This is a genomic window from Microbacterium tumbae, from assembly GCF_054780175.1.
In genome coordinates, this window is the sequence record NZ_BAAGWV010000004.1 from 1 (window position 1) to 54,525 (window position 54,525).

The 54,525-nt window shown below is 70.1% G+C and carries 57 protein-coding genes and 1 tRNA gene (1 of these 58 only partly in view); 30 read left to right on the forward strand and 28 right to left on the reverse strand.

What is annotated here, in order from left to right:
* Positions 1-197: 197 nt before the first annotated feature.
* A tRNA-Arg gene (locus ACYVGQ_RS14985) sits at positions 198-270 on the reverse strand.
* A gap of 129 nt (positions 271-399) precedes the next feature.
* Here ACYVGQ_RS14985 and ACYVGQ_RS14990 point away from each other — a divergent pair.
* From ACYVGQ_RS14990 to ACYVGQ_RS15025, 8 genes are all read left to right on the forward strand, one after another.
* A complete protein-coding gene (locus ACYVGQ_RS14990; RefSeq protein ID WP_460785471.1) occupies positions 400-1,011 on the forward strand; it encodes a Pr6Pr family membrane protein in 612 nt (203 codons plus the stop codon).
* A 60-nt stretch (positions 1,012-1,071) separates the two neighbouring features.
* Positions 1,072-1,515: a MarR family winged helix-turn-helix transcriptional regulator gene (locus tag ACYVGQ_RS14995; RefSeq protein WP_460785472.1), complete on the forward strand. Its 444-nt coding sequence runs from the start codon at positions 1,072-1,074 to the stop codon at positions 1,513-1,515.
* A 24-nt stretch (positions 1,516-1,539) separates the two neighbouring features.
* The gene (locus tag ACYVGQ_RS15000; RefSeq protein ID WP_460785473.1) at positions 1,540-1,962 is read left to right on the forward strand and encodes an organic hydroperoxide resistance protein; all 423 of its coding nucleotides are present in this window, start codon (positions 1,540-1,542) and stop codon (positions 1,960-1,962) included.
* Positions 1,962-2,939: a zinc-binding dehydrogenase gene (locus ACYVGQ_RS15005; protein WP_460785474.1), complete on the forward strand. Its 978-nt coding sequence runs from the start codon at positions 1,962-1,964 to the stop codon at positions 2,937-2,939. Before ACYVGQ_RS15000 ends, ACYVGQ_RS15005 begins: the two co-directional genes overlap by 1 nt.
* A gap of 525 nt (positions 2,940-3,464) precedes the next feature.
* A complete protein-coding gene (gene corA / locus ACYVGQ_RS15010; RefSeq protein ID WP_460785475.1) occupies positions 3,465-4,484 on the forward strand; it encodes a magnesium/cobalt transporter CorA in 1,020 nt (339 codons plus the stop codon).
* A 71-nt stretch (positions 4,485-4,555) separates the two neighbouring features.
* A complete protein-coding gene (locus ACYVGQ_RS15015; RefSeq protein ID WP_460785476.1) occupies positions 4,556-5,152 on the forward strand; it encodes an HAD family hydrolase in 597 nt (198 codons plus the stop codon).
* 6 nt (positions 5,153-5,158) lie between these two features.
* Entirely contained in the window at positions 5,159-5,845 is a 687-nt protein-coding gene (locus tag ACYVGQ_RS15020) for a hypothetical protein (protein ID WP_460785477.1), read from the forward strand.
* A 192-nt stretch (positions 5,846-6,037) separates the two neighbouring features.
* Positions 6,038-6,514: a GyrI-like domain-containing protein gene (locus ACYVGQ_RS15025; RefSeq protein ID WP_460785478.1), complete on the forward strand. Its 477-nt coding sequence runs from the start codon at positions 6,038-6,040 to the stop codon at positions 6,512-6,514.
* Here the strand turns inward: ACYVGQ_RS15025 and ACYVGQ_RS15030 are convergent.
* From ACYVGQ_RS15030 to trmB, 3 genes are read right to left on the reverse strand one after another with little or no spacing between them, the layout of a single operon-like run.
* Entirely contained in the window at positions 6,507-6,899 is a 393-nt protein-coding gene (locus ACYVGQ_RS15030; RefSeq protein ID WP_460785479.1) for a DUF1304 domain-containing protein, read from the reverse strand. The two genes, ACYVGQ_RS15025 and ACYVGQ_RS15030, sit on opposite strands and share 8 nt — an antisense overlap.
* A 26-nt stretch (positions 6,900-6,925) precedes the next feature.
* Positions 6,926-7,804: a CPBP family intramembrane glutamic endopeptidase gene (locus ACYVGQ_RS15035; RefSeq protein ID WP_460785480.1), complete on the reverse strand. Its 879-nt coding sequence runs from the start codon at positions 7,802-7,804 to the stop codon at positions 6,926-6,928.
* Entirely contained in the window at positions 7,801-8,526 is a 726-nt protein-coding gene (trmB, locus tag ACYVGQ_RS15040; RefSeq protein ID WP_460785481.1) for a tRNA (guanosine(46)-N7)-methyltransferase TrmB, read from the reverse strand. Before trmB ends, ACYVGQ_RS15035 begins: the two co-directional genes overlap by 4 nt.
* A 130-nt stretch (positions 8,527-8,656) precedes the next feature.
* Between trmB and ACYVGQ_RS15045 the strand changes: the two genes are divergently transcribed.
* Positions 8,657-9,895, forward strand: coding sequence for an HNH endonuclease signature motif containing protein (locus tag ACYVGQ_RS15045; protein WP_460785482.1), 1,239 nt, complete (start codon positions 8,657-8,659; stop codon positions 9,893-9,895).
* A 24-nt stretch (positions 9,896-9,919) separates the two neighbouring features.
* On the opposite strand, the gene ACYVGQ_RS15050 is transcribed toward ACYVGQ_RS15045, so the two are convergent.
* Positions 9,920-10,756 (reverse strand): DUF3097 domain-containing protein, encoded by an 837-nt coding sequence (locus ACYVGQ_RS15050; RefSeq protein WP_460785483.1) that lies wholly within the window; start codon positions 10,754-10,756, stop codon positions 9,920-9,922.
* 102 nt (positions 10,757-10,858) lie between these two features.
* Here ACYVGQ_RS15050 and ACYVGQ_RS15055 point away from each other — a divergent pair, with 102 nt between their 5' ends.
* From ACYVGQ_RS15055 to ACYVGQ_RS15070, 4 genes are all read left to right on the forward strand, one after another.
* Positions 10,859-12,937: a TPM domain-containing protein gene (locus tag ACYVGQ_RS15055; protein WP_460785484.1), complete on the forward strand. Its 2,079-nt coding sequence runs from the start codon at positions 10,859-10,861 to the stop codon at positions 12,935-12,937.
* A gap of 55 nt (positions 12,938-12,992) precedes the next feature.
* The gene (locus ACYVGQ_RS15060) at positions 12,993-13,730 is read left to right on the forward strand and encodes a PspA/IM30 family protein (RefSeq protein ID WP_460785485.1); all 738 of its coding nucleotides are present in this window, start codon (positions 12,993-12,995) and stop codon (positions 13,728-13,730) included.
* A gap of 66 nt (positions 13,731-13,796) precedes the next feature.
* Positions 13,797-14,600: an arginase family protein gene (locus ACYVGQ_RS15065; RefSeq protein WP_460785486.1), complete on the forward strand. Its 804-nt coding sequence runs from the start codon at positions 13,797-13,799 to the stop codon at positions 14,598-14,600.
* The gene (locus ACYVGQ_RS15070) at positions 14,597-15,055 is read left to right on the forward strand and encodes a Fe-S oxidoreductase (RefSeq protein WP_460785487.1); all 459 of its coding nucleotides are present in this window, start codon (positions 14,597-14,599) and stop codon (positions 15,053-15,055) included. The genes ACYVGQ_RS15065 and ACYVGQ_RS15070 overlap by 4 nt, the downstream gene beginning before the upstream one ends.
* A 3-nt stretch (positions 15,056-15,058) precedes the next feature.
* Here ACYVGQ_RS15070 and ACYVGQ_RS15075 read toward each other — a convergent pair whose 3' ends face one another.
* From ACYVGQ_RS15075 to ACYVGQ_RS15085, 3 genes are read right to left on the reverse strand one after another with little or no spacing between them, the layout of a single operon-like run.
* Complete coding sequence (locus ACYVGQ_RS15075; RefSeq protein ID WP_460785488.1) at positions 15,059-15,529, reverse strand: SIP domain-containing protein; 471 nt, start codon at positions 15,527-15,529, stop codon at positions 15,059-15,061.
* A gap of 48 nt (positions 15,530-15,577) precedes the next feature.
* Complete coding sequence (locus ACYVGQ_RS15080; RefSeq protein ID WP_460785489.1) at positions 15,578-16,288, reverse strand: tyrosine-protein phosphatase; 711 nt, start codon at positions 16,286-16,288, stop codon at positions 15,578-15,580.
* Positions 16,285-16,761, reverse strand: coding sequence for a carboxymuconolactone decarboxylase family protein (locus ACYVGQ_RS15085; RefSeq protein WP_460785490.1), 477 nt, complete (start codon positions 16,759-16,761; stop codon positions 16,285-16,287). Before ACYVGQ_RS15085 ends, ACYVGQ_RS15080 begins: the two co-directional genes overlap by 4 nt.
* Before the next feature lie 160 nt (positions 16,762-16,921).
* On the opposite strand from ACYVGQ_RS15085, the gene ACYVGQ_RS15090 reads away from it, so the two are divergent.
* From ACYVGQ_RS15090 to ACYVGQ_RS15115, 6 genes are all read left to right on the forward strand, one after another.
* Entirely contained in the window at positions 16,922-17,839 is a 918-nt protein-coding gene (locus tag ACYVGQ_RS15090) for an alpha/beta fold hydrolase (RefSeq protein WP_460785491.1), read from the forward strand.
* Positions 17,840-17,942: 103 nt separating this feature from the next.
* A complete protein-coding gene (locus ACYVGQ_RS15095; RefSeq protein WP_460785492.1) occupies positions 17,943-19,460 on the forward strand; it encodes an ABC transporter substrate-binding protein in 1,518 nt (505 codons plus the stop codon).
* A gap of 6 nt (positions 19,461-19,466) precedes the next feature.
* Positions 19,467-20,417: an ABC transporter permease gene (locus tag ACYVGQ_RS15100; RefSeq protein ID WP_460785493.1), complete on the forward strand. Its 951-nt coding sequence runs from the start codon at positions 19,467-19,469 to the stop codon at positions 20,415-20,417.
* A complete protein-coding gene (locus ACYVGQ_RS15105) occupies positions 20,417-21,283 on the forward strand; it encodes an ABC transporter permease (RefSeq protein ID WP_460785494.1) in 867 nt (288 codons plus the stop codon). Before ACYVGQ_RS15100 ends, ACYVGQ_RS15105 begins: the two co-directional genes overlap by 1 nt.
* Positions 21,280-22,071 (forward strand): ABC transporter ATP-binding protein, encoded by a 792-nt coding sequence (locus ACYVGQ_RS15110; protein WP_460785495.1) that lies wholly within the window; start codon positions 21,280-21,282, stop codon positions 22,069-22,071. The genes ACYVGQ_RS15105 and ACYVGQ_RS15110 overlap by 4 nt, the downstream gene beginning before the upstream one ends.
* Positions 22,068-22,856: an ABC transporter ATP-binding protein gene (locus ACYVGQ_RS15115; RefSeq protein WP_460785496.1), complete on the forward strand. Its 789-nt coding sequence runs from the start codon at positions 22,068-22,070 to the stop codon at positions 22,854-22,856. The genes ACYVGQ_RS15110 and ACYVGQ_RS15115 overlap by 4 nt, the downstream gene beginning before the upstream one ends.
* Before the next feature lie 3 nt (positions 22,857-22,859).
* On the opposite strand, the gene ACYVGQ_RS15120 is transcribed toward ACYVGQ_RS15115, so the two are convergent.
* From ACYVGQ_RS15120 to ACYVGQ_RS15130, 3 genes are read right to left on the reverse strand one after another with little or no spacing between them, the layout of a single operon-like run.
* Complete coding sequence (locus ACYVGQ_RS15120) at positions 22,860-23,465, reverse strand: GNAT family N-acetyltransferase (RefSeq protein ID WP_460785497.1); 606 nt, start codon at positions 23,463-23,465, stop codon at positions 22,860-22,862.
* 17 nt (positions 23,466-23,482) lie between these two features.
* Positions 23,483-24,184, reverse strand: a complete 702-nt coding sequence (locus ACYVGQ_RS15125) for a uracil-DNA glycosylase (RefSeq protein ID WP_460785498.1) — start codon at positions 24,182-24,184, stop codon at positions 23,483-23,485.
* Between the two features lie 5 nt (positions 24,185-24,189).
* A complete protein-coding gene (locus ACYVGQ_RS15130; RefSeq protein ID WP_460785499.1) occupies positions 24,190-24,972 on the reverse strand; it encodes an SDR family oxidoreductase in 783 nt (260 codons plus the stop codon).
* A gap of 161 nt (positions 24,973-25,133) precedes the next feature.
* Between ACYVGQ_RS15130 and ACYVGQ_RS15135 the strand changes: the two genes are divergently transcribed.
* The gene (locus tag ACYVGQ_RS15135; protein WP_460785500.1) at positions 25,134-26,456 is read left to right on the forward strand and encodes a bifunctional o-acetylhomoserine/o-acetylserine sulfhydrylase; all 1,323 of its coding nucleotides are present in this window, start codon (positions 25,134-25,136) and stop codon (positions 26,454-26,456) included.
* An 87-nt stretch (positions 26,457-26,543) separates the two neighbouring features.
* On the forward strand, positions 26,544-27,752 hold the full coding sequence (gene metX / locus ACYVGQ_RS15140; protein WP_460785501.1) for a homoserine O-acetyltransferase MetX: 1,209 nt from the start codon (positions 26,544-26,546) through the stop codon (positions 27,750-27,752).
* Positions 27,753-27,781: 29 nt separating this feature from the next.
* On the opposite strand, the gene ACYVGQ_RS15145 is transcribed toward metX, so the two are convergent.
* Genes ACYVGQ_RS15145 through ACYVGQ_RS15160 form a run of 4 tightly spaced genes read right to left on the reverse strand, consistent with a single transcriptional unit; the run spans position 27,782 to position 31,362 of the window.
* The gene (locus tag ACYVGQ_RS15145; RefSeq protein WP_460785984.1) at positions 27,782-28,963 is read right to left on the reverse strand and encodes an MFS transporter; all 1,182 of its coding nucleotides are present in this window, start codon (positions 28,961-28,963) and stop codon (positions 27,782-27,784) included.
* 48 nt (positions 28,964-29,011) lie between these two features.
* A complete protein-coding gene (locus ACYVGQ_RS15150; RefSeq protein ID WP_460785502.1) occupies positions 29,012-29,326 on the reverse strand; it encodes a thiamine-binding protein in 315 nt (104 codons plus the stop codon).
* 3 nt (positions 29,327-29,329) lie between these two features.
* The gene (locus ACYVGQ_RS15155; protein ID WP_460785503.1) at positions 29,330-30,535 is read right to left on the reverse strand and encodes a hypothetical protein; all 1,206 of its coding nucleotides are present in this window, start codon (positions 30,533-30,535) and stop codon (positions 29,330-29,332) included.
* The gene (locus ACYVGQ_RS15160; RefSeq protein ID WP_460785504.1) at positions 30,532-31,362 is read right to left on the reverse strand and encodes an ADP-dependent NAD(P)H-hydrate dehydratase; all 831 of its coding nucleotides are present in this window, start codon (positions 31,360-31,362) and stop codon (positions 30,532-30,534) included. The genes ACYVGQ_RS15155 and ACYVGQ_RS15160 overlap by 4 nt, the downstream gene beginning before the upstream one ends.
* Positions 31,363-31,418: 56 nt before the next feature.
* Between ACYVGQ_RS15160 and ACYVGQ_RS15165 the strand changes: the two genes are divergently transcribed.
* Entirely contained in the window at positions 31,419-32,486 is a 1,068-nt protein-coding gene (locus ACYVGQ_RS15165) for an NADH:flavin oxidoreductase/NADH oxidase (protein ID WP_460785505.1), read from the forward strand.
* A 75-nt stretch (positions 32,487-32,561) separates the two neighbouring features.
* On the opposite strand, the gene ACYVGQ_RS15170 is transcribed toward ACYVGQ_RS15165, so the two are convergent.
* The 4 genes from ACYVGQ_RS15170 to guaB1 all read right to left on the reverse strand — a co-directional run bounded on the left by ACYVGQ_RS15170 (position 32,562) and on the right by guaB1 (position 37,948).
* Positions 32,562-33,626, reverse strand: a complete 1,065-nt coding sequence (locus tag ACYVGQ_RS15170) for a hemolysin family protein (protein WP_460785506.1) — start codon at positions 33,624-33,626, stop codon at positions 32,562-32,564.
* Entirely contained in the window at positions 33,623-34,942 is a 1,320-nt protein-coding gene (locus ACYVGQ_RS15175; protein ID WP_460785507.1) for a hemolysin family protein, read from the reverse strand. The genes ACYVGQ_RS15170 and ACYVGQ_RS15175 overlap by 4 nt, the downstream gene beginning before the upstream one ends.
* A gap of 378 nt (positions 34,943-35,320) precedes the next feature.
* Entirely contained in the window at positions 35,321-36,289 is a 969-nt protein-coding gene (locus ACYVGQ_RS15180; protein WP_460785508.1) for a hypothetical protein, read from the reverse strand.
* A gap of 204 nt (positions 36,290-36,493) precedes the next feature.
* Entirely contained in the window at positions 36,494-37,948 is a 1,455-nt protein-coding gene (gene guaB1, locus ACYVGQ_RS15185) for a GMP reductase (RefSeq protein WP_460785509.1), read from the reverse strand.
* A gap of 156 nt (positions 37,949-38,104) precedes the next feature.
* On the opposite strand from guaB1, the gene ACYVGQ_RS15190 reads away from it, so the two are divergent.
* Positions 38,105-41,782, forward strand: coding sequence for a multifunctional oxoglutarate decarboxylase/oxoglutarate dehydrogenase thiamine pyrophosphate-binding subunit/dihydrolipoyllysine-residue succinyltransferase subunit (locus ACYVGQ_RS15190; RefSeq protein ID WP_460785510.1), 3,678 nt, complete (start codon positions 38,105-38,107; stop codon positions 41,780-41,782).
* A 3-nt stretch (positions 41,783-41,785) separates the two neighbouring features.
* On the opposite strand, the gene ACYVGQ_RS15195 is transcribed toward ACYVGQ_RS15190, so the two are convergent.
* Genes ACYVGQ_RS15195 through ACYVGQ_RS15205 form a run of 3 tightly spaced genes read right to left on the reverse strand, consistent with a single transcriptional unit; the run spans position 41,786 to position 44,018 of the window.
* Positions 41,786-43,081, reverse strand: a complete 1,296-nt coding sequence (locus ACYVGQ_RS15195) for a GNAT family N-acetyltransferase (RefSeq protein ID WP_460785511.1) — start codon at positions 43,079-43,081, stop codon at positions 41,786-41,788.
* Between the two features lie 32 nt (positions 43,082-43,113).
* Positions 43,114-43,359 carry a zf-HC2 domain-containing protein gene (locus tag ACYVGQ_RS15200; RefSeq protein ID WP_460785512.1) on the reverse strand — a complete coding sequence of 82 codons (246 nt, stop codon included), beginning with the start codon at positions 43,357-43,359 and terminating at the stop codon, positions 43,114-43,116.
* A complete protein-coding gene (locus tag ACYVGQ_RS15205) occupies positions 43,356-44,018 on the reverse strand; it encodes a sigma-70 family RNA polymerase sigma factor (protein ID WP_460785513.1) in 663 nt (220 codons plus the stop codon). Before ACYVGQ_RS15205 ends, ACYVGQ_RS15200 begins: the two co-directional genes overlap by 4 nt.
* Before the next feature lie 48 nt (positions 44,019-44,066).
* On the opposite strand from ACYVGQ_RS15205, the gene aroA reads away from it, so the two are divergent.
* From aroA to bcp, 3 genes are read left to right on the forward strand one after another with little or no spacing between them, the layout of a single operon-like run.
* A complete protein-coding gene (gene aroA / locus ACYVGQ_RS15210) occupies positions 44,067-45,386 on the forward strand; it encodes a 3-phosphoshikimate 1-carboxyvinyltransferase (RefSeq protein ID WP_460785514.1) in 1,320 nt (439 codons plus the stop codon).
* Between the two features lie 13 nt (positions 45,387-45,399).
* On the forward strand, positions 45,400-46,470 hold the full coding sequence (gene rsgA, locus ACYVGQ_RS15215; RefSeq protein ID WP_460785515.1) for a ribosome small subunit-dependent GTPase A: 1,071 nt from the start codon (positions 45,400-45,402) through the stop codon (positions 46,468-46,470).
* A gap of 9 nt (positions 46,471-46,479) precedes the next feature.
* On the forward strand, positions 46,480-46,956 hold the full coding sequence (bcp, locus tag ACYVGQ_RS15220) for a thioredoxin-dependent thiol peroxidase (protein ID WP_460785516.1): 477 nt from the start codon (positions 46,480-46,482) through the stop codon (positions 46,954-46,956).
* A gap of 13 nt (positions 46,957-46,969) precedes the next feature.
* On the opposite strand, the gene ACYVGQ_RS15225 is transcribed toward bcp, so the two are convergent.
* Complete coding sequence (locus ACYVGQ_RS15225) at positions 46,970-47,353, reverse strand: hypothetical protein (protein WP_460785517.1); 384 nt, start codon at positions 47,351-47,353, stop codon at positions 46,970-46,972.
* Between the two features lie 209 nt (positions 47,354-47,562).
* On the opposite strand from ACYVGQ_RS15225, the gene ACYVGQ_RS15230 reads away from it, so the two are divergent.
* Positions 47,563-47,811: a WhiB family transcriptional regulator gene (locus ACYVGQ_RS15230; RefSeq protein ID WP_017203224.1), complete on the forward strand. Its 249-nt coding sequence runs from the start codon at positions 47,563-47,565 to the stop codon at positions 47,809-47,811.
* A gap of 57 nt (positions 47,812-47,868) precedes the next feature.
* Here the strand turns inward: ACYVGQ_RS15230 and ACYVGQ_RS15235 are convergent, their stop codons facing one another.
* The gene (locus tag ACYVGQ_RS15235) at positions 47,869-49,350 is read right to left on the reverse strand and encodes a sensor histidine kinase (RefSeq protein ID WP_460785518.1); all 1,482 of its coding nucleotides are present in this window, start codon (positions 49,348-49,350) and stop codon (positions 47,869-47,871) included.
* Positions 49,351-49,378: 28 nt separating this feature from the next.
* Positions 49,379-49,765 (reverse strand): Rv3235 family protein, encoded by a 387-nt coding sequence (locus tag ACYVGQ_RS15240; protein ID WP_460785519.1) that lies wholly within the window; start codon positions 49,763-49,765, stop codon positions 49,379-49,381.
* Between the two features lie 139 nt (positions 49,766-49,904).
* Here ACYVGQ_RS15240 and ACYVGQ_RS15245 point away from each other — a divergent pair, with 139 nt between their 5' ends.
* Complete coding sequence (locus tag ACYVGQ_RS15245) at positions 49,905-50,477, forward strand: hypothetical protein (RefSeq protein WP_460785520.1); 573 nt, start codon at positions 49,905-49,907, stop codon at positions 50,475-50,477.
* A 9-nt stretch (positions 50,478-50,486) separates the two neighbouring features.
* Here the strand turns inward: ACYVGQ_RS15245 and ACYVGQ_RS15250 are convergent, their stop codons facing one another.
* A complete protein-coding gene (locus ACYVGQ_RS15250) occupies positions 50,487-50,762 on the reverse strand; it encodes a helix-turn-helix domain-containing protein (protein ID WP_460785521.1) in 276 nt (91 codons plus the stop codon).
* Between the two features lie 99 nt (positions 50,763-50,861).
* Here ACYVGQ_RS15250 and ACYVGQ_RS15255 point away from each other — a divergent pair, with 99 nt between their 5' ends.
* Both ACYVGQ_RS15255 and ACYVGQ_RS15260 read left to right on the forward strand, forming a co-directional pair.
* Entirely contained in the window at positions 50,862-51,476 is a 615-nt protein-coding gene (locus ACYVGQ_RS15255) for an SAF domain-containing protein (protein WP_460785522.1), read from the forward strand.
* Entirely contained in the window at positions 51,473-52,735 is a 1,263-nt protein-coding gene (locus ACYVGQ_RS15260; RefSeq protein ID WP_460785523.1) for an AAA family ATPase, read from the forward strand. Before ACYVGQ_RS15255 ends, ACYVGQ_RS15260 begins: the two co-directional genes overlap by 4 nt.
* Here ACYVGQ_RS15260 and ACYVGQ_RS15265 read toward each other — a convergent pair.
* Positions 52,626-53,852, reverse strand: a complete 1,227-nt coding sequence (locus ACYVGQ_RS15265) for a pyridoxal phosphate-dependent aminotransferase (protein ID WP_460785524.1) — start codon at positions 53,850-53,852, stop codon at positions 52,626-52,628. The genes ACYVGQ_RS15260 and ACYVGQ_RS15265 overlap by 110 nt on opposite strands.
* 44 nt (positions 53,853-53,896) lie before the next feature.
* Positions 53,897-54,525, reverse strand: partial view of a preprotein translocase subunit SecA gene (secA, locus tag ACYVGQ_RS15270; protein ID WP_460785525.1) — the 3' end only. The gene runs 2,179 nt beyond the window's last position; only the last 629 of its 2,808 coding nucleotides appear in the window; the start codon falls outside the window, past its right edge; it ends in the stop codon at positions 53,897-53,899.

Genomic DNA, 54,525 nt, shown 5'->3' on the forward strand with positions numbered 1-54,525 from the left:
AGGAGCGCCCCCGTCCGGCTCTCTACGACACCGGACTCGACCCGACCGAAGGCCTCTGGACCCGCTCAGGATGGGCAGGACGCGCATGACACACCCGAACCCATCCACACGTTCTTGCCGATAAGCCTCCCCCTGGAGACGGATCGCCCTCGAAGACATGGAGAGCCGCTCGAAACGAGCGGCTCTCCATGCGATCGTGCCCCCGACAGGAGTCGAACCTGCGACCTACGGTACCGGAAACCGGCGCTCTATCCACTGAGCTACGGAGGCGTACCGAACGACGATATCACCTGGAGGGACGGCTCCGAGAACACCGCCGAGCTGCCCGGGCGCGTCGGACGCCGTCGGGATGCGATGGTCGGATGCCTCGCCCCGGAAGCGGCACCGTACTCTGATCGGGTGCGCACGCAACCAGCCCCTGGCATCGACCGCGTCGCACTGCTGCGACTGTCGATCGGCGTGATCGCGCTGGGAGTGCTCTGCTATGCCTATGCACTTCGGATCGCCGCGGGCGACGGAAGTCTTTTCGACTACTTCGGATACTTCACGAATCTCACGGCGCTTCTCAGCGCGGTTGTCCTGCTCGCCTCGGGAACACTCGGCGGTCGTACACCGCTCTGGATCATCTACGCCCGCGGTGTCGCTACGGCCTGCATGATCGTGGTCGGCGTGATCTACAACCTGCTCGTGCCGGGCACGGGGTCGGCGCCGCCTTGGGTGAGCGCGATCCTGCACGTCGCGCTGCCCCTCACGATGCTGCTGGATTGGACGCTCGTCGCCGACCGGCCTCCGCTGCGCTGGCGATACCTGTGGATCGTGCTGCCCTATCCGATCCTCTGGCTGATCGTCACACTCGTCCGCGGCGTGACGGATGGCTGGGTGCCGTACGGATTCCTCCTGCCGAGTCGTGGTGCGCTGTCACTGTGGCTGCATGTCGCCGGTCTCCTCGCGACACTGCTGCTCGCCGCCGGCATCGTGTGGACGCTGAGCAGGCTCCGCCGTCCGCGCTGACGAGGACGGTGGCGGCAGGCACTCAGCACACGCACAACTGAGTTGTGCACAATCGATGTCATGAGCGTGACCGACGAGATGCTGTGCTTCTCCCTCTACTCCGCGTCCCGCGCCACGACGCAGGCGTACCGAGCGCTGCTAGTGCCATGGCAGCTGACCTATCCGCAGTACCTCGTGCTCGCCGTGCTCTGGAACGACGGCGAACAGACGATCCGATCGCTCGGAGAGGCGATGCAGCTCGACTCCGGCACGCTCTCCCCCCTCGTCCGCCGCCTCGAACAGGCCGGCCTCGTCGCCAAGGAGCGCGGCACGGCTGACGAACGGATCGTCACCGTGCGCCTCACGCCGCGAGGACGAGCCCTGCGTGCGGAGCTCTCCTCGGTGCACGCCAGCATCGCCGAGCTCGCCGGCATCCGGGACGCCGCGCAGCTGCGGCGCCTCATCGACGACCTGCACGGGCTGACCGCCCGCCTGCAGAGCGCAGGCGCGCACGAAGACCACTGACCGCCTCTCGAAAGGAACATCATCATGGAAGCCATCTACACCGCGGAGGCGCTCTCCACCGGCGCGGGCCGCAACGGCCACGTCGTCACCCGCGACGGGCGCCTCGACCTCGACATGGCGATCCCCGCGGAGATGGGCGGATCGGGGAACGGCGCCAATCCGGAGCAGCTCTTCGCCGCCGGCTATGCCGCCTGCTTCCACTCGGCGCTGCAGGGCGTCGCCCGCGCGCAGAAGATCTCCATCGCGGACTCCTCCGTCGGCGCGCGCGTGCAGATCGGCTCGAACGGGCAGGGCGGGTTCGGCCTCGCCGTCGAGCTCGAGGTCGTCATCCCCGACCTGCCGCACGACCAGGCGCAGGCCCTCGCCGACGCCGCGCACCAGGTGTGCCCGTATTCGAATGCGACGCGCGGCAACATCGAGGTCACGATCACGGTCTCGGACGACTGATGCGCGCGCTCGTGCACCACTCCTTCGGTCCTGCCGAGGACGTCCTCGCCCTCGAAGAGCGCCCGCTGCCCGAGCCCGGTCCGGGCCAGGTCCGCCTGCGCGTCGTCCTCTCCCCGATCCACAACCACGACATCTGGACGATCCGCGGTGACTACGGCTTCAAGCCGGAACTGCCGGCGGCCTCCGGAACCGAGGCGGTTGGCATCGTCGATGCGCTCGGCGAAGGCGTCGACGGCCTCGCCGTCGGCCAGCGCGTCGCGACCGGAGGGACGTTCGGCGTCTGGGCCGAGTACGTCGTCACGAAGGCGGCAGGGCTCGTCCCTGTGCCGGAGGCGCTGCCGGACGAGGCGGCCGCCCAGCTGGTCTCGATGCCGTTCAGCGCCATCAGCCTGCTGCAGTTCCTGCATGTGCAGGAGGGCGACTGGATCGTTCAGAACGCCGCGAACGGAGCGGTCGGACGAATGCTCTCGCAGCTCGGCCGTGCCCGCGGCGTGAACGTGCTCGGCCTCGTCCGGCGCACGGCCGGCGTCGAGGAGCTGCGTTCGCAGGGCATCGGCAACGTCGTCGCCACCGATCAGGGAGACTGGCGCGAGCAGGCGTCCGCGATCACCGGCGGTGCGCCCCTCGTCGCCGGCGTCGACTCCGTCGGCGGGACCTCCTCCGGAGAAGTGCTGTCGCTGCTGGCCGAGAACGGCACCCTCGTCGCCTTCGGCGCGATGGACTCGCCGACCATGGAGATCGCCTCCGGCGACGTCATCTTCAAGCAGATGACGGTCAAGGGGTTCTGGGGCAGCAGGGTGAGCCGGGCGATGGATGCCGCGACCCGCGGCTCCCTCTTCGGCGAGCTCGTCCAGCGGGTCGCCGAAGGAACGCTGACCCTGCCTGTCGCCGGGGTCTTCGACGCCGCGGATGCCGCCGAGGCCGTTCGCGCGAGCGACGCCCCAGGCCGCATCGGCAAGGTGCTGCTGAGGTTCTGAGCAGGCTGTTCTGCCGGCCGCCCTGGCCGTTCCCACAGGAGGACCCGGCCGTTCTGCAGGATCGCCGAGCTGTTCCGCAGGACATCCCGGCCGTTCCCACAGGAGGACCCGGCCGTTCTGCAGGATCGCCGAGCTGTTCCGCAGGACATCCCGGCCGTTCCCACAGGAGGACCCGGGCCGTCGAAGGCGGGGAGGGGCTGTTCCGGCCTCTCCCCGCCTTTCGCGTCCTGCAGAACGGACGCCCGCTCCTGCAGAACGGGGATGCGATCCTGCAGAACGGACGCCGACTCCTGCAGAACGGGCGCACAGGTGTACGCTGTTCGAGGCCGATCCGGCCAGGAACCGACCGAAGGCAGGTGATGCGCGATGTCCAGTGATAGTCGCCGCGCCATCGCTCAGGCTTCGCCGGTCGGCATCTCGATGCGCTGATCCACGCGAGCAGGCGGTGGCGTCACCGCGCGCGCAGGCGCGCTCCACCGCGCCGCCGCCCGGCGCCGCGTCAAAGCGAGCAATCGAGGTGAAATCATGACCGCTCTCATCGACAACGCCGTCTACGTCGACGGACGCCGCACCGGCAACCCGACCCAGCTGACCGAGACGTACGAGATCCTGCGCGAACGGAACGGCATGGCCTGGATCGGGCTGTACCGCCCCAGCCGCGAGGAGGTGCAGTCGATCGCCGACGAGTTCAGCCTGCACCCCCTCGCCGTGGAGGACGCTCTCTCCGGGCACCAGCGCTCCAAGCTCGAGCGCTACGGCGACACCCTGTTCGTCGTGCTCCGCCCTGCGCGCTATCTCGACGCGTCCGAGGAGGTCGAGTTCGGCGAGCTGCACCTGTTCGTCGGCCCGGACTTCGTCGTCACCATCCGTCATGCGGAGTCTCCGAGCCTCGGCCGGGTCCGCCGCCGGCTGGAGGCCGCCCCCGACCTCCTCGCGATGGGGCCCGAGGCTGTTCTGTACGCGATCCTCGACGAGGTGGTCGACGAGTACGCGCCCGTGATCGCCGGCCTCGAGAACGACATCGACGAGATCGAGGACCAGCTCTTCGCCGCGGACGAAGCGGTGTCCCGCCGGATCTACGGCCTCTCTCGCGAGGTCATCGACTTCCAGCGCGCCACGCACCCTCTCGTCGACATGCTCGAGGGCCTGCGCCGCGGCTCCGACAAGTACGAGGTCGACCTGGAGCTGCAGCGCAACCTCCGCGACGTTCTCGACCACACCCTGCGGATCGTCGAGCGCGCCGACGCCTTCCGCGCGATCCTGGAGAACGCCCTCACCCTGAACGCGACCCTCGTCGCCCAGCGGCAGAACGACGAGATGCGCCGGATGACCGAGCTCGGGCTCGCACAGAACGACGAGGTCAAGAAGATCTCGTCCTGGGCCGCGATCCTCTTCGCCCCAACGCTCGTCGGAAGCATCTACGGCATGAACTTCGACATCATGCCTGAGCTGCACTGGGCCTGGGGCTATCCCTTCGCGATGCTGCTCATGCTCGGCGTCGGCGTCGGACTGTTCGCGGTCTTCAAGGCGAAGAAGTGGCTGTAGCACCGCTGTGGTGCGCACCACTCTGGCTGGGCCCGTACGACGGTATTGTGCACTCCTGATAGCGTGACCTGGTGCTCGCGATCCGTACCGTGCTCTTCGACCTGGATGGCGTCGTCCGGCACTTCGACCCTGAGTATGTCAGCGTCATCGAGCGACGGCATGGGATCGCGTCCGGCGTGATCGAGGCGATAGCCTTCGAACCCGCGTTGCTTCAGCGAGTGACTACCGGACAGATGTCCCATGCCACGTGGGTGCAGCATCTCGGCAGGGAGCTCGGCAATCATGATGCAGCAGCGGAATGGGCGCGTCAGCCGTACCGCGTGGATGCAGATGTCCTCGCTCTCGCCGATGAGCTCCGCTCACGCGGAGTGCGAACCGCGATCTTGACGAACGGCACCGACGCGATCCCGGAGGAGAGCGCTCAAATGCGGTTGAACGATTATTTTGATGCCGTCTTCAACTCCGCGGAAATCGGCTGGACGAAGCCCGACCCACGGGTATTCCAACATGTGCTCGATGTCCTTGAGCATGCGCCCTCGGAGATCTACTTCACCGATGACTCCCGTGGCAAACTGGCCGGTGCGACCGCACTCGGAATACCGACGATCCATTTCACCGGCGTCGAAGCGCTTCGGACCGCGCTCCACGCAGTTGGCGCCTTGGATTGAGCTCGGATGGATTACGCGGCCTTCACCGAGCGCTTCGTCGCCGAGCGGTTCCCGCGCGCCGAGATCGCGGTCCTCGCCGGGAGCACGTCGCGCGAAGAGCGCACCGCAACCAGCGACATCGACCTGCTGCTGATCGGCGACGACCTCTTCGACGACGCCTCCTCGCTGGCGGCGACGTACGCCTTCGCCGGAGAGATCTTCGAGGTGTTCGCCTACACGCGCGCGGGATTCACGGAGTGGGCGGAGCGCGGCATCGACGACTTCCGGCCCGTGATCGTGCACATGCTGGTCGAGGGGGTACCCGTCCGGAGCAGTGCGGATCTCGCCACGCTCCGCCGGACGTGGGCCGAGCGCCTGGCCGCGGGACCGACGGTGTCCGCAGACGAACTCGCCTTCCGCAGGTATCAGCTCACAGACGTCGTCGACGACCTGTACGACGCCACGGATCCGCTCGAGCGGCAGGTTCTCGCGGCGACCGCGTTCGAGAAGACCGCCGAGCTCGTGCTGCTGTCCGAGGGCCGGTGGATCGGCGCCGGCAAGCACCTTCCGCGAAGGCTGCGAGCGCTCGACCGTGCCAGGGCCGACGATCTGGCCGCACCTCTGCTCGCCGGCCGGCTCGAGGCCTTCGCCGACGTCGTCGAGCGAGAGCTCGAGCGCGCCGGTGGACGGCTGCAGGCAGGATTCGTGCGCTGACGCCGTCGGGGTCCCGGAGTGGCGAGGCTCTTGACACAATCACCGTATGACGAAGGTCGATCTGAAGAAGGAGCTCGACTCCTACCGAGCGGGTAGGGGCGAGTTCCGCATCCTTGAGGTCCCCGATCTCTCGTATCTGAAGACCGACGGGCACGGCGACCCGAACCTCTCTCCCCCGCGTTCGCCACCGCCGTGGAGGCACTGTACCCCCTCGCTTACGGACTCAAGTTCGCCAGCAGGAACGCACTGGACCGCGACTACGTCGTGATGCCGCTGGAAGGTCTCTGGTGGGCCGAGGACCACGCCTCATTCACCAGCGCTCGGGACAAGGCCGCCTGGCAATGGACGCTGATGATCCTGCAGCCGGCGTGGATCACGACGGCGATGTTCGAGGATGCCGTGGCGAAGGCGTCCGGGAAGAACCCCGCCGGCCGCTTCCACGAGGTCCGCTTCGAACCCCTCTCGGAAGGGCTCTGCGTACAGACGCTGCACGTCGGGTCCTTCGACGACGAGGCTCCTGTGCTCGCCGCGATGCACGACGACTTCCTTCCACGGAACGGCTTGAGGATGACCGGTCGTCACCACGAGATCTACTTCAGCGATCCTCGCAGGGGCGACCCGGCGAGGCGCCGGACGCTGCTGCGCCAGCCGGTCGCATCCGTCAGCTGACTCCGACGCCGATCGCGGTGACGACCACCGCGAGGAGCGGGAGCGTCCCCTGCATGGCGGCGGCGCGAGCCTTGCTGCGATCGGCGAGCACGAGCACGAGGGCGGCGGCGAGCATCATGCCTGTCCCCGCGAAGACGAGGCTGAGCCCTACGATCGGCGCGCCGAAGAAGTACAGGCCGACGCCCAGCAGCGCCGTGAGCGCGAGGAACAGATTGTAGAAGCCCTGATTGAAGGCGAGCTGCTTCATCGTGATGGCGTCCGCCTCGCTCTCGACCCCGAAGATCTTGCGCGTCTGCGGGTCCGTCCAGCGCAGCGACTCGAGCGCGAAGATGAAGACGTGGAAGGCGGCGGCCGCAGCCGCGAGGATGAGACCTGCGATGATCATGCCCTCATCATCCCGCATCCGCGCGCTCAGAGCAGGAAGATCGGCACGAGACCGGGGTTGTGAGCGTGCACGAGCACGCCGAACACGACGGCGTCGAACAGCAGGTGCACCGTCACGACGTACGCCAGCGAGTGCGTGCGCAGGAAGATGAACCCCTGCAGCAGCGCGAACGGGAGGGTGAGCAACGGCCCCCAGGAACGGTAGCCGAGCTCCCAGAGGAACGAGACGAAGACGACAGCCTGCAGGACGTTGGCCGCCCCGTCGGAAAGATGCCGGCGCAGCAGCGCGAAGACCGTGCAGATGAAGAAGAGCTCGTCCCAGATGCCCACGGCGCCGACTCCGACGAAGAGCCGCGCGATGAGCTCCGGCGTGTCGACGACGGGCCAGTTCAGGTAGACGCCGCTGGTGATGAAGTAGAACGGCAGGATCAGCCAGCCGAGCGCGAGCACCGCGACCAGCCATCCCCACTGCAGCCGTCGCCAGCGTCTCCCGGTGCGCCAGGGGAAGGAGATCGCCCTGTCCCGGTAGAGGAAGCGGGAGATCGCGTACGGCACCAGGACGGCGCCGCCGAGAGCGATCGTGAAGCGCAGCATGGCGAGATCGTCGAGTTCGGCCGCCAGCGGGATCGCGCTGACGATCAGCATCCCGATCGCGATGAGCGACAGATCCCTGGTGAGCGAGCGCGCACGGCCGATCGGACGCGCGTTCTCGCGCCGTGAGCCGATCCGCACGACCGCGGATGCCGTCGCAGCCCTCCCTTCCTGCGCCCACGCCACGCCGATGCCGATCGCGAGGAGCAGCCAGCCGAGCCAGACGAGATGCACGACGAAGACGGCGGGAGCGGCGAGGCACACCAGCGCCGCCGGGATCAGCGCCGGCCGCCGGGTCGTCGCCGCGGTCCTCACGGGCGCGGCGTCCGCCGGTAGGCGAGATCGCGGATGTCGCGGCCCTTGTTCAGCCCCTTGCGCTCGAACGCGGTCATGACACGGCCGTCGAAGCGCTCGGCCCAATCGCCGTCGAAAGCGCGCTCGAAGAGCGGCTCGGCATCCAGCACCTCGCGCATCTGGAGCGCATAGTCCTCCCAGTCGGTGGCGAGACGGAGCAGCCCGCCGCCGGCGAGAGCGCGTGCCGCGACCTCGCCGAAGCCCTCGCGGATCAGCCGGCGCTTCGTGTGCCTCTTCTTGTGCCACGGATCCGAGAAGAACACCCAGATCTCCGTGGCGCTCCCCTCTGGAAGGTAGGTCGCCAGCACCTCCGGCGCGTTGGCCTCGACGAGCCGCAGATTGCGCGCGCCCGCCTTGTCGGCGTCGAGCATGGTGCGCGCGAGGCCGGCACGGAACACCTCGACAGCCAGGAAGTCGTCCTCGGGGCGCGAGGAGGCGGCGGAGACGATGGCATGCCCCTGCCCGGACCCGATCTCGACGATCAGCGGCGCGGTCCGTCCGTATTCGGACGCCACGTCGAGCCGTGCCTCAGGGTGCACGCTCGTCCAGGCGACGTCGCGCGGCACATCGAGCAGGTAGCGCGGTGCGAGCTCTTCGAAAGCGCGTTCCTGCGCCTCGGACATGCGACCGCTGCGGCGCACGAACGAGACGGGTTCCTCGCGGAAGGTGCGGGGCTCTGGCATCCCTCCAGGGTATAAGCCCGCGCACGCGACGTGTCGCGCGGTCGCCGCACACGAGCATTGTTCGTATCTCTGTTCTATTTACGGCTCATTATTAGTTGCCCTGATGCGTATCTATATGCCATAATGAGATATGGCAACCGCTGTCGACAGTCGAACCCGAGAAGAGGACTCCCTCCTCTCGATGTGGGAGCTGTCCAGCCGCCATGCCGCCTCCATCGACGCGCGTCGCGTGCGTATGCTGGCCGCGCGATTCGATCTGCTGCTCGCGCAGGATCCCTTCGGCTCCCGCTATCACGACATGGCGGTGCGCTCTCTCGCGGCCGAGATCGCAGCGGCGGGTCATCTCTCGCCCGGCGTCGCAGACGGGATGCTGCATCGAGCGCACACGATCGCGCACTGCTGTCCGGCAGTTCTGGATGCCATGGAGGACGGCCTCGTCACCCTCCGTCACGCCGAGGCGATCGTCGCCGCAGGCACGGCGCTGAACGATGCGACGGATGCCGACCGCGCCGAATACGAACGCCGTGCCCTGGACGTCGCCCTCACCGAGTCCGCCGGGCGCACGGAGGCCATGGCACGCATGATCGCCGCGGACATCGCGCCGGGGGACGTCGCCGAGCGTCACCGCCGGGCCCGCGACTTCCACGGCGTGCACGTGTACTCTCGCGGCGACGGGGTCGGGGAGATGCAGATCACCGGCCCCGAGCTCCTCGTTCGCGCGGCGTACGACCGTGCCGACGAGATGGCGAAGGCCCTGATCGCATCTCGTGCCGCTGACGACGCGGACGAGCGTTCGCTGGCCCAGATCCGTGCCGACGTCATGCTTGAGCTGCTGCTGGCAGGCGGGGCGGATTCGCTGATCGGCACCCCCGCCGAAGCGATCAGGGCGACGGTGCAGGTCACCGTCGCCTCGTCCACCCTCACCGGCGAGGACGACCGCATGGGCGAGCTCGACGGCGTCGGCCCCGTCCTCCCCGAGCAGGTGCGCGAGCTGGCCGGGTACGCGCCGTCCTGGTCGCGGTTGTTCCTGGCGCCGGAGGGGATGCTCACCGCGACGGATGCCTACGCCCCGACGGCGGAGATGAAGCGGTATCTGCGTGCCAGGGATCAGCGATGCAGATTCCCCGCATGCCGCAGACCCGCTCGCAGATGTCAGATCGACCACAATCACGACCATGCCAAGGGCGGGCGCACGGAACTGCGCAATCTGGCCTGCTTCTGCGCACAGCATCATCCCTTGAAGCATCCGGATCTTCTCGACAGACATAGATGGAGCGTGAGACAGCGCGCCGACGGCACCATCGAATGGATCAGCCCGCAGGGGCGCATCTTCATCGACGCGCCGACGCCGCGCGTGGCATTCGTGTGAATCGGCGCGCGGAGCGCGTCGCGGCTACGCCGGCGCCGTGACGAAGTCGATGAGCTCCTCGACGCGCCCGAGCAGGGCGGGCTCCAGGTCGCGGTAGGTCGTGACCCTGCTGAGGATGTGCTGCCAGGCGCGCGCGATGTCCGCCTGGTCCTCGTGCGGCCAGCCGAACGCGCGGCACACGCCGATCTTCCATTCGATCCCCCGCGGGATCTCCGGCCAGCGGGCGATGCCCAGCGCCTCCGGCTTCACGCACTGCCAGACATCCACATAGGGATGCCCGACGATGCGCACATGCCTCCCGTGCGGCCCCTTCGCGACGGCGTCCGCGATCCGCGACTCCTTGGAACCGGGGACGAGATGGTCCACGAGCACGCCGTACCGCCGCTTCTCGCTCGGCGGCTCGGCGGCGAGCATGTCGTCGAGCAGATCCACGCCCCGCAGGAACTCCACGACGACGCCCTCGGCACGCAGGTCGGCGCCCCACACCTTCTCGACGAGCTCCGCGTCGTGCCTGCCCTCCACGAGGATGCGGCTCGGCAGAGCGATCCTCGCGCGCTGATCGACGGCGGCGAAGGACCCGGACGCCGTGCGGCGCGGTCCCTGCGTCTTCGGCGCCGGGGGCACGAGCCTCACAGGCTCGCCGTCGACGAGGAACCCGCCGCCCAGCGGGAAGAGGCGCCTGCGCCCCTTCCGGTCCTCGAGCTCGACGTTCCCGCCCTGCACCTTCACGATCGCGCCACAGTATCCGTCCTGCGCCACCTCCACGACCAGGTCGAGCTCGGCGGGCACCTGCGGCACCTTCCTCGCGTTCCGCTCGCGCCAGCCGGCGGAGAGCACATCCGAGCCGTACCTGTCGTCCATGCCTTCCAGCGTATGCGTCGCGATCCGGGTTCCCGGCGACGACACAGACTGTTTCCCTAGAGTCGCTATCGTCACTCGACAACAGTGAATAGACTCATGCGCATGGGGGCTCTGCGGCTCCGCGGAGGGAGCACGATGCGGTCTCGGATGTCGATCGTCCTGGGGGTGATCGGGGCGATCCTCGCCTCGGGATGGGCGACGTCCGGAGCGGCGGCGGTGCCACCGCTCGCGCTGGATTCCGGATTCGTGACGGACGACGCCGGTGTGCTCTCCGGTGATCAGCTCGCCGCAGCGAACGATCGCCTCGAAGAGCTGGCCGATTCCTCCCAGGCCTCCCTCTTCGTCGTCTTCGTCGACGGCTTCACGGATCCGGCGGACAACGTCGAGTGGGCGGACACGGTCGCCATCGACAACGGGCTCGGCGACGATCAGTATCTCATCGCCATCGACGTCAGCACGCCGCAGTACGGCTTCTCCGCGTCATCCGAAGGCGTGCTCGCCGAATCCCAGCTCGACGCGATCGAGGATGCCTTCGTGCCGGAGATGCGCGCCGAGAACTGGGCCGGAGTGATCACGGCTGCCGCGGATGCGTTCCCCGGCCCCTCCCCGATCGGGTGGATCCTTCTCGCACTCGTCGTCGTCGCCGCGGTCGTCGTCCTCATCGTCGTGCTGGTCTCACGCGCACGCAAGCGGAAGCGCGGCGCGCAGCCCGCGGTCCCGGATCCGAACGACCCGTTCTCGAGCGTCAGCGATGCCGATCTCGAGACCCAGGCCGGCGGCGCACTGGTCGCAGCCGACGATGCCGTCACCGCGAGCAAGGAGGAGCTCGGCTTCGCCGTGGCCCAGTTCGGCGACGACTCGACGACCGCGTTCGCCGATGTCGTGGAGCAGGCGAAGGCCAAGCTCTCCGAGGCCTTCGCCCTCAAGCAGCAGCTGGACGACGAGGTCCCCGACACGGCGGAGCAGCGCAGGGCATGGCACATCCAGATCATCCAGCTGTGCGATGCGGCCGACGATCTCCTCGAGGCCAACGCGGAGGAGTTCGCCCAGCTCCGCAAGCTCGCAGCGGAGGCGCCCCAGGCGCTGGAGCGGCTGAGGACTCGTCGTGTGCAGTCTCAGCAGATCATCGCGGCCGCGCCGGGCGCTCTCGCCTCCCTCGCGCAGACCTATGATGCCGCCGCCCTCAGCACCGTCGCGGAGAACGCGACCCAGGCGCAGGATCGACTCGCCCTCGCCGACAGGGAGATCGCGGAGGCCGAGACCGCTCTCGCCGCGAACGCCACCGGCGAAGCCGCGTTCTCGATCCGCACGGCCGAGCAGGCACTCGCCCAGGGAGAGCAGCTGACCGCCGCCGTCGCAACGCTCGGAGCCGACCTCGCGAAGATCGAGGATCAGGCGAAGGCCCTCATCGCAGAGCTGGAAGCCGATCTCGCGGCGGCCGCGCAGCTGCCCGACCCGCAGGGGCAGCTCGCCTCCGTCATCGCCGGGACCCGCGCACAGGTGTCCGACGGGCAGGCCGCCCTGCAGACGTCGCCGCGCAATCCGCAGCGGGCCCTCGACGCCCTGGCCGCGGCGAACGCCCAGATCGACGGCATCGTCGCCCAGGTGCGGGACGCGCTTGCCCTCGCACAGCGCAATGCGCAGCTGCTGCAGCAGCGCATCACGCAGGCGCAGGCACAGATCTCCGCCGCCGATCAGTTCATCACCACCCGTCGTGGCGGGATCGGGGCCACCGCACGCACGCGGCTGGCCGAAGCGCAGGCCGCGCTCTCTCAGGCGATCGCCCTGCAGGCGACGGATCCCACGCAGGCGCTGAACCACGCGAGTCGTGCCTACGACCTCGCCCAGGCGGCGACCTCGGCGGCCCAGGCCGACGTGACGTCCTTCGACACCGGCGGATGGGGCGGCGGTTACGGCGGCGGTTATCGCGGCGACAGCGGCCTCGGCGGGGACATCCTCGGCGGCATCCTCGGCGGCTTGATCAGCGGCGGCGGCCGGTCCTCCGGAGGCGGAGGCTGGAGTTCCGGAGGCGGAGGCTGGAGTTCCGGAGGCGGAGGCTGGAGTTCCGGAGGCGGAGGCCGGGGCGGAGGAGGCCGCAGCTACCGGCCGTCCAGCTTCGGCGGCTCCTCACGCAGCAGCTCCCGCAGTTCATCGCGCGGATCCTCCCGCGGAGGCCGCTGAGAAGCACCACCGGACATCGACTTCCACGACAACGCACCAACCGAAAGGAAACATCATGGCCAAGCAGTCCATCTTCGGACGCATCTCGACCCTCGTCCGCGCGAACATCAACGCGCTCCTCGACTCCGCCGAGGACCCGCAGAAGATGATCGACCAGCTCGTCCGCGACTACACCAACAGCATCGCCGATGCCGAGGCCGCGATCGCCGAGACGATTGGCAACCTGCGTCTGCTGGAGCGCGACCACGAGGAGGACGTCCAGGCCGCCAAGGACTGGGGGAACAAGGCCCTCGCCGCCAGCAAGAAGGCGGATGAGCTGCGCACCGCGGGCAACACCGCCGATGCCGACAAGTTCGACAGCCTCGCCAAGATCGCCCTCCAGCGCCAGATCGGCGAGGAGCGCGACGCCAAGGCCGCCGAGCCCACGATCGCCTCGCAGACCGAGATCGTCGACAAGCTCAAGAGCGGCCTGAACGGCATGAAGGAGAAGCTGGAGCAGCTGAAGTCGAAGCGCAGCGAGCTCCTCGCCCGCGCCAAGGTCGCCGAAGCGCAGACCAAGGTGCAGGATGCGGTCTCCTCGATCAACGTTCTCGATCCCACCAGCGAGCTCGGTCGCTTCGAGGACAAGGTCCGCCGCCAGGAGGCGATCGCGCAGGGCAAGGTCGAGCTCGCGGCTTCCAGCCTGGACGCCCAGTTCGAGAGCCTCGACGACCTCGGCGAGCTCACCGAGGTGGAGGCGCGCCTCGCCGAGCTCAAGGCCGGCGGCGCACCCCAGGGACAGCTCGAGTCCTGATCTCCGGGCGGATGCTCCGGGCCGGCGGTCCGGGGCATCCGCCTTTCCTCTCCCCTCGGAGGCCCCATGGCCCGTTTCCTCGTCGTCCCGCAGTGGCAGGGCTCCCCCGCCGCGCGCGCGATGCTGCTCACCGATGGCGCCACCGCGATCTCGGGGGATCTGCCCCGAGCAGTGACCACGGTGCTGGACGTTCCTCTCGAGGCCGGCGAGTCGCTCGGCACGGGGGTGCACCGCCTGAGCGCGCTCAAGAGGGTGCGCGAGCAGCTGCACGACCAGATCGATGAGGGCGTGGTCGTCATCGGCGGCGACTGCAGCGTGACCGTCGCCGCCCTCGACGCCCTGCCGGGAGGCACCGCTGATCTCGCCGTCCTCTGGTGCGACGCGCATCCCGATCTTCACGTTCCGGAGACGTCTCCGTCCGGCGCCTTCTCCGGCATGGCATTGCGTGCCGTCCTCGGCGAGGGCGAGCCGCAGCTGGCCCTCGCCCCTGGCATCCCCGCGGAACGGGTCGTCGTCGTCGGAGCGAGGGCCGTGGACGCGACCGAGGAGGCGCCGTTGAGCGCGCTGACCTCGTTGCGGGCGGACGCCCTCGGCGATCCCGGTGCGATCGCCGACGCGATCGCCTCGACAGGGGCATCGCGCGTCTGGGTGCACATCGACGTCGATGTTCTCGATCCCTCCGAGATCGTCGGCGTCTCCGACCCCGCGCCGTTCGGGGCGACCACGGCTCAGCTGACCGCGGCGCTGCGCGCGCTGCGGGACCGCGTCCCCCTCGCAGGCGCGACCATCGCCGGGTTCGCGCCGCGCTCCCCCGCGGATGCCGTCGAGGATCTCGGCGCCCTCCTGCGACTCGTCGGCGCGGTGGCATGAACGCCGTCGCGGCGAACTGGCGTCCCGCCGCCGAGGCCGCCCTGGAGCGGGGCCGGCGCTTCGACCGGCGCATCCCCTCGTTCCTGCTGCGCTCCCCGATCAGCCGAGCCGGCTATGCGTGGGGGACGGCCGTGGGCTGGATCTGGGGCTGGCTGTGGAGCACCGGTCCCGTCGAGCGCCGAGAGGGTCTATGGGTCTTCCGCGGGATGCCGGCGTGGACGTTCAACCGAGGCGGAGTCTGCGTCGGCGGATGCTTCCTCACCGGCGATCGCGCACCGAGCGACGCCGTGCTCCGCCATGAGGCCGTGCACAAGGCGCAATGGCTGCGCTACGGCTTCCTCATGCCGGTGCTCTACCTGTTCGCGGGTCGGGACCCGCTGCGCAACCGCTTCGAGATCGAAGCAGGGCTGGAGGATGGCGGGTACGTCCGCAGATCCCGCGCGAGACGCGGCTGAGGCTCAGCGCTCGACGGGGAGGAGTCCGAACCGCTCCGGGGCATGGATGGACGCCACAGGAACGCCTCGGACCTCGGTCAGGTGCTCGACGATGTCCGCCGTGCCCAGGTAGCCGCCCAGAAGCGTGACGTGCGTCATCCCGGCGTCCTCGCAGAGCATCTCATCCGCCCAGGCGTTCGTCGCCCTGGCGAGCGCGGAACCGGGGGTGCAGAAGAGCCCCGTGCCCGGCGCGCCGCTGCGGGTGTCGCGGGCGAGCCAGGTGACCGTCATCCGCGGCGGCGCCTCCACGGTGCCGATGTCGGCGGTCTCCGGAACTTCGATGAAGATCCGGCCGCTGGCGCAGAGCGGCAGCGTCGCGAGGAAGACCTCGAGATCCGCCAGCGAGCCCTCGTCCGCGGTCACCAGGTGGTGGGAACGCTGACGAGCCGCACGGCGCTCGGCGCGTGCGGACCGGAACTCGACGGAAGTGGTCATGATTCCTTCAGCATATCACTCGCCAAGGGTTGCCTAACCTATCCGCGATCAGTACCTCTCGACGAGAGCCGCCCGCAGCGCCTCGAGCTCGGGATCTGCCATCCCCTGCCCGCGCAGGTAGCCGACCGTCGATCCCCAGCGCTCGTCGATCATGGCCAGGACCGTCTGCATCGCCTCGGCGGGCGACCGGGTCGCGAGCGCGACGACGTGCTTGGCCTCGGGATGCTGCGCGCGCAGGTATTCGGCGATGCGCCGGTTGCGCTCCGCCGGAAGCTGCGACTCCGTCAGCGCATAGTCGGCGACGATGGCGTCGCGGTCGGCGCCGACCGCGTCCAGGGCGAGGGCCACCGTCACACCGGTGCGGTCCTTGCCCACCGTGCAGTGCACGAGGGTGCGCTCGCCCTGGGCGATCACGCGCAAGGCCGCCACGAGCCTGGCGCCACTCTCCTCCAGGAGGTGGCGGTAGAGCTCGTCCAGGCTGCTGTCCTCCTCGAAGAACGAGGCGACCGACCCCAGGAACAGCGGGAGCCGGGTGATGACCGGCCCGACGATCGCCGAGGGGTCGGCTGCAACTTCGTCGTCCGCCCGCAGATCGACGATCTGGTCGACCCGCTCCCGCAGGTCGCGTGCGCCGGCGGGCGTCGCGCCGGCGAGATGGGCGGATCGGAGCAGCCGCCCCTCACGGATCCGCCCGTCCTTCGCCGGAAGCCCGCCGACGTCCCTGACGTTCCAGACCCCCTCGATGCGGAGAACGGTCATGCGTCCGCCTTCGGCTGCCGTGGCGGGACGGGATAGCGACCGGCGACGACGATCCGGTTGAACGCGTTGATGGACACGCACGCCCAGCTGAGAGCGGCGTACTCCTTCTCCGTGAAGACGCCTCCCACGCGGTCGTAGACGTCGTCGGGGACGCCGTCCTCGTGGATGAAGGTGAACGCCTCCGCGAGCTCGAGCGCGGCGCACTCGCGCTCGGAGAAGACTCCGCTCTCGCGCCAGGTGGGGATCTGCGTGAGCTCATCCGCGCCGAGCCCAGCGGCAAGGGCGCGATCGACGTGGATGCGGGTGCAGTACGCGCATCCATTGAGCTGCGAGCAGTGGATCATGACGATCTCCTTGAGGCGATCGTCGATGCCGTTCGCGGCGCAGATCTCCCCCACCGTCTTCGAGAAGGCGTCCAGCGCCTGATACGCAGCCGGCTCGGTCTTGGACAGGTGCACCCGCGTCTCGCTCATGGCTCCAGCCTAGGCCGTGTTCGCCGCAAGGTATCGAGGTTCGGAAATGCAGATTGACATGATATGTCAGGATTTTTCGATCATTAAGTTCAGATAAATCCTGATTCTTCTTGGCTTATTGATCTCGCATTTCACGAGCGACCCCACAGCGGAGCAGAATATGGGCGTGCCGATCGACATCAGCGAGTTCAGCTATCTCCCCGCGCAGGCCGAGGCCATCGCGGTTCCCGTCCCCACCGCGACCCGCCAGGAGGCCGTCCTCTCCGACGGCCGCACCCTCAGCGCCCTGCGCTACGGCGACGGGGATCCCCGAGTCGTCTTCCTGCACGGCGCCGGCCTGAACGCGCACACCTGGGACACCACCGTGCTCCACCTGCAGCTGCCGGCCCTCGCGATCGACCTCGCCGGCCACGGCGACTCGTCCTGGCGCGCGGACGCGGCGTACGCGCCGCGCAACCTCGCCGCCGACGTCGCGGACGCGCTCACGCAGTGGTCCGCCGCTCCGATCGTCCTCGTCGGCCAGTCGCTGGGCGGACTCACCGCAGCCGCTCTCGCCGCCGCGCACCCCGAACTCGTGCAAGCCGTCATCATCGTGGACATCACCCCCGGCATCGACGCGTCCGGCGGCCCGGCGTCTCTGCGCGAGTTCTTCCGCGTCTCCGACTTCGCCAGTCGTGCCGAGCTCGTCGACCGCGCGCTCGAGTTCGGGCTCGGCGGCTCGCGGGAGGACGCCGAGCGCGGCGTCTTCTTCAACTCGCGCGTGCGAGAGGACGGTCGCGTCGAATGGAAGCATCACTTCGCGCACCTCGCCGCCCAGGCGTTCGCCGCTCCGGACGCGCACGGCGCCGCACCATCAGGTGCCGTGCTGGACGACACCGGCTGGGATGACCTCACCGCGGTCTCCGCGCCGCTGACCCTGGTGCGGGCGACGCGCGGCTTCGTCAGCGCTGCGGATGCCGCCGACTACGCCCGCCGCCTGCCCGCCGCCCGCATCGTCGAGATCGACGCCACGCACAATGTCCAGGAGACCGCCCCCGCGACGCTGGCGGACCTGGTCAGGGAGAGCGTCACCGCCTGAATGTGACGCAGCGTTCCGGCGCCGCTCCCTCCGACCCGAATCGAACCCTAGGCTCAACCCCACCGGCACACAGCACCTGCCGTACGAGAGGACCAGCAAGCTCATGTTCACCCGCACCCGACGACGTCTCGGCGTCGTCACCGCCCTGGCCGCGACGGCGATCGTCCTGAGCGCCTGCACCGGATCCCCTGCCCCCGTGGAGACATCGATCGGCGAGCCCGACCCGGACGCGACGCTCACCGTCGGCCTGGTGCTCGAGCCCACCAACCTCGACATTCGCCACACGAGCGGCGCCGCGCTCGAGCAGATCCTCATCGACAACATCTACGAGGGCCTCGTCACGCGCACGCAGACCAACGAGATCGAGCCGCGGCTGGCCTCCGACTACGAGGTCTCCGAAGACGGCCTCACCTACACGTTCACGCTGAACGAGGGCATCGCCTTCCACAGCGGCGACGCCCTCACCTCCGCGGACGTCGTCGCCTCCTACGAGACGGTCCGCACCGATGCCACGGTGCAGGGCAACGCCGAGTTCGCGGACGTCGCGTCGATCACCGCGCCGGATGACGCCACCGTCGTGATCACGCTGAACGCGCCGAATCAGAACTTCCTGTTCGCCCTCACCGGCCCCGCGGGCCTCGTCTTCCCCGAGGGCGACGACACCGATCTGCAGACGGCCGAGAACGGAACCGGCCCCTTCACCCTCACCCGCTGGAGCAAGGGCTCCTCCATCACCTTCACGCGCTTCGAGGAGTACTGGGGCGACGCCGCCGGCGTCGCGGAGGTCGACTTCGAGTACATCCCCGACTTCACCTCGGGCGTCAACGCAGCCCTCGACGGCAGTCTCGACGTGCTCACCGCCGTCGACCCGCAGCTGGCTCCGCAGCTCGAGGATTCAGGGGAGTTCGCGCTCACCTCGGGCAAGACGACCGACAAGGCGACCCTGGCGTTCAACAACGCGAAGGCCCCGCTGGACGACGTGCGCGTGCGCGAGGCGCTCCGCCGAGCCATCGATCACGACGCTCTCGTCGAGGCGGTCGGCGCCGGTCAGACCCTGTACGGGCCGATCCCCGAGCTCGACCCCGGCTTCGAGGACCTCTCCGATGTCGCGCCCTACGATCCGGAGCGCGCCAAGGAGCTGCTCGCCGAGGCGGGCCAGGAGGATCTCGAGCTGACGCTGACGATCCCGAACTTCTACGGCACGACCGTCCCCCAGGTCCTCATCTCCGACTTCGCCGCCGTCGGCGTGACGCTGAAGGTGGACTCCGTGGAGTTCGCCACCTGGCTCGAGGACGTCTACACCAACAAGGACTACGACCTGAGCTTCGTGCTGCACGTCGAGCCGCGCGACTTCGGCAACTTCGCGAACCCGGACTACTACTTCGGCTACGACAACCCCGAGGTCCAGTCGCTGTACGCCGAGGCGCTGGCGGAGATCGACCCCGACGCCTCCGCAGGGCTGCTCGCACAGGCCGCGCGCATCGTCTCCGAGGACCACGCGGCCGACTGGCTGTACAACGGCGAGACCATCACCGCCGTCCGCCCGATCGTCACAGGGTTCCCGCAGGACTCGATCAACTCGCGCATCAACCTCTCCGGCGTGACCGTCGCCGCCGGCTGACGACGGATGCTGCGCTACGCGCTCACACGAGGAGCCCTGCTGATCGCAGGGCTCCTCGTGTCGAGTGTGCTCATCTTCCTCACGCTGCGCGTCCTCCCCGGCGACGTCGCGCAGCTCATCGCCGGCACGAACTCGACGCCAGAGCAGGTGCAGGCGCTGCGCGAGTCCCTGGGGCTGGATCGTCCGCTCCCCCAGCAGTACTCCGAGTGGATCGGCGGCCTCTTCCGCGGCGATCTCGGCACCTCGCTGCTGTCCGGCGCCTCCGTCGGCGAAGAGCTGGCCCTGAAGGCCCAGGTGACGGTGCCTCTGGGGATCATGGCACTCGGGATCGCCCTGCTGATCGCGGTTCCGTTCGGCATCCTCGCCGCCCTCCTGCGCGGAAGGGCGGGAGGCGCCGCCGTCTCCTTCGCGGCGCAGGCCCTGGCCGCCGTCCCTGTGGTGTGGGCCGGCATGATGCTCATCGTCGTCTTCGCCGTGTGGCTGGGCTGGCTCCCCGCTCAAGGCTTCCCCCGAGACGGCTGGGCAGAACCGGGGCAGGCGCTGCGGGCCCTGCTGCTGCCGGCTCTGACGATCGGGATCGTCGAAGGCGCCATGCTCCTGCGATTCGTGCGCAGCGCGACGCTCCAGGCCGCGGGCCAGGATTTCGTCCGCACGGCCGCGGCGAAGGGCCTCAGTCGCAACCGGGCGCTCGTCCTGCACGGCATCCCCGCCGTCGGCCTCTCCATCGTCACGGTGCTCGGCCTCCAGGTCGCCGGGATCATCGTGGGCTCGGTCGTCATCGAGCAGCTGTTCACCCTGCCGGGCATCGGGCGGATGCTCGTCTCCGACGTCGGCACGCGGGACCTCGTCAAGGTGCAGAGCGAGCTGCTCGTCCTCACCGGGTTCGTGCTCGTGATCGGCTTCCTCGTCGACCTCGTCCATCACGTCATCGATCCTCGTCAGCGGGAGAGCGCCTGATGCCCCGCTGGCTGCGCGCCCTCTGGCATTCCTGGACCGGGCGGTTCGGGATCGTCGTGGTGATCGTCATCGCACTCACCGCCGCGGTCTCGGCGTTCTGGACCCCGTTCGACCCGCTCTCCGCCGACATCTCCGGACGCTGGGCCGGTCCCTCCTGGCCGCATCTGCTCGGGACGGACGGGACGGGACGGGACATCCTCAGCCTCGTCATGGCCGGCGCCCGCACGACCGTCTTCGTCAGCGTCGGCGCCGGCCTCGTGGCGACTCTCGTCGGCATCCTGCTCGCCGCGCTCGGCGCTCTGACCGCCCGGTGGCTGCGCGAGACCGTGGCCGTGCTGGTGGACATCCTCATCGCCTTCCCCGTGCTGCTGATCGCCATGATGATCTCCTCGGTGTGGGGCGGCTCCCTGTGGGTGGTCATCTGGTCCGTCGGGATCGGCTTCGGCGTCAACATCGCCCGCGTCACCCGTCCCGAGCTGCGCAGGGTCCAGCAGAGCGACTTCGTGCTCGCCGGCCGCGCCGCGGGCCTCACCCCGGCCCAGAGCCTGGTCCGGCATCTGCTGCCGAACGTGGCTCCGGTGTTCATCGTGCAGCTGTCCTGGTCGATGGCGGTCGCCGTGCTCGCCGAGGCGGGGCTGTCCTACCTCGGATTCGGAGCCTCCGTCGTCGAGCCGAGCTGGGGCATCCTGCTCTCCGACCTGCAGCGCTACATCGCGATCCACCCGCTGTCGGTGATCTGGCCGGGGCTCGCGATCACGCTCTCGGTCCTCGGCCTGAACCTCCTCGGCGACGCGCTGCGCGACGCGACCGATCCGACCCTCGAACGCCGCGCGGGCGAGACGCACACCCCTGGAGTGGTCGCATGAGCCTGGTCGTGCAGGATCTCGTCGTCACGATCGGCGGGCGCACCGTCGTCGACGGGATCTCCTTCGAGGTGCAGGACGGCGCCCGCCTCGGCCTCATCGGCGAGTCCGGATCGGGGAAGTCCCTGACCGCCCTCGCCGTCCTCGGGCTCCTCCCCGACGGCGCGACGGCCAGCGGAAGCATCCGCTGGGACGGCACCGAGCTGATCGGCATGCCGGATCGCGAGCTCGCCCGCTTCCGCGGCGACGACATCGGCATCGTCTTCCAGGAGCCCCGCACCGCGCTGAATCCGATCCGCACGGTCGGCCGGCAGATCGCCGAGGCGGTCCGCATCCACACCGGGATCTCCCGCGGCCGGGCGCGCGAGCGCGCCATCGCCGAAGCGGCTCGCGTGCATCTGCCCGATCCGGCGACGATCGTGGACCGCTATCCGCATCAGCTCTCCGGAGGGCAGCGCCAGCGCGTCGCGATCGCCATGGCGCTCGCGTGCCGTCCCCGACTCCTGATCGCGGACGAGCCGACGACGGCGCTGGACGTGACGATCCAGGCCGAGATCCTCGATCTACTGCTCTCCCTCGTCGCGGACGAGGGGATGTCCCTGGTGTTCATCACGCACGACCTCGCCGTCCTCGCGCAGGTCGCCACCCATGGCGTCGTCCTGGAGCACGGAAGGATCGTGGAGTCGGCTCCCGTGGACGTCCTCCTCACCGCGCCGTCCTCGCCGATCACGCAGGGGCTGCTGCGCGACGCCACGGCGACGCTCTGGCGCCCGGAAGGAAGGGCGGAATGAGCCTGATCGAAGCGCGAGGCCTGACCCGCGCCTTCGCCGTCCCGAAGCGGACCCCGTTCGAGCGCACGCGCATGCAGACGGCCCTGCAGCCGACCGACCTCGACATCGCCGCCGGCTCCTCGCTCGGGATCATCGGGGAGTCGGGGTCGGGGAAGTCCACGCTGGTCCGGCTGCTGCTCGGCCTCGACAGTCCCACGGGCGGCACAGTGACCGTCGATGAACGCCCCGTCGACGCGGACGCTCCTGCGCGCTCGCTGCACTGGCTGCGCCGGCTGACCGGGCTGGTGTTCCAGGACCCGTATGCGTCCCTGGACCCGCGCATGAGCGCGGGTCGCATCATCGCAGAGCCGCTCTGGGCGCTCGGCATCCCCGGCGATCATCGCGCCAGGGTGCGCGAGGTTCTCGTCGAGGTCGGCCTCGAGCCCGACATGGCCGACCGGTATCCGCACGAGTTCTCCGGCGGGCAGCGTCAGCGCATCGCCCTGGCGAGGGCCATCGCCCACCGCCCCCGCATCCTGATCGGCGACGAGCCGATGTCGGCGCTGGACGTCACGGTGCGCGCGCAGATCCTCGGACTGCTCGCGGAGCTGAAGAGCGCCCAGGACCTCACCCTCGTGCTCGTCTCGCACGACATCGGCGTCGTCCAGAACCTCTGCGACACGGTCGCGGTGATGAAGGACGGGCGGATCGTCGAGCACGGCTCGACCCGTGACGTGCTCCAGCATCCGCGCGAGGGGTACACCAGGGACCTGCTCGCCGCCATCCCCGTGATCCCGCAGCGCTGACGGTCAGCGCCCGAACAGCCGCCGCCTGCCGACCGGCTTCAGCGCTCGCTTCATGTACACGGTGCCGAGCTCGCGGCCGAACTTGTGCCCGACGCGCCCCATCCGGCCCGCCTCGACGAAGCCGAGCTTCGCATGCAGGCGGATCGAGGCCTCCGCCTTGCTGTCGCTGATCACCGCGACCATCTCCCGGATGCCGCGGTGCTCGCACGCGTCGATGAGCGCCTGGAGCAGCACGGCGCCGAGGCCCTTGCCGCCCGCGCCGGGTCCGAGGTAGATCGAGTCCTCGACGGTGTACTTGTACGCGTTCTTGCCCGCCCAGGGCTGCGCGAGCGCATAGCCGAGGACGACCCCGGCCGGTGAGACGGCGACGAGGAAGGGCAGATCGAGCCGGGTGAGCAGCGCGAACTTCTCGCGCCAGTACGGGATGCTGCTGCGGCGCTCGTCCAGGGTGACCACCGAGTTGCTCACGAAGTGGTTGTAGATCTCCCTGACGTGCGGGAGATCGCTCGCGCGCGCCGGGCGGATCGCATAGGAGAACACCTCCGGGGGAACCACGGGGCGCAGGTGATGCGGGAGCACGCGGCGGCGGTCGCCCGGTTCGAACTGCATGCGCTCAGACTAGCTCTTCACGCCTCTCCGGCGACCCGCCAGTCCACCGGATCCGCGCCCTGCTGCTCGAGGAGGGCGTTGGCGCGCGAGAACGGCCGGGATCCGAAGAAGCCGCGGCTCGCGGACAGCGGCGAGGGGTGCGCGGAGGCGATCACCGGCGTTCCGCCGAGCATCGGCCGCAGGTTCGCGGCATCCCTGCCCCACAGGATCGCGACGAGGGGACGATCGCGGGCCACGAGCGTGCGGATCGCGAGCTCCGTGACCTGCTCCCACCCCCAGCCCCGATGGGATGCCGGAGCGCCGGGCCGGACCGTGAGCACACGGTTCAGCAGCAGCACGCCCTGGTCGCTCCAGGCCGTGAGATCGCCGTGCGACGCCGGAGGGATGCCGAGGTCGCTCTCGCGCTCCTTGTAGATGTTCGCCAGGCTCCGCGGCAGGGGACGCACCTCCCTGTCGACGGCGAAGGAGAGCCCGATCGGGTGGCCGGGTGTCGGATAGGGGTCCTGACCGGTGATGAGGACGCGCACGTCGTCGAGCGGACGCTGGAAGGCCCGCAGGACGTCGGCGCCGGCGGGCAGGTACCCGCGTCCTGCGGCCTGCTCGGCGCGCAGGCGATCGCCGAGGGCGGCGATGACGTCGGCGACGGGAGCGAGCGCGGACGCCCATCCGGCGTCGACCATCCCCTCCTCGGCCAGCTGCGAGAGCGATCGCGCCGCCATCGGGATCAGTCCTCGCCGCGGACCCGCAGCGGACCGCGGGCCAGCAGGTGCTGCGCCGACTGGGCGACGGGACGCATCGTCACGAGGTCCAGGTTGACGTGCCCCGGGGCGTTCAGGGCGTAGGCGATCACGTCGGCGACGTCCTCGGCGAGCAGCGGCTCCTCGACGCCGGCGTACACGGCGTCGGCGGCCAGCTGATCCCCGCCGAGACGGTTCAGCGTGAACTCCTCGGTGTGCACCATGCCCGGCGCGACCTCCACGACGCGGATCGGCTCGCCGTTGAGCTCCTGACGGAGCACTCGGACCAGCATCCCCTCCGCGGCCTTGGCCGCGTTGTATCCGGCGCCACCCGGATACGCGACCTGCGCGGCGGTCGACGTGACGAACACGGTGTCCGCGTGGCCGTCCGCCTCGGCGGCCAGACGCAGCAGCGGCAGGATGCCGGCGACCAGCCGCTGGGTGCTGAGCACGTTGACGTCGTACATCCACTGCCAGTCGTCGGCCCGGCCGTTCTCCACGGAGTCTGTTCCGCGCGCACCTCCGGCGATCTGCACGAGCGCGTGCACCGGGCCAGACGCTCCGAGCTCTGCGATGAGGGCGGCGACCGCGTCCGCGTCGGTCAGATCGCACGCGATCGCCTCGGCCCCGGTCTCGGCGGCCAGCGCGGAGAGACGGTCCTGCCTCCGCGCCACGCCGACCACGTCCCATCCGGATGCGCGGAGGGCGCGCACCGTCGCCGCACCGATCCCCGAGCTCGCACCCGTCACCACTGCACGTCTGTTCACCATGCCCTCCACCGTACGACCTCGGCGCGTCTTCCGCCCGCACCGGACAGGGGCCGCGTGTGTTACGTAACATTTCCCCCCTGTTGTTGACAACAAGGGCTCCTGCGTACTCTCGGATCCGGCGGCGACCGCCGCACCCGCTTCGACTGTTCCAGGGAGAACCGATGCCCGCACCAGAGACTTGGCGCTTCGAGACCAAGCAGATCCACTCGGGCGCCGCACCCGACCCGGTCACGAAGGCTCGCGCGACGCCGATCTACCAGACCACCTCGTATGTCTTCGACAGCGCCGACCACGCCGCGAACCTGTTCGCCCTGGCCGAGTTCGGCAACATCTACACCCGCATCCAGAACCCGACCCAGGATGTCCTCGAGCAGCGGCTCGCGGCCCTCGAAGGGGGCACCGGCGCCCTCGTCCTCTCCAGCGGTCAGGCGGCGTCCACGTTCGCGATCCTGAACATCGCGCAGGCCGGCGACCACTTCGTCGCCTCCAGCTCGATCTACGGCGGAACCTACAACCTCTTCAAGTACACCCTCGCCAAGCTCGGCATCGAGGTCACCTTCGTCGAGAACCAGGACGACCCCGAGGAGTGGCGCCGCGCCGTCCGGCCGAACACGAAGCTGTTCTTCGCGGAGACGATCGGCAACCCGCAGATCAACGTCCTCGACATCCGGACGGTCGCAGGCATCGCGCACGAGAACGGCGTCCCGCTCATCGTCGACAACACGATCGCGACGCCGTACCTGATCCGCCCCTTCGAGCACGGCGCCGACATCGTCGTGCACTCGATCACGAAGTTCCTCGGCGGCCACGGCACCACCATCGGCGGCGCCGTGATCGACGGCGGCGCCTTCGAGTGGTCCAAGAACGTGGAGAAGTTCCCCGGCCTGACCCTGCCGGACCCGTCCTACCACGGCGCGAGCTACACCACCGCGGTCGGCGACCCGCTCGCGTACATCATCAAGGCCCGCGTACAGCTGCTGCGCGACCTCGGCTCCGCGATCGCGCCGCAGAGCGCCTGGAACCTCATCCAGGGCGTCGAGACGCTGTCGCTGCGCATCGAGCGCCACGTGCAGAACGCGCAGGAGATCGCCGAGTGGCTCGACAGCCGCGACGACGTCGCGAGCGTCAACTACTCGGGGCTGCCGTCCTCGCCGTGGTATGCCAAGGCCAACGAGTACGCCCCCAAGGGCGTCGGCGCGGTCCTGTCGTTCGAGCTCAAGGGCGGCGTGGAGGCCGGCCGAGAGTTCGTCAACAGCCTGTCGCTGTTCAGCCACCTCGCCAACATCGGCGACGTGCGCTCGCTCGTCATCCACCCGGCGTCCACGACCCACGCGCAGCTGACGCCGGAGCAGCAGCTCACCGCGGGCGTCACGCCGGGCCTCGTGCGCCTGTCGGTCGGCCTCGAGAACGTCGACGACCTCAAGGCGGACCTCGAGCAGGCCCTCGCGGCCGCGCGTCGCGTGTCCGACGCCGCGCGCGCCTGAGCCGACCGGCCTCCTCGCCTGCTTGTCCGTGCGTCCGGGCTCCGTAACGTTCGGGCCGCGCACGGATAAGCAGGCGAGAATGGAGACATGGACTGGCAGTCGACCTCAGAGGACACCGTGCCGTCGCGGCGCGTGACCGAGGCGCAGGCCAGCATGATGCGCGCACGGCCTCCCGTCACCGGGGCCTGGCGCGACGGGGATCCCGTCGGCGATCGACGCTTCGCCGCCTTCGGCGCCTTCCGCACGGAGAGCGGCGAGGAGCTTCCCGCCATCCGGATCGCCTACGAGACCTGGGGCGAGCTGAACGCCGCACGGGACAACGCGATCCTCATCACCCACGCTCTCACGGGCGACAGCCACGTCCGCGGGGATTCAGGCCCAGGTCATCCCACCGCGGGCTGGTGGGGCGATGTCGTCGGCCCTGGCGAGGCGCTCGACACCGAGCGCTGGTTCGTGGTCGCCCCGAACATCCTGGGCGGCTGCCAGGGCTCGACGGGCCCGGCCAGCGTCGCCCCGGACGGCTACGAATGGGCGTCCCGCTTCCCGTACCTCACCATCCGGGACCAGGTCGCGGCGCAGGCGCGCCTGGCGGACGCCCTCGGCATCGACCGCTGGGCCGGCGTCGTCGGCGGCTCCATGGGCGGCATGCACGCCCTGGAATGGGCCGTGTCGCACCCGGAGCGCGTCGAACGGCTCGCGATCCTCGCCTCTCCTCCCGCCAGCACGGCCGATCAGATCGCCTCGAACATGCTGCAGCTCGAGACGATCCGCATGGATCCGCGCTTCGAGGGCGGCGAGTACTACGACTCCGCTGTCGGCGAGGGACCGCATCGCGGACTCGCCCTCGCCCGCCGCATGGCGATGCTGAACTACCGCTCCCCGATCGAGCTGAACAGCCGCTTCCAGCGCTCCTGGCAGTCCGACCTGTCGCCCCTCGGCCGCGGCGGACGCTTCGCGGTGGAGAGCTATCTCGACTTCCACGGCAACAAGTTCACGCGCCGTTTCGACGCCAACAGCTACATCACTCTCGTCGAGGCGATGAACTCGCACGACATCGGCCGTGATCGCGGCGGCATCGAGGACGCGCTGAAGCGCGTGACCGCGACCACGCTCGTGCTCGGGATCGACAGCGACCGGCTCTTCCCCCTCGAGAGCCAGCATCGCATCGCGCGCAGCATCCCGAACACGCTGGACGGCGACGACGCCGTCGTGATCGCGAGCGACTTCGGACACGACGGCTTCCTCATCGAGACCGATGCCGTCGGAGCGCATCTGCGCCGCCTCCTCGTGGCCTGATCCGCCCCGCGGCGACGGACCGAGCCGTCTCAGGCGGCGACGACGAGCCTGCCGCGCTGCACGCGGTAGCCCAGCAGCGTGATCCCGAGGCCGATCACCGCGAGCGCCGCTCCGACCCAGGCCGGGGCGGTGTAGCCCCATCCGATGGTGATGACGGCTCCGCCGAGGAAGGCGCCGAGGCTGTTGCCGATGTTCAGGGCGGAATGGTTCATGGCGGCGGCGATCGAGGGATTGTCGCCGGCGACGTCCATCAGCCGTGTCTGGATCGCCGGGCTCAGCATGGCCGACACCGCGCCGACGCCGAGGGCGAGGATCGCGGTGAGGACGATCTGGAACGACAGCAGCGCGAGCAGGACGAGGATGCCGGCGAGGGCGACCATGCCCCACACCAGGGTGCGACGCAGGTCGCGGTCGGCGAGGTACCCGCCCAGGAGGTTGCCCGCCGTCATGCCGACGCCGACGAGGACGAGCACGATCGGCACCGCCCACTCCGGGGATCCGGCCACCTCGGTCACGAGCGGAGAGATATAGCTGTAGACCGCGAAGAAGCCCCCGAAGCCGATCGCGCCGATCCCGAGCGTCAGCCAGATCTGCCCGAGCCGGAAGACGCCGAACTCGCGGAGCATGCTCCGGCCGGGATCGCCAGGATGCTCCGGTACGAAGAACGCGATGCACACGGTCGCCAGGGCGAACACCACGGCCACCACTCCGAAGGCGGTGCGCCAGCCGAAGCTCTGCCCGAGGAACGTGCCCAGCGGCACTCCGACGACGTTCGCGATGGTGAGCCCGGCGAGGATGAACGCCGCGCCCTGCGCGCGCTTGCCCGGCCCGAGGACGTCGGCGGCGACCAGCGCCCCGATCCCGAAGTAGGCGCCGTGCGGGAGCCCGGCCAGCAGGCGGGACGCGCCGACGAGCTCGAACGTCGGCATCACGAGCGTGAGCGCGTTGAACACGGTCAGCGCGACGGCGAGGCCGATCATGACCCTGTGCCGGGGGAAGCGCGCGACGAAGCCGGCGATCGTGGGCGCGCCGACGACGACGCCGAGCGCGTACAGCGAGATGAGGATGCCGGCCTGGCCGATGGCCTCCTCCTGTGAGGAGGCCCAGACGCCGGGCAGCAGATCCCGTGCGATGCCGGGGAGCAGGCCCATGGCGACGAACTCGGTCATGCCGATGCCGAAGGAGCCGATGGCGAGGGAGAGGAGCGCCATCGTCGCCGCACCCCTCGATTCGGTCGAGGAGTGGTTCACCCGTCGAGTCTACGCGGGATCGGCGTCGTCGATCGCCGCCTCGAGCCGCTCGATCTTCGCGTCGAGCTCGCCGGAGTAGCCGGGCCGGATGTCCGCCTTCAGCACGAGCGACACCCGCGATCCGAACGGCAGGACGGCACCCGTCGCCCGCTTCACGACGTCCATGACCTCGTCCCACTCCCCCTCGAGCTCCGTGAACATGCTGGTCGTGCGGTGCGGGAGCCCGGAGGAGCGGGCGATCCGGACGGCTGCGGCGACGGCGTCGTGGACGGATCCGTCGGCGTTGCCGGTGCCGCTGGGGGCGACGGAGAAGGCGATGAGCATGGGTTACCTCCGAGAGGGGACGAGGGCGAGCCGGCGGATGCCGACGCCCAGCAGGACGATGAGGAGCAGATTGCGCGCCGTGATCAGCAGCACCGGCACGAGCTCGGCGCGCAGCAGCGCGTCGTAGGTGAGCGGGTAGATGAGACAGGTGAGCCCGCACAGCACCAGGACGAGGGATGCCGGAACGCCCGCGCGGGCGCGGTCCAGGACGAACCAGAGGACCACCGGGGCGATCAGCCAGGTCTGGAACTGCGGCGAGCCGACCTTGTTCGCCACGATCAGCGCGACGACGAGAGTCAGCGCGAAGGGCGGGAACAGCCGGGGGAAGCTCGCTCCGCCTGCGGCCCGAATCGCTCCGAGCACGGTGACGGCCAGCACTGCGAGCGCCATGAGCGGCGTCAGGATCGTCGAGACCAGGTCGCTGCCGGCGCCGCCCACCTGGAAGGTGAGGATCTCGAAGCTGTAGTCGACGGACGCCGCGCCCGCTCGGGCCAGCCAGAGATAGGGGGTCGCCGCGACCGCCTCGACCTGCAGGCCCCGGCCGGTCTGCTCGGCGAGGAAGCCGAACAGGTGGTCCGAGCCGAGGGCGAAGAGGACCACGACGATGCCCGCCGTGACGACGACGGCCGTGATCAGCAGGCGTATGCGGTCGCGGGCGGCGACCACCGCGGCCAGCACGAGCGCGCCGGGCCAGATCTTGATCCAGGCGCCGATCGTGAGCAGCGCCGCGCCCGCGGCGGGACGGCGCAGCAGCCAGAGCCCTCCGATGACGACGAGAGGGACCGTGACGGCGTCGATGCGGTACAGCGCGATCGGCCCGAGCAGCAGCAGCGCCGCCGTCCAGAACCAGGCCGCCGCGCGCCGCGGCCCTGCGGGACGTCGCCCGATGAGCACGGCGAACGCGACGGCATCCAGAACGGCGACGAGCAGCACCCAGGCGATGAGATAGGCGCCCGAGATCCCCAGCCAGGCGGTGAACGGCATCGACAGCGCCTTGGCCGCCAGCATGGGCAGAAGAGCCACCTGGGGGTAGACCCAGGGCTCCGTGATGCCGACGATCGCGCCGCCGCCGAGCGCGGATGCCGCCCACGGCTCGTACACCAGCACGACGTCGCCCATCGGCTGACTCGGATACACCCAGCCGAGCCACGCCACGAGCAGATGGACCGCCGCGAAGGCCGCCCACAGCGGCAGGACGCGGCGGCTCACGCGAGCAGGTCCGCGATCGCGCGGGGCAGCGCCTCCGCGACGTCGAGAGCGACGATCGGATGCCCCGCTCGCCCGTCGACGGCGTCGGCGGCCAGCCGTGCGGCATAGCCGTGCAGCCACGCACCGGACGCGGCGACCTCGGCGATCGGCGCCCCGGGATTGGCGGCGAGCAGCGCGCCGAGCACACCAGCGAGCACATCCCCCGCACCCGCCGTGGCCAGCCAGCCCGTCGCCGCCTCGACCGCGAGCACCGTGCCGTCCGAGGAGGCGATCAGCGTGCGCGCGCCCTTGAGCAGGACCGTGCGGCCGAGCGTCCTGGACGTCTGCACGGCGTCGGCGACGCGGTCGCCGCTGCCCTCGGGCACGAGACGCAGGCGTCCGCGCAGGCGGGCGAGCTCTCCGGCGTGCGGAGTGACGAGCACGGGCGCCACCGCGCCGGGCGCCAGATCCAGCGCTCCCGCGTCCACCACCACGGGGACGCCGCCGCCGAGGATCTCGCGCAGCGCGTCCTCCTCCGCAGGGGCGCGATGCTCGGCGTCCGTCCCCGATCCGATGACCCAGGCATCCGCCCTCGTGCGGCCGAGGTCGTCCGCGGCGACCGTCTCGGGACGGCGAGCGACGACCGCATCCGCCGCGCCGCCGAGATAGCGGACGTAGCCCGCCCCGGATCGCCATGCCGCCTCGACGGACAGCACGGCGGCTCCCGGGTACTCGGCGGATCCGGTGCGCACGGCGACGACGCCGCGGGAGTACTTGTCATCCTCCGCTCCGGGCACCCGGAGATGCCGGCGGACGTCCTCCCGCTGCCACTGGCGCACCTCGACCATGACTCCACGCTACCCGGAGCGGCCCCGCCTCGTCCGAACGCCGCTACGGTCGAAGGGTGAGTCTCCTGTTCTCCCCGCTGCGGCTGCGATCCGCCACCTTCCCGAACCGTCTCTGGGTCTCGCCCATGTGCATGTACTCCGCCGTGGACGGCGTGGTGCAGGACTGGCATCGCACTCACCTCACCCAGTTCGCCGACGGAGGCGCCGGCCTCATCGTGACCGAGGCGACGGCGGTCGTCCCCGAGGGGCGCATCACGCCGCGCTGCGCTGGCATCTGGAGCGATGAGCAGCGCGATGCCTGGACGCCGGTGGTCCGCTCGATCCATGATCGTGGAGCGCTCGCCGGCATCCAGCTCGCCCACGCCGGGCGCAAGGCCTCGACCTGGTGGCCGTGGGCCGACCAGCGCGGTTCGGTTGCGGCATCCGAAGGGGGCTGGGTGACATCGGGGCCCTCCGCGATCGCCTTCGACGGCTTCGAGACTCCAGAGGCCCTGGACGCCGCCGGCATCGAGCGGGTCGTCGACGGCTTCGCCTCCGCGGCGCGCAGGGCCCTGGACGCCGGCTTCGACGTGCTCGAGCTGCACGGTGCGCACGGCTATCTGCTGCACCAGTTCCTCTCGCCGCTGTCGAACCGGCGCGAGGACGAGTACGGGGGCTCGCTCGAGAATCGCGCCAGGCTCCTGATGGACGTGCTGGACGCCGTCCGCGACGTCGCCGGCGAGGGCGTGCCCCTGTTCGTGCGGATCTCGGCGACGGATCATGCCGAGGGCGGGTTCGCTCCGGAGGAGGCCGCGATCGTCGGCGAGTGGGCCCGCGAGCACGGAGCGGATCTCGTGGACGTCTCCAGCGGTGGGCTCGTCGCCCACCAGCGCATCGATCTCTTCCCGGGCTACCAGGTGCCGCTCGCCGGCGCCGTGCGTCGCGGCGGCCGGATCCCGACCACCGCCGTCGGCCTCATCACGGCGGCGGAGCAGGCGGAGCGCGTGCTCGCGGATGGCGAGGCTGACGCCATCTTCGCCGGCCGCGAGTGGCTGCGCGACCCGCACTTCGCCCTCCGTGCGGCGCACGAGCTCGGCGTCACGGTGCCCTGGCCCCCGCAGTACGAGCGCGCCGCGTGGCGGTGACCGCCCGAGACTGCGACACCACGCCGAGACCGCGTCGATACGACGCGGTCTCGGCGTGGTGTTGTCGACTCGCGGTCACTCGCCGCGTGCGATGACTCTTCTGGTCGCGTCCTGGACCTCGCCGACGAGCTCCTCGAGGATGTCCTCCAGGAACAGCACCGCCGTCGTCTTCCCCTGCGCATCGCGCACCTTGGCGAGGTGACGACCGGCTCGGCGCATCACGGCGAGCGCGTCCTCCAGGTCGGTGTCCTCCTGCACCGGCACCATGTGATGGATGCGCTTGGACGGGATGGGCACCGCCGTCTTCGCGGCGTCCTCCCCCTCGCTCGCCCGCAGGATGTCCTTGAGGTGCACGTATCCGACCGGCACCTGCTCGTCGTCGACGATCACATACCGGGAGAAGCCGTAGCGTGCGACCGCGCGCTCGATGTCCTCCGGCGTCGTGGACTGCGGCAGCGTGACGAGATCCGCGAGCGGGACCGCCACGTCCCGCGCCTTCTTGTCGGTGAACTCGACGGCGGCGGCGACAGTGCCGGAGGCATCCATCAGCAGGCCCTCCCGTCGCGACTGGTCCACGATCGTGGCGACCTCGTCGATCGTGAAGGTCGAGGCGGCCTCGTTCTTGGGCTCCACGCGGAACAGCCTCAGCACGGCGTTCGCCGAGGCGTTGAGAAGCCAGATCACCGGGTGGAAGACCTTCGAGATCCACACCAGCGGGGTCGCGAGGATCAGCACGGCGCGGTCAGGGACGGAGAACGCCAGGTTCTTCGGCACCATCTCGCCGAACACGACGTGCAGGAAGGAGACCAGCACGAGCGCGATCACGAACGCGACCACGTCGACGAGACCGTCGGACCAGCCCAGCGCATGCAGCGGCACGGCGAGCAGGTGATGGATGGCGGGCTCGGACACGTTCAGGATCAGCAGCGAGCAGATCGTGATGCCCAGCTGCGACGTCGCGAGCATGAGCGTGGCGTGCTCCATCGCGTACAGTGCGGTCTTGGCCGCGCGGGAGCCCTGCTCCGCGCGCGGCTCGATCTGCGAGCGCCGCGCGGAGATGACCGCGAACTCGGCGCCGACGAAGAAGGCGTTCGCCGCGAGCAGCACGAGGAGCCAGGTGAGGCCTGCCCAGTCGTTCATCGTGACGCCTCCTCTGTCGCGACGTCCACCGGCGTCGGCGTGTACCGCAGGCGATCGACGCGGCGACCGTCCATCCTGATCACCTGGAGCACCCCGCTGTCGAGGGTGACCTCGTCACCGGGCGCAGGGACGCGTTCGAGCACGCTCATGACATAGCCGGCGACCGTGTCGTAGACCTCGCCCTCCGGGACGTGCACGCCCGTGCGGCTCTGCAGCTCGTCCGGGCGCAGCTCACCGGGGAAGGTGATCGAGTCTCTCCCGCGCACGATGCCGGCGCGCGAGCGGTCGTGCTCGTCGGACACCTCGCCGACGATCTCCTCGACGAGATCCTCCAGGGTCACGAGCCCCGCCGTCCCGCCGTACTCGTCGACGACGACGGCGAGCTGATAGCCCTTGGCGCGGATCTCGGCGATGAGCCCGTCGAGGTGCACGGTCTCCGGAACGCGCAGCGGCTCGGTGGCGAGCGCGCCGACGGGGACCTCGGCGCGGCGTTCGCGCGGGACGGACACGGCGGCCTTGAGGTGCACGACGCCCGTGATGTCGTCGAGGTCGTCGTCGTAGACGGGGAAGCGGCTGTGCCCGGTGCGGCGGGCGAGCTGGATCACGTCGTCCGCGGAGTCGCCGGCGGCGAGCGCGTGCATGCTCGGCCTCGCCGTCATGACGTCGGCGGCGGTGAGGCGAGCGAAGGTGAGGGTGCGGTCGAGAAGCGTCGCGGTGTCGGCTTCCAGGACGCCCGCCATCGCGGAGCGGCGCACCAGCGAGGAGAGCTCCTCCGCGCTCCTCGCGCCGGAGAGCTCCTCCTTCGGCTCGATGCCGATGCCGTGCAGCACGGCGTTCGCGCTGCCGTTGAGCAGGCGGACGACGGGTTTGAACACGGTCGTGAAGGCCACCTGGAAGGGGATGACGAGCTTCGCGGTCGCCACTGGGAGCGCCAGGGCGAAGTTCTTCGGCACGAGTTCGCCGAGGATCATCGAGAGAACGGTGGCGACGAGCATGGCCACGACAGTGGCGATCGGCGAGACGGCCGCCTCGGGGATCCCCCACCCGATCAGCACGGGGCCGAGCAGATTCGATATCGCCGGCTCCATCGTGTACCCGGTGAGCAGGGTCGTGAGCGTGATGCCCAGCTGCGCCGACGACAGGTGCGTCGACGTGTGCTTGAGGGCGCCGATGGTCATGACGAGCCGTGATTCGCCGCGCGCCTGGCGGGCCTCGAGCTCGGCGCGGTCGAGGTTGACGAGCGCGAACTCGCTCGCGACGAACAGACCGGTGCCCACAGTCAGCAGGAGCCCCACGCCCAGCAGGACGTAATCCATCAGCTTCTCCTCCCCTCGGAGAGGCGGAGCGGGCAGTGGGGCGAGGTTCTGCAACTGGGAGGGTCGTCCATGGTGGATCGATTCTACAGATCCCCCGCTGTGCTGTCGCTGCTTCCCCCGTCCTCCCTCCTCTTCCCGCCCTTCCTCTTCCCTCCCTCCTCATTCCCTCCCTCCTCTTCCTCTTCCGCCGCCAGCGCTCCGCCGCCACCGCCTCGCGCTGCCGATCTCGGTCTCGCGCTGTCGAATGCGGTCCGCGCTGCGGAGATCGCCGCAGCGCGGACCAGAACGGACAGCGTCACACAGGAATGAGCAGCGCGACACAGGAATGAGCAGCGCGACACAGGGACGAGCAGCGGGACGCAGGGACGAGCACCGCCGTCACAGGGCACGACGAGGCCGCGGGAACCGGGACGGAAGCCCGTCCGCGGTCAGGATGTCATAGAGCAGCGCAGGATGCCGGTGGGCCCCGGTGCGCCAGCGGGAGAGCGCGGAGACCTGTCTGCGCAGCGCATCCGCCCGGTCCTTCTCCTCCAGCAGCGCCTGCTGCGGCGTCCGTCCCTTCAGGATGTCGGGATCGAAGTACTTGCCCGTCCCATCGAACTCGCCGGCATGGTCGAAGTCCTCGAAGAAGAAGTCGGGCCGCGCCCGCCGCCCGCTCGGCAGGACGAACTCCTTCTGGAGGACGGGCGCGGGGAAGCCGAGACGGGCGATCAGGACACGCGCCTCGGACTCCCGCACAGAGTCGGAGAGAGGGGTGCCGAAGCCCAGCACGCGCAGGATGCGTCCGAGTCCGCGTCGCGATCCGGACTCTGACGCCCGGCGGAGCTCATCCGGCGTCGCCAGAGCACCGCCGGGACGCCTCCGCCAAAGCGTCTGGTCGACGGCGACCACACCGCCGACGAAGTCGGATGCGCCGACGAGGTCGATCGCCGTCTGAGCGGGCGAGGTCACCAGGTGGCCGCGCCACTCGACGAGTTCGACGCCCTCGAAGCCCAGCGCCCTTCTTCGCACGGCTCCCGAGGAGCGTCCGCCGGTCGCTCGGGAGATGCGCACCTCGACCAGATCCGGCCATGCCCCGATCCTGTCGAGGCCATGGATCGCCGCCGCCGCGCTGTGGGTGAGGACGATCGGAGAACGGGCGCGATCCGCGACCTCGAGCACACGGGTCAGATGGCGTTCCATCGGCGGAAGGGCGGACCAGTCCGCCGAGACCACGTAGCTGCCCGCGACGATCCGCCTGATCGCTCCTGCTCGCACCGCCGCCCTCAGACGGCGATCGGTCACTCGCTCATCGAGCTCTTCCCGACGACGGTGGACGACGATCGGATGCTCGGTTCTCGGTGCCATGCGCCGTACTCTGGCATGTCAGCCTGTTCCGATCCGAGCATCCACAACCCGTCCGTCGATCATCCGGATGTGCAGGACGAGTGACGCCTTCCTCCGACACTGCTCCATCCTGACCTGCGCGGTCGTTCCCCGCTCGCGCGGCAGCGATTTCCGCAGCGCGAGCAAAGAAGAGCAGCGCGACCCGGAGAAGAGCAGCGCGAACCGCTACCAGCTCACCGGAAGGGCCTTGCCCTCCTCATAGCCGGCGGCGGACTGCAGGCCGACGACGGCGCGCTCGTGGAACTCCGCGACCGACGAGGCACCGGCATAGGTGAACGAGCTGCGCACGCCGGAGGTGATCATGTCGAGCAGGTCCTCCACGCCGGGACGCAGCGGGTCGAGGTAGATCCGCGACGAGGAGATGCCCTCGGCGAACAGCTCCTTGCGCGCCCGCTCATAGGCGTCCAGCCGCCCGAACCGCGCCTGCACGGCCTTCGTCGACGCCATGCCCCAGGACTCCTTGAAGATCCGCCCCTCGGCATCGGACTGCAGCCGCCCTGGCGCCTCGATGGTGCCGGCGAACCAGGACCCGATCATCACGGAGGCGGCGCCGGCGGCGAGCGCGAGGGCGACGTCGCGCGGATAGCGCACTCCCCCGTCCGCCCAGACGTGCGCGCCGGCCGCGCGAGCGGCCTCGGCCGTCTCGAGCACGGCGGAGAACTGCGGACGCCCGACGGCGGTCATCATGCGCGTCGTGCACATCGCGCCGGGCCCCACTCCCACCTTGAGGATCGACGCTCCGGCGTCGACGAGGTCGTTCACCCCGTCCGCGGTGACGATGTTGCCCGCCACGATCGGGATGCCGAGGTTCAGCGCGGACACGGCGGCGAGCGCGGAGAGCATCCCCTCCTGGTGCCCGTGGGCGGTGTCCACGACGAGGACGTCGACCCCGGCGGCGGCGAGCGCCCTCGCCTTCTCCGCGATATCGCCGTTGATGCCGACGGCGGCCGCGACGGCGAGTCTGCCGTGCGCGTCGACGGCCGGCCGGTAGAGCGTGGACCGCAGCGCGCTGCGCGCGCTGAGCGTGCCCACCAGGTGGCCGTGGTCGAGGATGCTGACCGTCTCGACGCCGGCGTCCGTGATCACGTCGAAGGCGTGCCTGGCCGAAGCGATGTCCTCGGCGTCCAGGGACGGCGTCCCCGCGTGCACGAGGTCCCCGAGCCTGGCGTCCTCGAGCGCGGTCGCCAGACGGGTCGCCGGGAGGATGCCGTGGATCGCCGACGCCTCGATGCGCCCCGCGCCCTCGGCCACCACGATCCCATGCCCCTCGGTCGGAGGCAGCAGCCGCAGCGCATCGGCGACCGAGGCGGAGGGCGGGAGCACCAGCGGCGTGTCCCAGGCCACCGGCTGGGCCTTCACCTCGCGGATCGCTGCGTCCAGATCCTGCAGCGGCATGTCCTGAGGGAGCACGCCGAGACCGCCGCGCCTGGCCAGCACGGCCGCGAGCCGGGGACCGGTGACCGAGTTCATGTTGGAGGCGACCAGCGGAAGCGTCGCCGGAGTCCCGTCGCCGGGTGCGAGGTCCACCTGCAGGCGGCTGGTGACGGCCGATCGGCGAGGGACGAGGAACACGTCCGAGTAGGTCAGATCGACTGTGGGTCCCGCACCGAGAAACTGCATGGCTCCACGCTACCGATCTCTCGCCGGAATCGGCCGGGTCAGTCGCGATTCCGGGGCCTGAAACACGTTAGGCTTGATGTCGAGAACAGCGGGATCGGGGACACTCCCCTGCCCGTGGGCACACAGAGCTTCAGCGATGAAAGAGGGCGATCGAGCGTGTCGAGCCAAGGGACCGGCGTCGGGGCATCGGGCGACGGGGGGTTCGGAGCCAATTCCTGGCTCGTCGACGAGCTCTACGAGCAGTTCAAGGTCGACCGCAACGCCGTCGACAAGGAGTGGTGGCCCATCCTCGAGAGCTACCAGCCCGACCAGACCGCGACGGAGGCCGCCGCCGCCCCGCGGCAGGAGACCTCCCATCCCGTCACCGCTCCGATCCCGGTGATCGGAGCGCAGCCGGTCGCCCGCACGACGGCGAAGCCCGCGGCGCCCGCTCCGATCCCCGCGCAGGCGCCCAAGTCCGAGGCGAAGGCGCCTGATGCAGCGGAGACCGCCGACGAGGACAAGGTCACTCCCCTGCGCGGGATGACGAAGACCCTCGCGGCGAACATGGACGACTCGCTCACCGTCCCGACCGCGACCAGCGTGCGCACCATCCCCGCGAAGCTGATGATCGACAACCGCATCGTCATCAACAACCACATGTCCCGCACTCGCGGCGGCAAGGTCAGCTTCACCCACCTCATCGGCTGGGCCCTCGTGCAGGCGCTGAAGGAGTTCCCGAGCCAGAACGTGTTCTACGCCGAGATCGACGGCAAGCCCTCCGTCGTCGCGCCGGCGCACGTGAGCCTCGGCATCGCGATCGACCTGCCCAAGCCCGACGGGACGCGCGCCCTCATGGTGCCGAGCATCAAGCGCGCCGACGCCCTGACGTTCACTGAGTACCTCGCGGCCTATGAGGACCTCGTCACCCGCGCCCGCGGCAACAAGCTCACCGCCGCCGACTTCCAAGGTACGACGATCTCGCTGACCAATCCCGGCGGCATCGGCACGGTGCACTCGGTGCCGCGCCTGATGAAGGGGCAGGGCTGCATCATCGGCGCCGGTGCGCTCGAGTACCCCGCCGAGTTCCAGGGGGCGAGCGACAAGACGCTGAACGAGCTGGCGATCGGCAAGACGATCACGCTCACGAGCACCTACGACCACCGCGTCATCCAGGGGGCGGGCTCCGGCGAGTTCCTGAAGAAGGTCCACGAGCTGCTGCTCGGCCAGCGCGGCTTCTACGACGGCATCTTCGCGGCTCTCCGCATCCCCTACGCGCCCATCCGCTGGAACCCCGACCTCGCCGTCGACCTCGCGGAGCGCGTCGACAAGCAGTCCCGGGTCGTCGAGCTCATCAACTCCTACCGCGTGCGCGGCCACCTGATGGCCGACATCGACCCGCTCGAGTACGTGCAGCGCTCGCACCCCGACCTCGAGATCGAGAGCCACGGCCTGACCTTCTGGGATCTGGACCGCGAGTTCGTCACGGGCGGGTTCGGCGGCAAGCGCGTCATGAAGCTGCGCGACATCCTCGGCGTCCTGCGCGACTCGTACTGCCGCACGCTCGGCATCGAGTACATGCACATCCAGGACCCGGAGCAGCGCCGCTGGTTCCAGGAGAAGGTCGAGGTGAAGTACCAGAAGCCCGGCCACGACGAGCAGCTGCGCGTGCTCCGCAAGCTCAACGAGGCGGAGGCGTTCGAGACCTTCCTGCAGACGAAGTTCGTCGGCCAGAAGCGCTTCTCGCTGGAGGGCGGAGAGTCCCTCATCCCGCTCCTGGACGAGATCCTGCAGGGGGCGGCCACCGCCGGCCTGGACGGCGCGGCGATCGGCATGGCCCACCGCGGTCGCCTGAACGTCCTCACCAACATCGCCGGCAAGACCTACGGCCAGGTGTTCCGGGAGTTCGAGGGCACCCAGACGCCGGGCAACCAGCGCGGTTCGGGCGACGTGAAGTACCACCTCGGCACCGAGGGCACCTTCGTCGCGGACGACGGAGCCGAGCTGCCGGTGTACCTCGCCGCGAACCCCTCGCATCTGGAGACCGTCGACGGCGTGCTCGAGGGCATCGCCCGCGCCAAGCAGGACCGCAAGCCCATCGGCACGTTCTCCTGGCTGCCGATCCTCGTCCACGGCGACGCGGCCTTCGCCGGCCAGGGCGTCGTCGTGGAGACGCTGCAGATGTCGCAGCTGCGCGGCTACCGCACGGGCGGCACCGTGCACGTGGTCGTGAACAACCAGGTCGGCTTCACCACGACGCCGACCGATGCGCGCACCTCGGTCTACGCCACGGATGTCGCGAAGACCATCCAGGCCCCGATCTTCCATGTGAACGGCGATGATCCCGAGTCCGTCATCCACGTCGCCCAGCTCGCCTTCGAGTACCGCGAGCGGTTCCACCGCGACGTCGTGATCGACCTGATCTGCTATCGCCGCCGAGGTCACAACGAGGGCGACGACCCGTCGATGACCCAGCCGCTGATGACCGACCTGATCCAGGCCAAGCGCTCCGTGCGCAAGCTCTACACGGAGTCGCTCGTCGGTCGCGGGGACATCACCGAAGAGGAGTACGAGCAGGCCAAGGACGACTTCCAGCGCCGCCTCGAGGTCGCCTTCGCCGAGACGCACGCGGCCGAGACGGGAGCGACGCCGATCGCTCCGGAGCTCCCCCCTGTCGACGAGGCCGTCGGCGAGCCGGAGGTGACCGGCGTCCCGCAGGCGATCGTGCACCTGATCGGCGACGCCTTCGTCAACAAGCCCGAGGGCTTCACCGTGCATCCGAAGATCCAGCAGCTGCTGGACAAGCGCGCCGACATGAGCCGCAACGGCGGGATCGACTGGGGCTTCGGCGAGCTGCTCGCCTTCGGCTCGCTGCTCGTCGAGGGCACCCCGGTGCGTCTTGCCGGTCAGGACTCGCGCCGCGGCACCTTCGTGCAGCGCCACGCGACCCTGCACGACCGCGCGAACGGCCAGGAGTGGCTGCCGCTGGCGAATCTGTCCGACAGTCAGGGCCGCTTCTTCATCTACGACTCGCTCCTCAGCGAGTACGCCGCCCTCGGCTTCGAGTACGGCTACTCCGTCGAGGCGCCGGAGGCGCTCGTCCTGTGGGAGGCGCAGTTCGGCGACTTCGTCAACGGCGCCCAGTCCGTCATCGACGAGTACATCTCCGCCGCCGAGCAGAAGTGGGGCCAGCAGTCGGGGGTGACGCTGCTCCTGCCGCACGGCTACGAGGGTCAGGGACCGGATCACTCCTCCGCGCGCATCGAGCGCTTCCTGCAGCTGTGCGCGCAGGACAACATGATCGTCGCGCGTCCCTCGACCCCGGCTTCCCACTTCCACCTGCTCCGCCGTCAGGCATACACCCGTCCGCGCAAGCCCCTCATCGTCTTCACGCCGAAGGCGATGCTGCGGCTGCGCGGCGCGACGAGCGCCGTCGAGGACTTCACCCAGGGCCGCTTCGAACCGGTGCTCGACGACGATCGCGGTCTCGACCGCGCCGCCGTCAAGCGCGTCCTCCTGCACTCCGGAAAGGTGCACTGGGACCTCCGGTCCGAGCTGGAGAAGAAGCCGAACCCGGAGATCGCCCTGGTCCGGCTGGAGCAGCTCTACCCGACGCCGATCGACGCCCTGAAGACGATCACCGACTCCTACCCGAACGCCGAGCTCGTCTGGGTGCAGGAGGAGCCGGAGAACCAGGGCGCGTGGCCGTTCCTCGCGCTCGCGTTCGCCGAAGTGCCAGGCGACCGCACCTTCCGCGGGGTCACGCGCCCGGCATCCGCTTCTCCCGCGACCGGATCCTCGAAGGCGCACGCCGTGCAGCAGGCCGACCTGCTGTCACGCGCGCTGACCCTCTGAGGCTCAGTACCAGAGTCCCAGCACGGGGGCCTCGGCGGTGCGGAACGCGTCGTCGAGCGCCTCCGTCACCGCGGGAGCCGCCTGAAGGCGCCCCGCGGCGCGCAGCCGAGCCGCGCTGACGCCTCCGGCGAACAGCGCGGACAGCGTCGAGATGTCCAGGGCGGCGTCGGCATCCTCTCCGGAGGCGGAGGTCGCGGTCGCCGCGCCGTCCCGATCGACGCTCAGCCGCCAGCTCCCCGCCGCCAAGCCGAGCGGATCCTCCACCTGCAGCACGAGATCCAGCGGCGCACGATAGGTGCGTCCGCCGAGCGAGGCGGCGACGTCGATGATGCGCAGCCAGCCGTGGTCGTGCACGGTGAACTCGACGGCGCGCTGATCGGCCACCAGCCAGGTGATCGGATCGTCCACCGGCCGCTGGTCGGCGGTGACCCTGACGACGAGGTCGTGCTGGAGGGCGAACCCCCAGAGCGCGCGCAGCGCCTCCGGCGTGACCGCGCCCAGGTGCTGGATCTGCAGCTCGGAGCGGAATGCGCCGGGAACCTCGACGAGCTTGTAGGCCATGACGCCGCGGACCTTCCCCTCGGCGTCCAGGTAGCGCACGCCGCGGATGGATGCGGGGGCCGGATGCCCCGGCGCGAGGCCTGCGACGCGCGACCACCGGCCGTCCCATCCTGCGATCTGGCCGGTGCGCTGCGTGCGCTCCACCTCGTGGACGGCGGAGAGGGTCTCCCTGAGCCGCTCCCTGTCGATATATTCGACGCGACCCGCGGGCGCTCCGCCGGTCCAGCCCGCGATGCGCGTGTCGACGCTCACCCTGGCGACGGGAAGCGCTGAGGCGAATCCGTAGCGACCGTAGATCGTCGCCTCAGAGACGGTGAGCCCCGCGATCGGCACGCCGGCGGTGGCGGCCGCGCGCAGCTCGCCCTCCAGCAGCGCCCTCGCTATGCCCCGACGACGATGGGTGCCCGAGACCGTGACCGAGCTGATGGCCCACATGTCCAGCTCCCCGCCGGGAACGGTGAGCGGCGTCACCCAGGAGTTCACGGTCGCGATCGGCCAGGTCCCGAGGGGGGGTCCGGCCTCGAACACGCCGATGTTGCGGCGGTCCGCGAGTCCCGCGCGATCCGCCGCGACGACCTCGTCCGCGGGATCCGCGTCGAGGAAGCCCCGGGCGTCCGCGCGGAGGAACGCCTCGGTGTCGGCGTCCGAGGCGGTGTCGATCATACGGTAGGTCAGCTGTCGATCCGCCAGCAGCTCGGCGGAGGCAGGATCGACGGGGATTGTGCGCGCATCGGTCATGACCTCAGCCTACGATGCGCGCCCGTCCGCGGTCAGTGCGCCGCGGCCTGCACCTCGCGCAGCCTGGCGAAGACCTGGTCGCGCAGCTCCTCGGGAGCCGTCTCCTTGCAGGCACGGGCGATGACCTCGGTCAGCGTCGTCGCCACGAGCGCCTCGCCCCGGCACGACGGGCACGTGTCGAGATGCTCCTTGATCTCGGAGTGCTCCGTACGGCACACCTCGTTGCGGAGGTATTCCTCCAGGTCACGACGCGCCTTCTCGCAGCCGCAGTCCGTCATTTCGTGCTCCTCGTCCTGGCCGCGGAGATCCCACGCTCCGCGGCGTAATCGGCCAGCAGCTCCCGCAGCATCCGCCTGCCACGATGCAGACGGCTCATCACGGTGCCGATGGGGGTCTTCATGATGTCGGCGATCTCCTGGTACGCGAATCCCTCCACGTCGGCCAGGTAGACGGCCAGCCGGAAGTCCTCCGGCAGTTCCTGCAGCGCATCCTTCACGACGGATGCGGGCATGTGATCGATCGCCTCGGCCTCGGCGGAGCGGCTGTGCGACGCGGTGGTGGACTCCGCACCGCCCAGCTGCCAGTCCTCGAGCTCGTCGATCGTGCCCTGGAACGGCTCCCGCTGCCTCTTGCGATAGATGTTGATGTAGGTGTTCGTGAGGATGCGGTACAGCCACGCCTTCAGGTTCGTCCCTTGCGAGAACGAGGCCCACGAGCCGAAGGCCTTCACGAAGGTCTCCTGCACGAGGTCCGCCGCGTCGGCGGGGTTCCGTGTCATGCGCATGGCAGCGGCGTACAGCTGATCCATGTACGGGATCGCCTGTGCCTCGAACTCACGCCGAGCGTCGCCGATCGTGTCGGCGGGTGCAGTCTCATCCATCACCGGCCAGTCTAGGCCGACGAGGTCCGCGAATTCCTGATCCAGGGTCGTGAGCATGCCACTCCTTCTCGGCGTACGGGGCGCCGTTCACTACAGTGGGAACCGATGAGCGACAACCGGTATTCCCCCGCCCCTCTCCGCGGCGCCTACGCAGCCCCGACGACGGATGCGGCGGTGCACGCCTCGGTGACGATCCCCGGCTCGAAATCGCTCACCAACCGCGAGCTCATCATCGCGGCGATCGCCGACGGCCCTGGTCGCCTGATCGCACCGCTGCACTCCGATGACTCCCGGCGCATGATCGATGCGCTGCGCGCACTCGGCACGGGCATCGAGGAGGTGGACGCCGGGGGCGAGTTCGGTCCCGACCTCATCGTCACCCCCGGCCCGCTCGCCGGCGGCGTCACGGTGAACTGCGGTCAGGCGGGCACCGTGATGCGCTTCGTGGCGCCTCTCGCGGGTCTCGCCTCGGAGGACGTGCACCTCACCGCCGACGAGAACGCGCTGCACCGGCCGATGGGCGCCATGATCACGGCGCTGCGGGACCTCGGCGTCGACATCGACGACGAGGGCACCTGGTCGCTGCCCTTCACGATCCGCGGACACGGCCGTATCCGCGGCGGGCGGCTCGAGATCGACGCCTCCGCGTCCAGTCAGTTCGTCTCCGGGCTGCTGCTCGCCGCCCCTCGCTTCGACGTCGGCCTGCACCTCGTCCACACCGGGGAGCACCTGCCGAGCCTGCCCCACATCGACATGACCATCGAATCGCTCAGTCGGCGCGGCATCCGCATCGAGCGGCCGGCGGTCGGCGAGTGGCTCGTGGAGGCGGGCGTGCCGCGCGCCAAGGAGATCGCCATCGAGCCCGACCTCTCCAATGCCGCGCCGTTCCTGGCCGCCGCGATGGTCACCGGCGGCGAGGTGACGGTGACGGGATGGCCTCTGCACTCCACGCAGCCGGGGGCCCTTCTGCCGGAGATCCTGCAGGCGATGGGCGCGCACGCCTCCCGTCTGCACGGGGACCTCACCGTGCGCGCCGGCTCCGGCATCCGCGGCCTCGACCTCGACCTGTCCGCGGCGAGCGAGCTCACTCCGACGATCGCCGGACTCGCCGCCTTCGCGGACTCCCCCACCACGATCCGTGGGATCGGGCACATCCGGTTGCACGAGACCGACCGCATCGCCGCACTGGTGGGCAACATCCGCGCCCTGGGCGGCCAGGTCGAGGAGCTCTCCGACGGTCTCCGCGTCGTTCCCGCCCCGCTCACCGGCGGGGTCTGGAGAGCGCACCACGATCATCGGATGGCGACCACGGGCGCAGTGATAGGCCTGCGCGTCCCCGGCGTCGAGATCGACGACATCGGCACCACTGCGAAGACCCTTCCCGAGTTCGCCCTGCTGTGGGAGCGGATGCTGGGGACCTCGTGAGGCAGGGGACGCGATGAGCTGGCTCGATCCGGACGACGACCTCGACGACGAGTTCGAGGAGTTCGACGAGTCGAGCGTCAGGGTTCGACCGAACCCGAAGGCGAACCGTCCGCGCACCAAGCGCCGGCCGGCGCACGATGGCGCCGAGATCGGTCGCGTGCTCGGCGTGGACCGCGGCCGCTACTCGGTCATGATCGACGAGGGCGAGCCGGCCGAGCGCGTCATCACGGCCGCACGGGCTCGAGAGCTGCGGCGGATGCCGATCGTCACCGGGGATCTGGCCAGGGTCGTCGGCGATGCGTCGGGCGATGAGGGCACGCTCGGCCGGATCGTCGGGATCGTCGACCGCACCTCGCTGCTGCGCCGCAGCGCGGACGACACCGATCAGGTGGAGCGCGTCATCGTCGCGAACGCGGACCAGATGCTCGTCGTCGTCGCCGCCGCCGATCCTGAACCGCGCCCGCGCCTGGTGGACCGCTACCTCGTCGCGGCGCTGGACGCCGGCATCCGCCCGCTCCTCGTCGTGACGAAGACCGACATCGCCGACCCCGCCTCGTTCCTCGCTCATTTCGAGGGCCTCGATCTCCGCGTCTTCACCAGCGCCCGCGAGGAGATGCCCCTCGAGGAGATCGGCGCGGCCCTGATCGGCCATTCCACGGTGTTCGTCGGCCACTCCGGCGTCGGGAAGTCCACGCTCGTGAACGCGCTCGTGCCGACCGCGGAGCGCGCGACGGGGCATGTCAACCAGGTGACCGGCCGCGGTCGTCACACCTCGTCGTCGACGGTCTCGCTCCGCTACGAGAGCCCGGCCGGCGCCGGCTGGGTGATCGACACCCCTGGCGTGCGCTCCTTCGGCCTCGGGCATGTGGACCCGGCCAATATCCTCGCCGCGTTCACCGAGCTCGCGGCCATCGCCGAGGACTGCCCCCGGGGATGCACGCACCTCGCGGACTCCCCGGACTGCGCGCTCATCGAGGCCGCCGGGCGCGGCGAGCTCAGCCCTGCGGAGCTGTCGCGCCTGGACTCCCTGCAGCGCCTGCTGCAGACGTTCGCCGACAAGGCGGAGCAGACGCCCGGCCGGTAGGCTGACGATGTGACCGCACAGCGCCTCGAACCAGGAACGCCCGCCCCCGACTTCACCCTCCGCGACGCCGACGGCTCCCCGGTCCGCCTCGCGGATCTGCGCGGCGAGAAGGCGGTGCTGTACTTCTATCCCGCCGCGATGACGCCCGGCTGCACGACTCAGGCATGCGACTTCCGCGACAGCATCTCCTCGCTCCAGGGCGCGGGCTACCGCGTGGTGGGGATCTCGCGCGACGAACCGGCGAAGCTCGCGGAGTTCCGCGACCGCGATGCGCTCACCTTCACGCTGCTGAGCGATCCGGATCACGCGGTGCACACCGCGTACGGGGTCTGGGGCGAGAAGATGAACTACGGCAAGGTCATCGAGGGCGTCATCCGCTCGACCTTCGTGCTCGACGAGCAGGGCGTCATCACGCAGGCGCTGTACAACGTCAAGGCGACGGGGCACGTCGCGCGGCTGCGCAGGCTGCTCGGCGTCGACGACTGAGCGCAGGCCGGGATCAGTCCTCGCGCGGCGCCGCTTCCCTGCGCGCGCTCGCGAGGAGCAGGACGAGCCCGAGGACGCCCGGAAGACCGACGCCGAGGACGAAGAGCCAGCTCACCGGCTCGAGCGTGACGGCGGCGATCGCGAGGACGATGGCGAGGATCTGCAGCACGACGCCGCCGGATCGGGCCCAGGACCGGTTTCGCAGCGTTCCCGCGGCGAAACCGATCAGCGCACCGGCGCCGATGAGCGTCAGGATCGTCAGCGCGATGGCGGTGGAGAGGATCGAGGCCTCACCGGATCCGAGGCCGAACAGCTCTCCCAGGGCGATGACGATGAGGGCCGCGCCCTCCAGGAGGAGGACCGCTGCCGCTGCGCGTGCGAGGCCAGGAGCGTGCACGTTTTCTCCTGTGAATCGGATCAGAATGCACAAAACCCTTGATTTCGTGCGGGTGCTGTAACACAATGTTAACAGTCATGTGCTCCCACAGCGGCGTGGGGCGAGCAACCGCTCGCAACACAACCAAGGGTAGCGTCACCCGAGTTCGCTTCCCTAATCCGAGCCATCGTCTTCGATGGTTCACTGAGAATCCACACCGAGGAGCCCCCATGGACTGGCGCGACAAGGCCGCCTGTTTGACTGTCGACCCAGAGCTGTTCTTCCCCGTCGGGAACACCGGCCCTGCCGTCGATCAGATCGAGAAGGCGAAGACTGTCTGCGCCACCTGCACGGTCACCGAGATCTGCCTGCAGTACGCCCTGGAGACCAGCCAGGACTCGGGCGTCTGGGGCGGTCTCAGCGAAGACGAGCGCCGTGCTCTCAAGCGCCGCGCCGCGCGCGCGCGTCGCGCCAGCTGACACGCTCCACCGCGACGGCCCCGGTTTCCGACCGGGGCCGCTTTCATGCGTCCTGGCTCAGCCGTCGATCCACCGCAGCGGGATGTCGATGGTCACCACGGTGCCCTCGCCCTCGTCGCCGCTCCATTCGATCGTGCCGCTGAGCTCGCCCTGGATGAGCGTGCGGATGATCTGGGTTCCGAGCCCCTGTCCCACCCGGCCCTCCGGAAGGCCGTGCCCCGTGTCGGCGACGGTGACGCGCAGATTGTCGTCGGTGCGGCTGGCGTCGATCGTCACGAAGCCCTCCTGACCGGCCAGCCCGTGCTCGACGGCGTTGGTGACGACCTCGGTGAGCGCCAGCGCGAGCGGCGTCGCGTACTCGCTCGGAAGCACGCCGAAATGACCCGTCGATCGCGTGCGCGCGCGGGTGTTCGGGGCGGCGGCGACCTCTGCCACGAGCTTGAGGACCCGATCGAAGACCTCGTCGAAGTCCACCTGCTGGGTGAGCCCCTGCGACAGGGTGTCGTGCACGACCGCGATCGAGTCCACCCGCCGCATCGCCTGGGTCAATGCGTCGCGCGCCTCCTCGGAGTGGGTGCGGCGCGCCTGGATCCGCAGCAGGGATGCCACGGTCTGCAGATTGTTCTTCACCCGGTGATGGATCTCCCGGATCGTGGCGTCCTTGGTGATGAGCTCCTGCTCCTGATGACGCAGCTCGCTGACGTCGCGGCACAGCACGATGGCGCCGATCCGCGTCCCGTGATCCTTCAGCGGGATGGCGCGCAGCGACACCGTCACTCCCCTGGCCTCGATGTCGGTCCGCCACGGCGCACGACCGGTGACCACCACCGGCAGCGACTCGTCGACCTGACGGGAGGGAGGGACGAGACGCGTGGTGACCTCGGCGAGCGACTCGCCCTCGAGCTCGTCGTCGAAGCCCATCCTGTTGAAGGCGGAGAGCGCGTTGGGGCTCGCGAAGGTGGTGATGCCGTCGACGTCGATGCGGATCAGGCCGTCCGATGCACGTGGCGCGCCCCTGCGCGGCGATGTCGGGGCGGCGAGATCGGGGAACTCCCCCGAGGCGATCATGCGGAACAGATCGTTCGCGCAGTCGTCGAAGGTGATCTGCTGACGCGAGGGGGTGCGCGCCTCGCCGAGGTTCGTGTGCCGCGTGACGACGCCGATCACACGGTGCGCACCTTCCTTCCTGCGCTCGAGGAGGATCGGCACGGCCCGCACCCTGGTCGGCGTCTCCTCGAACCAGTCCGGCGAGGAGGAGTCGACGATCTCGCCGGACTCGAAGGCGCCCTGTACCTGCGTCCGCCATTGCGGGCGCACCCGCTCCCCCACGATGTCACGGTAGAACAGGGTCGCCGCGCCGCTCGGGCGGGTGTGCGCGACGGCAATGAACGAGCCGTCCTGGGTCTCTATCCACATGACGATGTCCGCAGAGGAGAGATCGGCGAGCAGCTGTCCGTCGCCGGCGAGGCGGTGGAGCCATTCGACGTCGTCGTCGGTCAGGCGTCCTTCCGCGTGTACGAGATCGCTGAGTGTTGACACCCCTCCAGCCTAGGGTGCGCGGAGGATCTCACAGCACGGCGAGCGAGGTCGCACGCCAGCGCCGGTCGAGCCCTTCCAGCCGGATCGCGACCGCCCTCGTCCGCCCTGGGCCCGCCACGATCACGACCGCCTCGATCACGCCGTCGACGGGTGCGCTGTGGCGCAGGGAGAGGATCGCGAAGACGGGACGCGACGGCACGACGCCCCTGGCGCTGCGCGCCCTGCTCGCGAGGTTGGCGCGCGTCATCAGCTTCAGATATGCGTCCTCGCTGAACCAGCGGGCCAGCTGATCGACCTCCCTGACCCCGGCGAGCACCTCCAGGACTCCCTGGGTGAGGCTGCGCAGCAGAGGTTCGGGGTCGGGGAGGGAAGCCGCGGAGGTGGGTTGGGGAGCGAAGTATTCGTGGAGTGTCATCGTCGTGCCGATCTCATGGGAAGTGCGGAAAGTAGACCATGCCCCGGCGTCCCGCCGCTGGTCTCCGATCGCCGATTGTGGATAACTCGTATGCGCATCGCCGGTCTCCCCTACGCTCGGTGTCGTGCACTGGGATCGCATGTTTGAGGACCTCGAGGGTCAGCTCGCCTCCGAATGGGAGGCGGAGCGCGCCGCGCTCGATGCGGAGTCCGAGCGGCTGCGCATCTCGCGTCTGGATCTGCGGTCGCGTCTGCGGGCGCTGTGCGAAGCGGACGCCGCCGTGCAGGTCGACCTCGCCGGCATCCGCACGCTGACGCTTCGCGCCCAGGAGCTCGGCGCGGACTGGATCGGAGCGTCGGCCGACGGCGACCACGGCATCTCGATCGTCCCGCTCGACTCCATCCGCGGCATCCGGATGGACCACGGTCTGCTGCTGTCGACTCTCGAGCCCGCACAGAGCGGGGCCTCTCTGCGCGAGCGCATGACGCTCGGGTTCGTGCTGCGCGACCTCGCCAGGCGCCGCGTCCCGGTCTGGATCGACGACCCGGACGGGCTCCGCCTGCATGGCACCATCGACCGGGCAGGGGCAGACCACCTGGATCTCGCCGAGCACGACGCAGGAACGCCGCGCCGGGCTCAGGAGGTGCGGGGCATGCGGATCGTGCCGTTCAACGCGATCGTCCGCCTGCGGCTCTCCGGTGCGTCCCTCTGAGAGACGGGATCAGGGCTGCAGCGGCGCAGTGCCCCAGATCTCGGGGAAGCTCGCCTCGTTCGCCTGACGCCACAGCGCCATCCGGCGCGCCTGCTCCGACTGCTCGGCGAGGTACTCCGCCAGGCTCGCCTCCTCGACGCGCCAGCGCTGCGGAGAGCCCAGCTGCGAACCGCGCAGGCGCCCCTCATGGATCAGGGCGACGACTTCGTCCACCTCGATGCTCAGCAGCTCGGCCACCTGCGCGGGGGCGAGGAAGCGCGGGGCGGGAGCGGGCGTTTCTGCCATGGGACCCATTCTCCCCCAGCACGTCCTCCTCGCACTCCTCGGTCAGACCCTGTGGATAACTTCCGCCGTCTCCCGCCGTCATCTGTGACGATGTCCTTCATGACAACGCTCACGCGCGTCCGGCGCGCTCCGTGGGGCGATGCGCGGCTCGCCATCGGCATCGTCCTGGTCCTGCTCTCCGTCGCCGGGGTGTGGCTGATCGTGTCGGGGGCCAGGCAGACGACGCCGGTGCTGCAGGCGAGCCGGACGATCGTCGCGGGCGAAGCCCTCACCTCGGCGGACTTCGTGGTGGTCGACGTCTCTCTCGGCGCCGCGTCCGATCACTACCTCGCGCCTCAGGATCTCACGACCGGCCTCGTCGCGACGCGCACGCTCGACACCGGCGAGCTGCTGCCCGCAGCAGCGGTCGGGGACGCGGACGACAGCCGCACGACCACCATCGTCGTCGAGAGCAGCATCGGCCTTCCCGCCGGCGTCTCCGCCGGCTCCGTCGTCGAGCTGTGGCACGCGCCCGCACAGGAGCAGGGATTCGACGAGCCGCGCATCCTCGTCGCCGACGCGATCGTCGCCTCCCTCGTCGCGGAGGACGGGATGCTGGCGCAGAGCAGGCCCGCGGCGGAGCTGGTCATCGACAGGGCCGACGTCGCGGAGGTGCTGGCCGCGATCACCCGCGGGTCCGCGCTGTCGATCGTCCCGGCGGGGACGGATCGATGAGGCGCGTCGTCCTCGCGCTGGACGAGCCGCTGCGCTCCGCCCTGGCGGAGGAGCTGGAGGACGAGGGCGTGTCCGTCGTGCAGCGCATCGCGCCGGGCTCCGTCCCGGATCTCGGGCGGGGCGACGTCGACGCCGTGCTCGTGCCCGCCAGGCGTTCCGTCGTGACGGCGGAGTTCGTGGCCGCGTGCGATCGGGCCGGCATCCGGATCCTGGCCCTCGGCGACGGCGAGTCCCGGTTCCTGAGCCGGTACGGCGTGACCGCGCTCGCGGAGGATGCCGCCGCGGGGCAGATCATCGACGCCCTCGCCGGAACGCCGGCGGCCGACGAGGCCGTCGTGCCGTCGACGTGCCGCGTCATCGCGGTCTGGGGCCCGCACGGCGCTCCGGGACGCACGACGGTCGCGGTGCAGCTGGCGGCGGAGCTCGCGCGGGCGGGGCATCGCACGGCCCTCGTGGACGCCGACACCGTCGCGCCGGCGATCTCGCTCCTGCTCGGCCTCAGCGACGAGGCTCCGGGCATCGCCGCCGCCTGTCGCAGGGCCGAGCTCGGCGGACTCGATGCGGCCGAGCTCAGCCGGATCGCCTCCACGGTCGAGACCAGCGGCGGCGGCATCGAGGTGCTCGGCGGCGTCAACCGCCCGACCCGCTGGCCGGAGCTCAGCGCCGCACGGCTGAGCGCCGCGCTGCACGCCTGCCGCGAGTGGGCGGATCGCGTCGTGGTCGACGTCTCCGCGGCGTTCGACGCCGACGAGGAGGTCACCCGGGACCTGGAGGGTCCTCGCCGGCACGCGGCGACGACCGCCGCGCTGCGCTCCGCCGACGAGATCATCGCCGTCGCCGCGGCCGATCCGCTCGGCATCGCCCGATTCCTCCGCGACCACGCCGAGCTGCGCGGCATCGCTGCGGGCTCACCGGTGCGCATCGTCGTGAACAAGGTGCGCCCCGGCCCGCTCGGCATCGATGCGCGCGGTCAGGTGCGCAGGACCCTGGAACGGTTCGCCGGCATCACCGACGTCGCCTTCCTCCCGCACGACCAGCGCGCCGCGGATGCGGCCCTGCTGCACGCACGGCCGATCGCGGACGTCACCCCGAGGTCGCCGCTCGCCGCCGGCATCCGACGCCTGGTCGCGGCGTCGGATGCCGGGATCGTCACTGCCGGTAGCTCGCGAGGAAGTTCCCGAGCCGTTCGATGGCCTCGCCGAGCACGCGCGGCTCCGGCAGCGTCACGACGCGGAGGTGATCCGGAGTGGGCCAGTTGAATCCGGTGCCCTGGACGAGGAGGATCCGCTCGGCGACGAGCAGGTCGTACACGAGCTTCTCGTCGTCGTGGATCTCGTGCACGTTCGGGTCGAGTCGCGGGAACGCGTAGAGCGCGCCCTCCGGCTTGACGCAGGAGACGCCGGGAATCGCCTCGAGGCCGCGCCAGGCGACGTCGCGCTGCTCGTGGAGACGGCCGGAGGGGGCGATCAGCGCATCGATCGACTGCACGCCGCCGAGCGCCGCCTGGACCGCATGCTGCGCGGGCACGTTCGGGCACAGCCGGGTGGACGCCAGCAGCGTGATGCCCTCGATGAAGCCCTTGGCATGGTCCTGGGGGCCGGTGATGACCATCCATCCGGAGCGGTACCCTGCAACTCGGTAGGTCTTGGACAGGCCGTTGAACGTCAGGCACAGCAGGTCGGGCGCCAGCGTCGCCGTCGGGATGTGCGCGGCGTCGTCGAAGAGGATGCGGTCGTAGATCTCGTCGGACAGCAGCAGCAGCTCGTTCTCCCTGGCGATCTGGATGATGCCCTCGAGAACCGTGCGGGAGTAGACCGCTCCGGTGGGGTTGTTGGGGTTGATGATGACGATGGCCTTCGTCCGCGGCGTGACCTTCGAGCGGATGTCCTCGAGGTCCGGCTGCCAGCCGTTCTCCTCGTCGCACAGGTAGTGCACGGGAGTGCCGTCCGCGAGGCTCGTCATGGCCGTCCACAGCGGATAGTCGGGGGCGGGGATCAGCACCTCGTCGCCTTCGTCCAGCAGCGCCTGCATGGTCATCGTGATGAGCTCGGAGACGCCGTTGCCGAGATAGACGTCGTCCGGGTCGACGTGCGGGAAGCCCTCGATCTGCTCATAGCGGCTCACCACGGCGCGGCGGGCGGAGATGATGCCCTTGCTGTCGCTGTACCCGTGCGCGGTCGGCAGAGCCGCGAGCATGTCGTGGACGATCTGATGAGGAGCCTCGAACCCGAAGATCGCCGGGTTCCCGGTGTTCAGCTTGAGGACGGAGTGCCCCTCCGCCTCCAGACGCGCCGCCTCTGCCGGGACCTTCCCGCGAATCTCGTAGAGGACGTTCTTGAGCTTCGACGACTGGTCGAATTGGCGGGAGCGGGTCATCGCCCAAGCCTACTCCCGCATGGCATGTGCTCCCGTCCCGCGCGCTACTTCTTCTTGTCGGAGGCCCTGCGCTGAGCACGGTTCTGCGCCACGGGCGCCGCTCCGTCTGTCCTCTGCCCGAAGGCGCCGCGCTCCGCCGGCGCCTCGGGAGCAGGGGTCCCGGCCGCCGCGGCCGCAGCGCGCCGCACGCGGTCGGTCGCCGCCTGCTGCACCTGACCGCGGTCGTTGCGCACCTCGACGTCGCCGGAGTCGCTCGGCGCGGAGTACTCCAGCCGCTGCTCCGGCGCGCCGTCCGCGAGGCCCTTGGCCTCGACGGCCGCGACCTCGCCGCTCTGGGTTCCCTCGGCACGGCGCACCTCGACCTCGAGGTTGTAGAGGTAGCCGACCGTCTCCTCCTTGATCTGCCCCATCATCGACTGGAACATCGCGTACCCCTCGCGCTGGTACTCGATCAGCGGGTCGCGCTGCGCCATGGCGCGCAGACCGATGCCGTCCTTGAGGTAGTCCATCTCGTAGAGGTGGTCGCGCCAGCGACGGTCGAGCACCTGGAGGACGACGCGGCGCTCCAGCTCGCGGGTGGCGGGGGATCCGAGGGTCTCCTCGCGCTTCTCGTAGGCGATCTTCGCATCCGAGAGCAGCTCGCGGATGAGACCCTCCGAGGTGATGCCGCCCT

Coding starts and splice junctions, on each gene's coding strand:
- ACYVGQ_RS14995 (WP_460785472.1), top strand. CDS start 1,072: ATGAGCGTGACCGACGAGATGCTGTGCTTCTCCCTCTACTCCGCGTCC.
- ACYVGQ_RS15000 (WP_460785473.1), top strand. CDS start 1,540: ATGGAAGCCATCTACACCGCGGAGGCGCTCTCCACCGGCGCGGGCCGC.
- ACYVGQ_RS15005 (WP_460785474.1), top strand. CDS start 1,962: ATGCGCGCGCTCGTGCACCACTCCTTCGGTCCTGCCGAGGACGTCCTC.
- corA (WP_460785475.1), top strand. CDS start 3,465: ATGACCGCTCTCATCGACAACGCCGTCTACGTCGACGGACGCCGCACC.
- ACYVGQ_RS15020 (WP_460785477.1), top strand. CDS start 5,159: ATGGATTACGCGGCCTTCACCGAGCGCTTCGTCGCCGAGCGGTTCCCG.
- ACYVGQ_RS15030 (WP_460785479.1), bottom strand. CDS start 6,899: ATGATCATCGCAGGTCTCATCCTCGCGGCTGCGGCCGCCGCCTTCCAC.
- trmB (WP_460785481.1), bottom strand. CDS start 8,526: ATGCCAGAGCCCCGCACCTTCCGCGAGGAACCCGTCTCGTTCGTGCGC.
- ACYVGQ_RS15045 (WP_460785482.1), top strand. CDS start 8,657: ATGGCAACCGCTGTCGACAGTCGAACCCGAGAAGAGGACTCCCTCCTC.
- ACYVGQ_RS15050 (WP_460785483.1), bottom strand. CDS start 10,756: ATGGACGACAGGTACGGCTCGGATGTGCTCTCCGCCGGCTGGCGCGAG.
- ACYVGQ_RS15055 (WP_460785484.1), top strand. CDS start 10,859: ATGGGGGCTCTGCGGCTCCGCGGAGGGAGCACGATGCGGTCTCGGATG.
- ACYVGQ_RS15060 (WP_460785485.1), top strand. CDS start 12,993: ATGGCCAAGCAGTCCATCTTCGGACGCATCTCGACCCTCGTCCGCGCG.
- ACYVGQ_RS15065 (WP_460785486.1), top strand. CDS start 13,797: ATGGCCCGTTTCCTCGTCGTCCCGCAGTGGCAGGGCTCCCCCGCCGCG.
- ACYVGQ_RS15070 (WP_460785487.1), top strand. CDS start 14,597: ATGAACGCCGTCGCGGCGAACTGGCGTCCCGCCGCCGAGGCCGCCCTG.
- ACYVGQ_RS15075 (WP_460785488.1), bottom strand. CDS start 15,529: ATGACCACTTCCGTCGAGTTCCGGTCCGCACGCGCCGAGCGCCGTGCG.
- ACYVGQ_RS15080 (WP_460785489.1), bottom strand. CDS start 16,288: ATGACCGTTCTCCGCATCGAGGGGGTCTGGAACGTCAGGGACGTCGGC.
- ACYVGQ_RS15085 (WP_460785490.1), bottom strand. CDS start 16,761: ATGAGCGAGACGCGGGTGCACCTGTCCAAGACCGAGCCGGCTGCGTAT.
- ACYVGQ_RS15090 (WP_460785491.1), top strand. CDS start 16,922: ATGGGCGTGCCGATCGACATCAGCGAGTTCAGCTATCTCCCCGCGCAG.
- ACYVGQ_RS15095 (WP_460785492.1), top strand. CDS start 17,943: ATGTTCACCCGCACCCGACGACGTCTCGGCGTCGTCACCGCCCTGGCC.
- ACYVGQ_RS15100 (WP_460785493.1), top strand. CDS start 19,467: ATGCTGCGCTACGCGCTCACACGAGGAGCCCTGCTGATCGCAGGGCTC.
- ACYVGQ_RS15105 (WP_460785494.1), top strand. CDS start 20,417: ATGCCCCGCTGGCTGCGCGCCCTCTGGCATTCCTGGACCGGGCGGTTC.
- ACYVGQ_RS15110 (WP_460785495.1), top strand. CDS start 21,280: ATGAGCCTGGTCGTGCAGGATCTCGTCGTCACGATCGGCGGGCGCACC.
- ACYVGQ_RS15115 (WP_460785496.1), top strand. CDS start 22,068: ATGAGCCTGATCGAAGCGCGAGGCCTGACCCGCGCCTTCGCCGTCCCG.
- ACYVGQ_RS15120 (WP_460785497.1), bottom strand. CDS start 23,465: ATGCAGTTCGAACCGGGCGACCGCCGCCGCGTGCTCCCGCATCACCTG.
- ACYVGQ_RS15125 (WP_460785498.1), bottom strand. CDS start 24,184: ATGGCGGCGCGATCGCTCTCGCAGCTGGCCGAGGAGGGGATGGTCGAC.
- ACYVGQ_RS15130 (WP_460785499.1), bottom strand. CDS start 24,972: ATGGTGAACAGACGTGCAGTGGTGACGGGTGCGAGCTCGGGGATCGGT.
- ACYVGQ_RS15135 (WP_460785500.1), top strand. CDS start 25,134: ATGCCCGCACCAGAGACTTGGCGCTTCGAGACCAAGCAGATCCACTCG.
- metX (WP_460785501.1), top strand. CDS start 26,544: ATGGACTGGCAGTCGACCTCAGAGGACACCGTGCCGTCGCGGCGCGTG.
- ACYVGQ_RS15145 (WP_460785984.1), bottom strand. CDS start 28,963: ATGGCGCTCCTCTCCCTCGCCATCGGCTCCTTCGGCATCGGCATGACC.
- ACYVGQ_RS15150 (WP_460785502.1), bottom strand. CDS start 29,326: ATGCTCATCGCCTTCTCCGTCGCCCCCAGCGGCACCGGCAACGCCGAC.
- ACYVGQ_RS15160 (WP_460785504.1), bottom strand. CDS start 31,362: ATGGTCGAGGTGCGCCAGTGGCAGCGGGAGGACGTCCGCCGGCATCTC.
- ACYVGQ_RS15170 (WP_460785506.1), bottom strand. CDS start 33,626: ATGAACGACTGGGCAGGCCTCACCTGGCTCCTCGTGCTGCTCGCGGCG.
- ACYVGQ_RS15175 (WP_460785507.1), bottom strand. CDS start 34,942: ATGGATTACGTCCTGCTGGGCGTGGGGCTCCTGCTGACTGTGGGCACC.
- ACYVGQ_RS15180 (WP_460785508.1), bottom strand. CDS start 36,289: ATGGCACCGAGAACCGAGCATCCGATCGTCGTCCACCGTCGTCGGGAA.
- guaB1 (WP_460785509.1), bottom strand. CDS start 37,948: ATGCAGTTTCTCGGTGCGGGACCCACAGTCGATCTGACCTACTCGGAC.
- ACYVGQ_RS15195 (WP_460785511.1), bottom strand. CDS start 43,081: ATGACCGATGCGCGCACAATCCCCGTCGATCCTGCCTCCGCCGAGCTG.
- ACYVGQ_RS15200 (WP_460785512.1), bottom strand. CDS start 43,359: ATGACGGACTGCGGCTGCGAGAAGGCGCGTCGTGACCTGGAGGAATAC.
- ACYVGQ_RS15205 (WP_460785513.1), bottom strand. CDS start 44,018: ATGCTCACGACCCTGGATCAGGAATTCGCGGACCTCGTCGGCCTAGAC.
- aroA (WP_460785514.1), top strand. CDS start 44,067: ATGAGCGACAACCGGTATTCCCCCGCCCCTCTCCGCGGCGCCTACGCA.
- rsgA (WP_460785515.1), top strand. CDS start 45,400: ATGAGCTGGCTCGATCCGGACGACGACCTCGACGACGAGTTCGAGGAG.
- ACYVGQ_RS15230 (WP_017203224.1), top strand. CDS start 47,563: ATGGACTGGCGCGACAAGGCCGCCTGTTTGACTGTCGACCCAGAGCTG.
- ACYVGQ_RS15240 (WP_460785519.1), bottom strand. CDS start 49,765: ATGACACTCCACGAATACTTCGCTCCCCAACCCACCTCCGCGGCTTCC.
- ACYVGQ_RS15245 (WP_460785520.1), top strand. CDS start 49,905: ATGTTTGAGGACCTCGAGGGTCAGCTCGCCTCCGAATGGGAGGCGGAG.
- ACYVGQ_RS15250 (WP_460785521.1), bottom strand. CDS start 50,762: ATGGCAGAAACGCCCGCTCCCGCCCCGCGCTTCCTCGCCCCCGCGCAG.
- ACYVGQ_RS15255 (WP_460785522.1), top strand. CDS start 50,862: ATGACAACGCTCACGCGCGTCCGGCGCGCTCCGTGGGGCGATGCGCGG.
- ACYVGQ_RS15260 (WP_460785523.1), top strand. CDS start 51,473: ATGAGGCGCGTCGTCCTCGCGCTGGACGAGCCGCTGCGCTCCGCCCTG.
- ACYVGQ_RS15265 (WP_460785524.1), bottom strand. CDS start 53,852: ATGACCCGCTCCCGCCAATTCGACCAGTCGTCGAAGCTCAAGAACGTC.